This is a genomic window from Streptomyces sp. NPDC034670, assembly GCF_055574875.1.
On the sequence record NZ_JBVITR010000002.1, the window covers coordinates 120,349 to 167,608 of the forward strand.

Genomic DNA, 47,260 nt, shown 5'->3' on the forward strand with positions numbered 1-47,260 from the left:
CATCCCCGCGGTTCCGGCCCCAACACACCCCCCCCCCCCCCCCCGCAACCCCCCCCCCCCCCCCCCCCCCCCGTCCGGGTGGGAGGCCGCCGGGTCCGGGTACCCGGCCGGAGCGACGGACTTCCCCAGGAGGTGACGGCGCATGATCTCCGAGAGCGTGAGCGTTCCCTCGGGAGGGGCGGATCTGGCCGGTGACCTCGTGGTCCCGGCGGGGGCGCGCGGCGTGGTGGTGTTCGCGCACGGCAGCGGCAGCTCACGCCTCAGCCCCCGCAACCGCGCGGTCGCCGAAGCGCTGCGCCGGGCCGGGTTCGGCACGTTGCTGATGGACCTGCTGACCGGGGACGAGGAACGCCGGGACGCCGGGACCGCCGAGTACCGCTTCGACATCCCCCTGCTGGCCCGGCGGCTGGTGGACGCCGTCGACTGGCTCGGGCAACGGCCGGACACCGCGGACCTCCCGGCGGGCCTGTTCGGGGCGAGCACGGGCGCGGCCGCGGCGCTGGTGGCCGCGGCCGAGCGGCCGCGGCGGGTGTCCGCGGTCGTGTCGCGCGGCGGGCGGCCGGACCTGGCCGACGCGGTGCTCCCCCTGGTCACGGCCCCGGTCCTGCTCGTCGTCGGCGGCGACGACGGGACGGTGCTCGACCTCAACCACCGGGCGGCCGAAGCGCTCAGCGCGGAGCACGCCGTCCACGTGGTGCCGGGCGCCACCCACCTCTTCCCCGAGCCCGGCGCCCTGGAGCAGGTCGCCGAGGCCGCCGCCGACTGGTTCCGGGACCATCTGGGCGACGGCGCCAGGGGCCGGTCCTCGGCCTGAAGCCGCGTTCCGCGGGACCGGGTGCCTGCTCCGCCGTGACCGGCGCCCGCCGCACGAGCGCCGTGCCGCCGTCGCGGGGCCGCTCCGCTCCGGATCCCCCGCCCGGCTGCCGCGCCCGCTCGGCCCCGCGTTCCCGGTGGTCGCCGGGCACGTGGCCGGCCTCGCGGCGCCGGCCCCGGGCCGGGGCCGCCGGTGCCGACACGCACGCGCACCACGCCGTCGCCGTGCGGGCGGGCCCGGCCGCCGCGGCCGCGGGCCCCGGCATGCCGTGCGCCCGCCGACTGCCGAGCCGCCGGAACCGCCTCCGGGCGCCACCGGCCCGGCCCGCGCACGGGTGCGCGGCGTCAGCGGCCGCTGCGCCGCAGCCGGTCCCGGGCCTCGGTGGCGATCACGGCGGCCTGGATGCGGCGTTCCACGCCCAGCTTGGCCAGGATGCGGGAGATGTGGTTCTTCACCGTCTTCTCGGCCAGGTACAGCCGCCGGCCGATCTGCCGGTTGGTCAGCCCCTCCCCGATCAGCTCCAGGATCTCCCGCTCCCGGTCGGTCAGCCCCTCCAGCGCGTCCGGCTCCCCCTCTTCCTTCCGCTCGCCGCCGCGCAGCCGGGCCATCAGCCTGGCGGTGGCGCCCGGGTCGAGCAGCGACTGGCCCCGGGCCACCGTGCGCACGGCCGCGACCAGGTCGGAGCCCCGGATCTGCTTCAGCACGTAGCCGGACGCGCCCGCCATGACCGAGTCCAGCAGGGCCTCCTCGTCGTCGAACGACGTCAGCATCAGGCAGGCGAGGCCGGGCATGCCCGAGCGCAGCTCCCGGCACACGCTCACGCCGTCCCCGTCGGGCAGCCGGACGTCGAGGACGGCCACGTCGGGGCGCAGGGCGGGGACCCGGACGAGGGCCTGCTCGGCGGTGGCGGCCTCGCCGACCACGCTGATGTCCGGTTCGTCGTCCAGCAGGTCGTGCACCCCGCGCCGGACCACCTCGTGGTCGTCCAGCAGGAAGACCCGGACCGGATCGTCGGGGCCGGGCTGCTCGCCGTCCGCCATGGGATGCTCCTGTTCTCTGCGTGCCGGGTGCGCGCCGGTGGCCCATGATGGACCTCACCGGCCTCCCGTTCGAGATCCTTCCCGGTCCGGGGCCGGACGGCCAGGGCCGGTCGGCCCCTGTCCCCCCTCCCCCCCCATCACCGACGATCACCCGCTCGGGGCCGGCCGGGGCCCGCCGCCCACCGGGCGGCCTCCGCGCCGCCGCACAGAGCTGAGGAGTGCGACGTCATGGTCCGATACGTGTACGACTTCGCCGAGGGCGGCCGCGAGATGGCCGGCCTGCTCGGCGGCAAGGGCGCGAACCTGGCCGAGATGACCCGGCTGGGACTGCCCGTGCCGCCCGGCTTCACCGTCACCACCGAGGCCTGCCGCGCCTACCTGGCGACGGGCGTGGAGCCCGAGGGGCTGTCCCGGGAGGTCTCCCGCCACCTGACCGCCCTGGAGGAGACCGCCGGGCGGCGCCTGGGCCAGGCCGACGACCCGCTGCTGCTGTCCGTCCGCTCCGGGGCGCGGGTCTCCATGCCCGGGATGATGGAGACGGTCCTGGACATCGGCCTGAACGACGGCTCCGTGCCGGGACTGGCCGAGGTGTCGGGCAACGAGCGGTTCGCCTGGGACTCCTACCGCCGTCTGGTCCAGATGTTCGGCAGCACGGTCATGGGCGTCGACGCCGCCCTGTTCGAGGACGCCCTGACGCTGCTGAAGGAGGAGCGGGGCGCCCCGGACGACGTCCACCTGGACGCCGGCGACCTCGCCCGGCTCGTGGAGACGTACAAGGACCTGATCCGGCGCGAGACCGGCGAGTCCTTCCCCCAGTCCCCCGCCGAACAGCTGCAACGGGCGGTCCTGGCGGTGTTCGAGTCCTGGAACGGGGAGCGGGCGCGCCTGTACCGGCGGCGCGAGCACATCCCCGACGACCTCGGCACCGCGGTCACCGTGCAGCGCATGGTGTTCGGCAACCTCGGCCACGACTCCGGCAGCGGCGTGGCCTTCACCCGCGACCCGGCCACCGGGCGCCGGGGACTGTACGGCGACTACCTGCCCGACGCGCAGGGCGAGGACGTCGTCGCCGGGATCCGCAACACCGTGCCCCTGGCCGAGCTGGAGCGCCTGGACCCCGGGTCGTACCGGCGGCTGCTCGACCACATGGAGACCCTGGAGCGGCACTACCGCGACCTGTGCGACATCGAGTTCACCATCGAGCGCGGCACCCTGTGGATGCTGCAGACCCGGGTCGGCAAGCGCACCGCCGAGGCCGCGTTCACGCTCGCGACCGAGCTGGCGGACGAGGGGCTCATCACCTCGCGGGAGGGGCTGGGCCGGGTGAGCGGGGAGGAGCTCGCCCGGCTGATGTTCCCGCGGTTCGACACCTCCGCGACCGGCGACCCGCTCGCCCGCGGCATCCCGGCCTCGCCCGGTGCCGCGGTCGGCGCGGCGGTCTTCGACTCCGCCGAGGCGGTGCGGCGCGCCGGGGCCGGCGAGAAGGTCGTGCTCGTCCGGCAGGAGACCACCCCGGACGACCTGCCCGGCATGGTCGCCGCCCAGGCCGTGCTCACCAGCCGCGGCGGCAAGACCAGCCACGCGGCCGTCGTGGCCCGCGGCATGGGCAAGGTCTGCGTCTGCGGCGCCGAGGAGCTCGCCGTCGACACCGCGCGGCGGTGCTTCACCACCCGTGACGGCACCGTCGTCGAGGAGGGCACGGTCCTGTCCGTGGACGGCACCTCGGGCGCCGTGTACCCGGACTCCGTCCCGCTGGTGGACTCGGCGGTCATGCGGTACCTGGAGACGGGTGAGGCGGCCGAGGGCGTGGTCGCGTCGGTCGCCCGCGTCCTGCGCGCGGCCGACGGCGTCCGGCGGCTGGAGGTGCGGGCCAACGCCGACACCCCGGAGGACGCCGCGCGTGCCCGCCGGTTCGGCGCGCAGGGCATCGGCCTGTGCCGCACCGAGCACATGTTCCTCGGCGAGCGCCGCAAGCTGGTCGAGGAGATGATCCTCGCCCCCGACGACGCCACCCGTGACCGTGCCCTCGACGCCCTGCTCCCCCTGCAGCGCCGGGACTTCACCGGCATCCTGGAGGCGATGGACGGCCTGCCGGTCACCGTCCGGCTGCTCGACCCGCCGTTGCACGAGTTCCTGCCCGACCGCACCGGCCTGGCGGTGCGGATCGCCGCCGCCGAGGCCCGCGGCGAGCGGCCGGACCCGCACGAGGCCGCCCTGCTCGACGCCGTGAACCGGATGCACGAGGAGAACCCGATGCTCGGCCTGCGCGGGGTGCGCCTGGGCCTCGTGGTCCCGGGCCTGGTCGCAATGCAGGTGCGGGCCCTCGCCGAGGCGGTGGTGGAGCGGACCGGGGCCGGGGGCTCCCCGCGGGCCGAGATCATGGTGCCGCTGGTCGGCGCCGTCGAGGAGCTGCGCCTCGCCCGCGCTGAGGTCGAGCGCGTCCTGGCGGAGGTGTCCGAGGCGTCCGGCGTCCCGGTGACGTGCCCGGTCGGCACCATGATCGAGCTGCCCCGGGCGGCGCTGACGGCGGGCCGGATCGCCGGGGAGGCCGATTTCTTCTCCTTCGGCACCAACGACCTCACCCAGACCGCCTGGGGCTTCTCCCGCGACGACGTCGAGGCGGAGTTCTTCCCCGCCTACCTCGACAAGGGCGTCTTCCCCGCCTCCCCGTTCGAGACCCTCGACCGCGAGGGCGTCGGCCGGCTGGTCGGGATCGCCGTCGCCGAGGGCCGCGCCGCACGGCCGGACCTGAAGATCGGCGTCTGCGGCGAGCACGGCGGCGACCCGGACTCCGTCCACTTCTTCCACGGCGCGGGACTGGACTACGTCTCCTGCTCGCCGTTCCGCGTCCCGGTGGCCCGGCTGGAGGCCGGACGGGCCGCGCTGGCGGAGGCCGGGGACGGTGACGGCCGGTGACGGGGGCGCCCGGCCCCGGGAGGGGCGCTGGGTGAAGGCGGCGCCGTCCCGCGCCGGGCCGCCGTGGTACGGCCCGGCCGTCCCCGCCGCCCTCCGGCGGGAGGACTCCCGCACAGGCCGAGTCCTCCCGCGCTCCCCTTCCCCCGGGGTCCGCACAACGCCGGGGAAGGGGCGAGGCCGGCCGCCGGAGGGGACGGCGGTCCCCGGCGGCGTGGTGAGGGCCGTGTCAGGAGCCGCCGGGCCGCTCCCCCGCGTGAGCGCGCGCGGAGCCCGTGGCCGTCGTGAACGGCAGCACGAGCCGCGAGGGGTGCGCGGCGTCGCGGTAGATCTTGTGGGTGACGGGGCGGCCCACCGGCAGGTGGAAGGCGTCCGGCGGCAGCAGCGCGTTGTGCGCGTCGGCCAGCGGCTCGTCGTTCGACAGCTCCACCACCATGCGGTGACCGGGCAGGAACGTGGCGGCGAACGGGTAGAGCCGCAGCACGTACTCCTCGATCCTCCCGGGCTCCACCGGCACCGCGCGGGTGTGCGGGTGGTAGGGGTTGCCCTCGGTGGTGCGCTCCTCGTCGAGCTCGCGGTGGGAGGCCTTGAGGTAACCGGTGGTGATCAGCTGCCGCTTGCCGCCGGGGGCCTCGTCCCACAGGCGCAGGATGAAGTTGGTGTCGTCCTGGTCGATCTCGGCGAACAGGTGCGCCGCGCCGGTGCCGATCAGCTCGGTGGGCTCCTCGAACGGCTCGGTGCGCCAGTCCAGCACCTCCACCTTGTCGGTGACGGTGAGCGGCGCCTGGTAGAAGCCGTCGGGGGCGGCGTGCTCGGCGCCCATGAGCTCGGGCTCGAAGGAGAGCGTGCGCCGCGGGCGCAGGTAGAGCGACCTGTACGCGATCTCCTTCGGCGGCCACTGCCCGGCGGTGACCACCTCGCGCGAGCCCTCCACGAAGACGCTCACGGACGGCTCGTCCATGATGCCGTTGTCGATGCCCTTGAGCCAGTACTCGTACCAGCGGAACATCTTGTCGTGCTCCTCGATCCAGGGGCGCGACTGCATGGGCGGGTAGGAGCCGATGTCCAGCTTCTTGGGGCCCTTCAGGACGTCGAACAGCTCGATGTGGCCGTCCACGGTCCAGCCCCGGCCCTGGTCGATCTGCAGGTAGACCGGGATGTCGATGTTCCGGGCCAGGTTGATCGGGTTGCGCTCCTCGTACCAGTCGCCGTCGAGGGGGTTCATCACGATGTCGAACCAGAACTCGCGGTTCTTCGGGTACTTGAGCACGTGGACGAGGTTCGGCCAGGCCGCCACGTCCGGGTCCTTCAGCCGCTCGTCGACGAGTTTCCTCAGCTCCTCGGGCGAGTACACCTCCTGCATGCGGGACTTCACGTCGGTGTGCGCGATGCCGGAGTCGCCGCCGCGGCCCTCGCGGGCGGCGCGCGGCATGAACCACATGACGCCGCCGTGGTAGGTGGTCTCGTAGAAGTCGTAGTGGCCGCCGCTGACGAAGATCGCCTTGAGGTGCGGGGGACGCTCGGCGGCGGCGAGCACCTGCATGGAGCCGAAGTACGAGATGCCGATCATGCCGACATTGCCGTCGCACCACGGCTGGGCCGCGACCCACTCGACGAGGTCGTGGAGGTCCTGTCCCTGGGGGACGCCGCCGAAGTTGTAGTTGCCGATCATGACGCCGCCGGAGTCGCCGGTCCCGCGCATGTCACCGATGACGTGGACGTAGCCCTCCTGGACGACGCGGGCGATGTCGCCCGCCTCGATGCAGCCGTCCCACATCGGGCTGGGGCGGCGCTGCGGCGGCGTGGTGAGGGCGAGGGCCTGCAGTTCCTTGCCGTAGGCGCTCATCGCGACCAGGGCCGGCCGCGGTGTGTCGTCCTGGCCGTGGTAGGCGTCCACGGCGAGTTCGACGCCGTCGCGCATCGGCACCCGGAGGTCCTTGCGGACGGCGATCGTCTGCGCGCCCGCCCGGATCGTACGAAGGTCAGTCATGACTGCGAAGCTCCTGTGTTACACGTTCTGGTTGCGCGTGCGGTAGCCGTGCATCGAGGTGAAGAACGGCGACGGCTCGAGGGTGGGGTCGCCGGTGTAGCCGAGCTCCTCGGCCACGGGGGCGAACGGGGAGTACGGCGACTCCGTCTCCCGCGGACCGGCCTCCAGGCAGCGGCGGGCGGCCGCGGCGACGCGGCCCTCGACGGCGAGGCTCTGGTCGATGGCCTCCCGCGCCTGTGCCGCGTCGAGTTCGACGCCGTACGGCGTGCCGTCGGCGCGGCGGTACGGGTGCCCGAGGTACAGGTGACGCGGGCGGACCTCGTCGCGCAGGTACTCCAGGCTGGTGCGGTAGGCGGCCGGGTCGGTGTAGCCGGGGAAGCCGTTGGCGGCCCCGTGGACCTGCACGGCGTCGCCGACGAACACCGACCGCTGCCCGTCGACGACGTAGGCGACCGATCCGGGCGTGTGGCCCGGGACCGAGTGCACCGAGACGGTGACGCCGCCGCCGAGGGACAGGGTCTCACCGCCCCCGACCAGCAGGGCGGGCTCCATCTCGCCGGAGATGACGGCGTCCGCGGCCGCCGTCACCTTCGCCTCCCCTTCCGGATCACCCAGGTACCGGCCCCGTCCGGCGAGGTACTCCTCCACGTGCGCCCGGCGCGAGCGGAGCATCGGCGCGTCGGCCTCGTGGATCACCACCCGGGCGCGCCGGCCGGTGAGCTCCCACAGGGCGTGCGCCCCGCCGACGTGGTCGATGTGACCGTGGGTCAGCAGGATCCAGCGCACGTCCTCGATGCGGCGCCCGATCGCCTCGAGCGCGGGAGCCATCCCCTCGGCGGGCGAGGAGGCGATGCCGGTGTCCACGACGGCCGGCTCGGGTGCGTCGATGAAGAAGCTGTACAGACCGAACCGGCCCCATGGCGAGACCAGGGGATGGACGTCGACTGCGTGCGTCATGGCCCTCTTTCTGAGCTGGTGCCTGGGTGGCCGGGTCAGTGCCGGCCGAGGAAGTCGCGCGTCTCGGCGAAGACCTCCCGGTACTCCGGGATCCAGGAGAAGTTCTGGACGAACCCGTGGTTGGCGCCTTCGTACCGGCTCACCGTCGCCTCCACGCCGGCCTCCCGCAGCCGCCGGCCGTAGAGTTCGCCCTCGTCGCGCATCGGGTCGTACTCCGCGGTGACGACGAGGGCCGGCGGCAGCCCGCTGAGGTCCTCCCGCTTGATCGGCGACACGCGCGGGTCCGCGGGGTCGGCGCCGCTGTCGAGGTAGAAGGCGTTGAAGGGCTTCAGCCCCGCCGTCTCCAGGCCGTAGCCCTCGGCGTTCTCCCGCAGCGAGGCGTAGCGGCCTGTGTCGAAGTCCAGGTCGAGCGAGGGGTAGTAGAGGATCTGGTGGGTGATCCGGTCGAAGCCCTCGTCGTGCGCCCGGGCGGCGACCGCGGCGACGAAGTTGCCGCCGGAGCTGTCACCGGCGAGGGCGAGGGTCGTGCCGTCCCAGGCCAGGCTCTCGCCCTGCTCGGCGACCCACCGCACGACCGCGTGGCAGTCGTCGAGGCCGGCCGGGAAGGCGGCCTCGGGCGCCAGGCGGTAGCCGACGGAGACGACCTTGAGCCCGGTCTCCTTCGCCAGCGAGCGCGCGACGTGGTCGTGCGTCTCCAGGCTGCCGAGGAAGAACGCGCCGCCGTGGAAGTAGACGAGCACGCCGTGGCGGTCGGCCTCGTCCGGCGTGTAGATCCGCACCGGGACCTCGCCCGAAGCGGTCCGCGCCGTGACGTCCTCGACGGCGTGCAGCGGCAGGCGCTCCTCCAGGGGGGCGACGTGCGCCTCGTCCGCGGCGCGCAGGGCGACCGGGTCGAGCGGTCCCTCGGGCGGGGCGGGCAGGCTCGCGATGAACTCGGCGATCTCGGGGTGCAGGGGCATGGGGGTCACTCCTTCGACGCGTCGGCGGGCTTCTGGCCGGGGAAGACCTCGTCGATCTCGTCCTCGCTCCAGCCCTGGCGCGAGATGCGCTGCAGTTCGTCGGTCACCGGCTTGCGGGTGGCCTGGTACAGGGCCAGTGCCTCCTTCAGGGAGTCCGCGTCCCGCAGGGCGTCGGCGAGCGCGCCGGCGTCCTCGATGGCCGAGTTGGCGCCCTGGCCCTGGTGGTGCAGCATCGAGTGGGCCGCGTCGCCCACGAGAACGACGGAGTCCGAGTGCCAGGTGTCGACCGGGTCGATGTCGTAGACCGCGCGGACGTTCACGGTGTCCATGTCGAGGTCGCGCGTGATGTCCACGAGGCGCTCGTCGAAGCCCTCCACGGTCCTCAGCATGTCGTCCTTCGTGACCTGCGGGTTCCAGGTGCTGTCCGGGCACAGGGCGGTGATGTCGAACGACACCTGGCCCCGATGGCGCAGCGGCAGCAGGTAGACCTTCGTGCCCCTGCCGATGTACATCCGGAGGTTGTCGTCGACGACCATGCCGTGGGCGGCGTCGACGGGGATGACCGCGCGGTAGGCGTGCTCGCCCGAGAACACCGGGCCCTGCTCGCTGAAGAGCTGTCCCCGCACCACCGACTTGATGCCGTCGGCGCCGACGACCAGGTCGGCCTCGACGGTCCTGCCGCCCGCGAAGGTCAGGACGGAGCTGTCGCCCTTGTCCTGGACGGTCTCCAGCTTGTGGCCGAGGTGCACCATGCCCTCGGGGAGCACGCCCAGCAGCGCTTCGATGAAGTCGCCGCGGTGGATCAGGTGGGTGCGGGTCTGCTCGCCGTCGGCCGGCCACGCCTCTTTCATGATCGGGTCGCCGGTGGCGGTGAGGATCTCGAAATACTCGCTCGGTGAGCTCACCTTCGCGATCGCGTCGAAGATCCCCCACTGGCGGAACCGGTTCATGGTGGCGGGCCGCAGACCGATGCCGGCGCCGACCTCCCGGATCCGGTTCGCCTGCTCGTAGACGTCGACCTGGGCGCCGAGCAGGCTGAGGGCCTTGGCCGCCGCCGCGCCGCCGTACCCCGCTCCGACGATGGCGATCTTCAGGTTCTTCAGGTCCGAGGTCTGCATGGTGGTTCTCTCTACTTCTGGAGGGTGAGGAAGTCGGCCGGGTTGTCGACGAAGATCGTCTTGATCGCGGCCTCGTCGAGGCCGGCGGCGCGGAGGTCGGGGATGAGGTCCTCGAAGAGGTAGTTGACCGTGTGGCCCTTGACGCCCGGCCAGCCCAGCGGGCTGCAGTTGGCGTCGGCGGAGGCGAGGACCTGCTTGATCCGGCCGTCGCCGATGAACCGCAGGAAGTGGTCCAGCCGCTCCTGGCGGGGGCGGGCCCAGAACGGCGGGTCCGGCAGTTCGGTCTCGTAGCCGAAGGTGTCGAAGCCGATGCGGCCGCCCTGCTCGGCGATCCAGACGTCGCGCGTCTTGTCGGCGTTCACGCCGTCGTCGACGTGCCCGAACAGGACGCGGTCCAGGGGGAGGCCCTCTTCGTCGAAGATCGCGATCGCGTTCTCGGCGTCGATCGCGAGGTGGGTCAGGATCGGCACGCCCGTGGAGAGCGCGGCGCGGGCCGCGGCGCGGTAGATGCGCTTGTCCAGGTCCGTCATGCGGCCGCCGCGGCTCACGCCGACCTTGATGACGCCGGCGAGGCTGCCGGTGTCGCCGATGCCGACGGTGATCTCGTGGACGAACTGCCGGGTCAGGTAGTCGACGTCGGCCTTGGCGAAGTGGTACAGGGCGGTGTCGCCGCCGACGAAGCCGGTGCAGGCGACGATGTGCACGCCGGTCTTCGCGGACAGCGACTTGTAGTAGTCGACGTCACGGCCGTTGCAGATCCCGGTGGCGTCGACGAAGGTGCCGCCGCCGTACTCGTGGAACCCGCGCAGCTTCGGGACGGTCTCCTCGTACCGCTGCTCGGGGGTCTTCCACCACTTCGTGTCCAGCTCGGAGCCGGGCATGCCGTACCCGATGTGCTCGTGGACGGCCACGAGTCCCAGCTCCTCGGCCGGGATCGGCCCCAGGACCGTGTTCACTCTCGACACAACACTCACCTTTGAGTAAGGAAACTTGCTGATCGTTCGCGTCGGCGCGCTCAGCGCACCGACAGCAGGTCGCGCGGGTTGTCCACGAGGATCCGCCGCACGTCCTCCTCGCCGAGCCCCCGCTCCTTCAGGAGCGGGACGAAGGCGGTCAGGACGTGGCTGTAGGGGAGGTCGTTGCCGGTGTGGCCCTTCGCCACCCCGGTCGCGCTGCTCGAGAGCAGGATCCGGTGGCCGAAGCCGCCCCGTACGAGGTCGGCGACCAGGGCCGCGCGCTCGGCGTCGGTGAGGTGGGCCTCGTCCTGTGTGCCCACGTGGTCGAGCACGACGTAGGCGCCGCGGCGGGCGGTCCCCAGGGGCGCGCCGGCGGCGACGGCGTCCTTGCGGTCGAGCCCGCCGACGGCGACGCGGTCGGCGGGCAGCTTCTCGTCCAGGACGACGTCGAGGTCGTGGACGGCGTCGCCGCCGTAGCGGAGGGAGACCGCGACGCCGGTGCTCAGGGCGGCCCGGGCCGCGCCGCGGAACAGGCTCTCGTCGGTGGCGGTCATGCCTCCGGGGGTCGCGACGGTGGCCACCAGACCGGCGGCGCCGCGGCGCTCCACGCGGGGGACGACCATGCCCTCGGTGACTTCCGCGGCGAAGAGGCCGGCGAACTTCTCGGCCGGCCACGGGGTCGGCGGGTTGGTCTGCGGCGTGAGGAAGTAGCCGCCGAGCTTCTCCTCCGGGCCCTGGCCCGTGGAGGCGACGATGTGCACGCCGGTCGTGCGGGCGAGGGTCTCGTACAGCCGGACGTCGCGGCCGTGGAACATGCCCGTGCTGTCGACGATCGTGCCGCCGCCGTGGGCACGGAAGTCCTTCAGCTTCGCGGCGAGCGTCTCGAAGATCTCGGCGCGGTCGAGGGTGACGTCGTAGGCGTGCTCCGCGCCCGGGACCACCGACAGCAGCGCCTCGTGGACCGCCACGACGCCCAGTTCTCCCGCCGGCACCGGACCCAGAACGGTGTTCACCGTATTGCTCTTGACGCTCATGCCTGCCTCACGTGTCCAGGGTGGGGTGTGCGGCACCCCGTGGCTGCGGTCACGGTAGCCACTCGGTTTACATACCGTCAATGAAATGAACACCAAGAAAAAATAATTACCGAGAGTGAAGGAGTGTTCCGGCCCGGACGGCCGGTCACCCTTCGCCCCGTCCGGGCGACCGGGACTCGTCGCCGCCCTGAGCTGCTCGAAGCACGCACCCCGAAGGGCGCACACGCACCACGAGAAGCCCACCGGGACGATGGATCCGTCACCGAACGTAGCGAGCGCGGCCGCTCCCCCGAACACCCGGCGCTCCCCCTCCCCGGCCGCGACGGACCGGTTCGTGAGTGCTTGAGAGGATCATGGGGGAATGACGGGAAGACGCCGAGTGCGGGTGCGGGAGAACGTCGTCCGCTGCCCGTCGGCCGGCGCGCCGGACGCGTCGGACGCGTCGGACAGCGGGTCCGGAACATGAACGCCGTGCATGAGACATCATGTAAATCATTCACTTGATGGATGTGGGGTCGACTACTTCACTGGGGGCATGAGCACCCCACCCACCTCCGACATCGACCTCTTCGCCGACGAGGTCCTGCTCGACCCCTACCCCGTCCACGCCGAACTGCGGGAGCGGGGCAGCGTCGTCCACCTGCGGAAGAACGACGTCTACGCGCTGACGCGGTACGACACCGTCCGCGACGCGCTCGCGGACTGGGAGTCGTTCTCCTCGACCTCGATCGCGTTCAACCCGATGGCCAACGAGGCGCTCACCGGTACCTCGCTCGCGTCGGACCCGCCGGTGCACACCCGGCTGCGCGCCACGCTCACCGAGAACCTCTCACCGCGTGCGCTGCGCGGCCTGAAGGGGCGGATCGAGGCGAAGGCGGACGCGCTCGTCGCGGAACTCGCCGAGAAGGGCTCCTTCGAGGCGATCGACGCCCTCGCCCGGGCGTTCCCGCTGGAGGTCGTCGCGGACCTGATCGGCTTCACGGGCCACGTGCGCGACAACATGCTGCGCTGGGGGCAGGCGGCCATGCAGGTCCTCGGCCCGTTGAACCAGCGCACGGCCGAGAACTTCCCCATCGCCGGCGAACTCTACGCCTGGTGCTCCCAGGTCGGGGCCGAGGACCTGGCCGAGGGCTCCGTGGGCCGCGGCATCTTCGACGCCGAGGCGCGGGGGGCCGTCCCGCCGGGCACGGCGGGCCACATCATCCACCAGTACCTCGGCGCCGGCGTCGACACCACCATCGCGGCGATCGGCAACATCGTCGCCCTCTTCGCCGAGCACCCCGACCAGCTCGCCCTGGTCCGCGCGAACCCCTCGCTGGTGCCCGCGGCGTTCAACGAGGTGCTGCGCTTCTGGCCGCCCATCACCACCTGGGGCCGGCGCGCCACCAGGGACGTCGACATCGACGGGACCGTCGTCCCCGCAGGCGCGCAGATCGCGCTCCTGCTCGGCGCCGGCAACCGCGACCCGCGGCACTACGAGAACCCGGACGCCTTCCTCGTCGAGCGCAACCCGGTCGACCACCTGTCGTTCGGTTACGGCCCCCACGGCTGCGCGGGCCAGGGACTCGCCCGCCTGGAGGCCCACGCGGTGATCGACGCGCTGTCCCGGCGCGTCGAACGCCTCGTCGTCGGACCCGAGGTCCGCGTTCCCGGCAACACCACCCGGAGCATCGAGAAGCTCCCCGTCCTGGAGGTGATCCCCGCATGAGGATCGTTCTCGACCGCCCCCGCTGCGAGGGCCACGGCCTGTGCGAGGAGGCCGCCCCGCAGCTCATGCACCTCGACGACGACGGCGAGCTCGTCCTCGACCGCGAGGAGGTCGAGGGGGCCGACGCGGCCCTGGCGAACGCCGCCGCCCGCGTGTGCCCGGTCGCGGCGCTGAGGGTCGTATGAGCGGCGGCACGATGGACCGCGTGGTCGTCGTCGGCAACGGGATCGCCGGACTCACCGCGGCCGACACGCTCCGCGAGGCCGGCTTCGACGGCGAGCTGACCGTCGTCGGCGACGAACCGCACCCGGCGTACAGCCGCCCGGCCCTGTCGAAGGCGGTCCTGCTCGACGGCGACGACATGACGTCGCACGAGCTCCCGCCCACCGGTCACGGGGCGAAGGAGCTGCTGGGCGTCCGGGCGACCGGGCTCGACCTCGACCGCCGGCTCGTCACCCTCGACGACGGCACGGCTCTGCCGTACGACCGTCTCGTCCTCGCCACCGGCTCCCGGGCGCGGCGGTTGTCCGACCTCCCCGAGGAGATCACCCTGCGCGGACTCGACGACGCACTGTCCCTGCGCGAGCGGCTGGCGAGCCGGCCCTCGGTCGTCGTGGTGGGCGCAGGCCCGCTCGGCATGGAGATCGCCTCGGGGTGCCTGGCCGCCGGCTGCCGGGTCACCCTGGTCTCCCAGGGGCCGCCGCTGCTCCTCCAGCTCGGCCCCTACCTCGCCGGCGTCTTCGTCAAGGCCGCGCTGGACCGGGGGCTCACCCTCGTCGAGACCGAGGCGGCACGGTTCGAACGGCGTGCCGGGGACGCCCGGGTCGTCCTCGACGACGGGACGGTCCTCGAGGCGGAACTCCTCCTGAGCTCCGTCGGCGACGTGCCCAACACGGAGTGGCTCGCGGACACGGGACTCGTGGCGAAGGGCGCCGTCCCGGCCGACTCGCGAGGGCTCGTGCGCCCCGAGGTCGCCGCCGTCGGCGACCTCGCGGCCTTCCCCACCCCTCAGGGCCTGCGCCGCATCCCCCTGTGGAGCAGTGCCGTCGAGCAGGCGAAGGTCGCGGCGAGGGCCCTGGTCCACGGCGACGACGCGCCGCCGCTCCGGTTCCAGCCGTACTTCTGGACCGAGCAGTTCGGACTGAGCCTGAAGGCGGTGGGCCACCTGCCGCTGGACGGGGAGCCGGCGTACGCCGACGGGGAGCCCGGCGGCGGACCGGCGCTGATGCGCTGGTCGCACGCCGACGGCACCGGCACGGCCGTGGCGCTCAACTACCGGGTCCCCATCCCCCGTCTGCGCCGCATGACCCGGGCGGCCCCGTAGGGTTGGCCCCATGGAGCACGACGGAGAGGGCACCGCGGGGTCGAGGCTGGACCGGCTGGCGTCGGTCAACCTCAACCTGCTGGTGCCCCTCCTCGCGCTCCTCGAGGAGCGTTCGGTGACCAGGGCGGCGGAGCGGGTCGGCCTGTCGCAGCCGGCGATGAGCCACGCCCTCACGCGGATGCGGCGGCTGCTGGGCGACGACCTCGTCGTCCGCCAGGGAGCGGGCGTGACGCTGACCCCCCGCGCGATGGAGCTGATCGCGCCGCTGCGCAGCGCCCTGCAGCAGACGGCGCGCATCGTGGACTTCCCCTGCTTCGACCCCGCCACGGACCGGCGCGTCATCACGATCGCCATGACCAACAGCACGGCGTTCGTCATCGGCCCCCGTCTGACGCGGCTCGTCGCCGAGCGCGCCCCGCACGCCACCCTGCGCCTGCGGACGATCACGGTGCCGACCGAGGCCACCTTCACCGACCAGGGCGTCGACGTCGTGCTGATCTCCGAGGGGCACTTCTCGCCGCACCCGCGCGAGCGGCTGTACAACGACCGCTGCGTGGTGGTGGCCTCACCGGACACCCCGCCGGAGGCCGGCGCGCTCGACCTCCTCACCACGCAGCCGCACGTCGTCGTCGACACCGACCGGCGCGTCTTCCCGTACTCGGTGCTCGAGGAGAAGGGCGTCCCCTACCGCGTCGGCCAGCTGAGCTCCGACTTCCTGCTGGTGCCCTTCCTGGTCGCACGCGCGGGCGGCGTCGCCCTCCTGCGCTACCAGGTGGCCGCCACCATGCGGACCCTCGCGGACCTGCGGATCGAGGAGTTCCCCTTCCCGCTCCCCGGGCTCGGGATCGACATCGTCTGGAATCCCCGGCTGGCCGACCAGTACTTCGTCGAGTGGCTCCGCGCGCTGCTGTTCGACGCCGCGTCGCGGCTCTGACACCGGCACCGCCCGCCTGCCTGCCGGGCCGCCCGGCCGACCGGGTCAGGTCAGCAGCCCCACCCAGCTGGCGCCGAGCTCGTCGAGCATCTGGTCACGCGTGAGCCTCCAGTCCGCCCGGTCCCAGTGCTGGGCGACGAAGTCGAGCTGGGCCATCGCGAGGACGCCCCGGAAGCGGCGCTGGTGGGGCTCGAAGCGCCCCGCCGCCGTCAGTCCGTCCTCGATGTCGCTGATGGCCTCCTCCAGCCACCGCTCCACCAGGTCGGTGAGTTCCGGGTCGATCACCGCGGCGTCCCGGCCGATGCGGATGATCGGCCGGACGACCGGCCAGTTGTCGGCGGTCCGCCGCAGCCACGCCATGATCGCCTCCGGCGTCCCCTCGGTGACCGTGGCGACGAGGTCCTGTGCCGTGGAGCCGTGCTCGGCGGAGCGGACGCGCTGCAGCGCCTCGTTGAGCCGTTCGTCGATGAGCGCCTTCATCAGTTCGCTGCGGGAGGAGAAGTACGCGTAGAAGGTGACGCGCGTGGTGCCCGCCGCGGTCGCGATGTCGTCGACCGTGGTGGCGGCGTACCCCTTCGCCTTGAAGAGATCGAGTCCCGACTCCAGCAGCAGACGGCGCGTCATCTGCTTCTGCGCCTCACGAAGGTTCGCCATGGTCGGATCCTAAGGCGCCGCCGCGACCGGTCGTGCACCCCGGCTCCGGACATGACACATCGTGCCGGGACTTGACCCCCGGTGAAGGGGCGGGCGTCGTTCACACGGTTCCCGGCGGCCGGGTCCCGGCGCCGAGCGTGTTCGCCAGCCCGTACCGGACCCGCACGTCCCGGTACGTCACGCCGGCCCCGACCGGGCCGGGCAGGTTCGTCCTCGTGCTCGACGTGGTCGAGTGCGTGCCGGGACTTCCGCTGAAGCGGACGTCCACGTCCGGCCCTTCGCGGAAACGGAGCCGGTCGGCCGACACGGTGGAGGTGAACGCGATGTCCGCGCGCCGGGGCCCGGGCCTTCAGGGAGGGCGGTCCTCGTCCCGCGCCCCCTGCTCCCGCACGCGCCTCACCTTGCGGCGGGGCTCCTCGGCGGACCGTCGCGCGGGGCCCTCACCGGCTTCGGCGGACCGTCGCGCGGGCGCGGAAGCCCGGCGTCCGGGCTTCCGCGCCGCACGGCCGGCCGCGTCCCCGGTCCGTTCCGCGAGTCCTTCGACCGCCTCGTCCGTGTCGTCGCCCAGCCGCCCGACCGCCCCGCCGGCGCCTCGCCCGGTCTCCTCGACCGCCCCGCCGGCGCCTCGCCCCGCCTCCTCGACCGCGGTTCCGGCGCCGCGCCCCGCCTCCTCGACCGCGGCCCCGGCGCCGCGTCCCGCCTCCTCGACCGCCCCGCCGGCGCCGCGTCCGACCTCGTCGAGCGTACGGCCCGCTCCGGCCCCCACCTCGCGTGCGGCGGTCCCGATGCCCGAGGTCACGTCCTTGATGATGTCCGGATTGCGGTCGACGGTCGTCAGAACCCTCCCGATGACCTCCGCGACGTTGTCCAGACGCACCTTCAGCAGCGCCCGGGCCTCCACGCCCTTGATGTCGAGGTGGACGGCTCCCAGCTCCACGTCGGCCCCCACGTTCAGCCGGAGCAGGTCGAGGACCTCCGCCCGGAGCGACACCCTGGCCCGCAGGTCCTCCACGTCCAGGGCGATCTCGTCCACCTTCAGCAGCGGGACGTCCAGGAGGACGTCCGGCTCCGCGGACCGCGCGTCGACGGGTTCCCCTCCGACGTCGTCGGCCTCCTCGGCGTAGGCGTCGGCCTCGGTGTCGTGGGCGTCGACCTCGCCGTCCTGGGCTTCGGCCTCGTCGTCCATGTCGCTCCCCGGAACGCGCAGGTGAGGTGATTTTTCCGATCTTTTCACCATCTGCGCGGGGTCGCCACCGGTCGCGGTGAGGTGTGATGGACGCACGTACCCCCGATCGCACCACACCCAGGCATCACTCACCGGCCCGCCGGGCAGGCAAGACATCGTTCGGCGCGGAACACCCCCAGGGGGAGCCCTCGTGTCCATCACCGGAAGAGACGCCGGCGCCTCGCCGGAGCGAGAGGACGGCACTCCGCTGCGGCGCGTCCTCGGCACCAGGCTGCTGATCCTCTTCGTGATCGGCGACATCCTCGGCACCGGCATCTACGCCGCCACCGGTCAGGTCGCCGGCAAGATCGGCGGGGCCCTGTGGCTGCCGTTCGTCATCGGGTTCGTCGTGGCCCTCCTGACGGCCGCCTCGTACGTCGAGCTCGTGGGCAAGTACCCGCGGGCGGCCGGTGCCGCGCTCTACACCCAGAAGGCGTTCCAGGTCCCGTTCCTCACCTTCATCATCGCCTTCATGGTCATGTGCTCGGGTCTCTCCTCGGCCAGTGCGGCGGCCCGCGCCTTCAGCGGCGACTACTTCTCCGAGTTCACCGACCTCTTCCCGCCCACCCTCGTCGCGATCCTGTTCATCCTCGCCCTGGCGGCCCTGAACCTGCGGGGCGTGTCGGAATCCGTGAAGACCAACGTGGTCCTCACCCTGGTCGAGCTGACCGGCCTGCTCGTCATCCTCGCGATCGGCGCCTGGGCGGTGCTGAGCGGTGACGGTGAGCCCTCCCGGCTCGGCGAGTTCCAGGCGGAGGGCACCGGTTACGCGCTGATCACCAGCGTCCTGGGGGCGACGGCCCTCGGCTTCTTCGCCTTCGTGGGCTTCGAGGACTCGGTCAACATGGCCGAGGAGACCAAGGATCCGGTGCGGACGTTCCCGCGCGCCATCTTCACCGGCGTCGCCGTCACCGGAACCCTCTACATCCTGGTCGCCCTGGTCTCCTCACTGCTCGTCGACTACCGCGTGCTGGAGGGCTCCAGCGGCCCGCTGCTGGAGGTGGTGAAGGCCGGCGGCATCGACTTCCCGCCCAAGCTGTTCGCGCTGATCGCCCTGTTCGCGGTCACCAACTCGGCTCTGATCAACATCATGATGGCGTCCCGCCTCTGCTACGGCATGGCCAACGAACGCATCCTGCCCCGCGTCATGGGGCGCGTCCTGCCCGGGCGCCGCACCCCGGTCGCGGGCATCGTCTTCGTCACCCTCCTCGCCATCGGCCTGGTCTCCACCGGGGAGATCGCCGGCCTCGGCGACACCACGGCCTTCCTGCTGCTGTGCGTCTTCGCCGTCGTCAACATCGCCGTGCTCGTGCTGCGCCGCGACCGCGTCGCACACGAGCACTTCCGCACACCGACCGCCCTGCCGGTGCTCGGCGCGATCACCGCCCTGATCCTGGCCAGCCCGCTGTCCGAACGGTCCGTGGACGTCTACATCAGGGCGGGTGTGCTGCTGGTCATCGGCATCGCGCTGTGGCTGCTCAACAAGATCGTGCTGAAGGCGCGCGGCGAGGCGTGAGCCACTCCCTGTCCCGTCTGTCCGGTCTGCCCGGTCTGCTCGGTCTGCTCGGTCTGCTCGGTGGATCGCACACGAACGGCCCTCCCCGTGGCACTCGACTTCCTTCACCACGACAACCGTTGCTCGTCGGCGCGGGCTCTCCCCCCGGCGGTGGCGCGCACCCGCGGCGCGTCCCGCGCCGGTCCGGCGACCGAGGAAGAACCGTGGCGGACCGCGAAGGAACCGTGGCGGACCGCGAAGGAACCGTGGCGGACCGCGAAGGAACCGTGGCGGACCGCGAAGGAACCGTGGCGGACCGCGGAAGAGCCGTCATGAGCGGAAGAACCGTCACGAAGGGGACCACACTCGTGCTTTCGTCTCGTTTTCCCGCGAGCCGCAAGGGCACCTGACCGCAGGCGGCCGGGGAAACCGGACCGCGCCGCAGACGTCAGGAGGTTCTCACCCATGCAGGACGACGGCCGCTTCCCGGGCGGCGAACCGCAGGTGCTCTCCGAGCCCCGCCCGCCCTATCCCGAGCAGCGCCAGCGACACCCGGGGCACGAGAAGGACATGGAGCCGAGGCCCCGTTACCTGGCGAAGCGCTACCGCGCGGCCGGCAAGCTCCGCGGCAGGGTCGCGCTGATCACCGGCGGGGACTCGGGCATCGGCCGCGCGGTGGCGGTGCTGTACGCGCGCGAAGGCGCCGACGTCGCCCTCGCGTACCTGCCCGAGGAGCAGGAGGACGCGGAGGAGACCCGCCGCGCGGTGGAGGCCGAGGGGCGCAGGTGCCTGCTGCTCCCCGGCGAGCTGGACGAGGCGTCGTTCTGCCGCGAGGCGGTCGAGCGGACCGTGCGGGAACTGGGCGGCCTGAACATCCTGGTGAACAACGCGGCTCACCTGAACAGCCAGACGGACCTGTCGCAGCTCAGCTTCGAGGACTGGGACCGGTCCTTCCGGGTGAACGTGTACGCCTACTTCCACCTGGTGCAGGCCGCCCGCCCGCACCTGGAGGCGGGTGACGCGATCATCGCGACCGCCTCGGAGGAGGCGCTCAAGGGCAGCAACACCATGATCGACTACGCGGCCGCCAAGGCCGCCCTGGTCAACTTCACCAAGTCGATCGCCCCGCACCTGGCCAAGGACGGCATCCGCGCGAACGTGGTCGCCCCCGGGCCCACCTGGACCGTACTCAACGTCGCCGACCAGAACATGCCCCAGGACGGCCTGGCCCGACTCGGCAGCGAGGGCCCGCTCGGGCGCGTGGCCCAACCGGAGGAGATCGCACCGACCTACGTGTACCTGGCCTCCGACGCGGACTCCAGCTACACCGTGGGCGAGGTCATCGCCGTCACCGGCGGACTCACCGACACCCGCTGACCCCGGCCGGCGAAGCCGGACGGACCACCCCCGCGCGGGGCCGCCCGGCGGGGACCGGCGCACCGGTCCCCGCCGGCGCTTGCCGCGGGACGCGGCGGCCCCGGGCCTCGGGCGAACCACGGGGGCCCGTGCACCCGCCGACGACGCCGCCGGTCGCACGGGCCGCGGGGCGGGCCCCGGCGCGGGGCTCACCCCCGGTTGTTCAGTGGTGGGGCACGACGGCCACGGGGCAGTCCACCCGGTGGATCACGGCGTGGGTGACCGGGCCGGTGCGCGGCACCCTCGGGCGGTCGGTGAGCCGGTTCCCGACGACCAGCAGCTCCGCTCCGGACGCCGCCTCCACCAGGGCGTCCGCGGGCTTGCCCTCCCGCACGGTGTGCAGGACGCCTACCCCGGGGTACTCGTCGCGCCACGCCTGGAGCACGGCGGAGAGGAAACCCAGCCACTCCTCGGCCCGCTGCGGGTCGCTCGCCAGGCGGACCTCGCCGGGGCCCAGAGTGAGCGGGTCGGGCGCGCGCCAGGTGTGCAGGGCCCTCAGCCGCGCCCGGCGCAGGCGGGCCGCCTCGAAGGCGAACTCGATCACCTCGTCGCACGGTTCCGTGACGTCGATCCCGAGGACCACGTCCCGCCGACCGGTGCTCTCCCCGCCGCCCCCGGCCGTGTCGGTCCGCACGAGGACGACGGGGCGCGTGGCCTTCGCCACGACGCCGAGCGCCACCGAACCCACCAGCAGTCCGGCGATGCGGCCCAGTCCGCGCGAGCCCAGCACCAGCAGGCCGGCGTCGGCCGCCGCTCCCACCAGGGCGGCGGTCGCCGGGCCCTCGACCTGCTCGTCGTGGAGCGACACGTCGGGGCACGCGGCACGGACGTGTTCCCCCGCCTCCCGCAGGAGGCGTTGTGCCAGGAGCCGCTCGGCCGCGTGCGCGGTGCCCGCTTCGTCCTGGCCCGGGTGCCAGTTGCGCGCGTGCAGCAGTCGCAGGGCCCGTCCGCGGCGCACGGCCTCGTGGGCCGCCCACGCGGCGGCCGCCAGGCTCTCGGCGGAACCGTCGACACCGGCGACGACGGGTGACACCACGACACGCACCTCCCGAACGGGCCTTCCTCCCCCGTCACCGGCGCCGCCCCGGCGGCGGCGCGTGCGCGGGAACCACCAGATGCTCGTCACGAGGCCGTCGGGCCCGCGTCCGGGAACGACGGACGGGACGGCCGCTCCGGCACCACCGGGAAGCCAGTCTTCCCCGGACGCACGCCGACCGCACGGTCAGGCAGCCGAATGCCCGCCGGCGGACGGCCCGGCGGACGGAAGGGCGGACGGTCGGGCACGCCGAGTGCCGGTGCGCTCACCGGACGGCCCGGTCGGCCCATCGATCCACAAGGTCCGATGTGACCTGCGATATACCCTTTGCCGCCCGCCTGTGCGTAGCCTGGCCGACTGTTCTCGCTGTTCTCGCTGTTCTCGCACACAGTGCCGTGGCATCGGGTGCACGTTACATCGATCGTTCAGGAGACCCATGCGCCCCCGATCACCTTCCGCCCCCCGCATAGCCCCTCTCCGGCCCGTCGCCCTGGCGGGCGGTGCGCTGGCCGTCGGTGTCGGCGGCCTGTACCTCGCCGGGCTGCTGCTCACCGGCGGTGAGATCGAGGCGGGTACGACGGTGCGCGGCGTGGACATCGGGGGCCTGACCCGCGAGGAGGCCGCCCGGAAGCTGGAGCGGGACCTGCCGGCGACCGGACCGCGGAAGCTGGCCGTGAAGGTCGGCGACCGCACGGGCGCGGTCGACCCGCGGCAGGCGGGGCTCTCCTTCGACATCCGGGAGACCCTCGACCGGGCGGCGTCCACCGGCACCGATCCGGTCGGTGTGATCGGCGGGCTGTTCCGCTCGGGCGGTGACGTCGAGCCGGTCGTACGGGTCGACGGGGACAAGGCCCGTACCACCCTCGGGGAGCTGGCGAAGACGCTCGACCAGAAGGTCCGCGACGGTGCCGTCTCCTTCGAGGACGGCCGGGTCGAGCAGACCGCCCCGCGCACCGGGTACGCCCTGGACGTGGACGCCGCGATCGGCGCCCTGCGCGCCCCCTTCCTGCGCGGCGCGGCGGACTCGGTCACGGTGCTGCCCGCGCGCCGGACCGAGCCGAAGGTCACGGCGGAAGAGGTGCGGCGGGCGGTGCGCGCGTTCGCGCAGCCGGCGATGTCGGCCCCGGTCACGCTCACCGCGGGCGGCAAGCGGTTCACGCTCTCCCCGGCCGTGCTGGGTGAGCACTTGGCGATGCGGCCGGACGACGCCGGCCGGCTCGCACCGGAACTCGACAGCAAGGGCCTGCGCGCCGCGCCCGCGGTGGCCGGCGCCCTGAACGACCTGCCCGCCACCCCCCGGAACGCCCGGTTGGGGCTCGAGGGCGACAAGGCGGTGGTGACCGCCGACGCCAGGCCCGGCGTGGAGGTCACCGACAAAGCCCTGGGCAAGGCCGTCCTGCCCCTGCTCACCAGGTCGGGCGCCGCCCGCACCGGCGAGGTGGACGCGCGGCGGATCCAGCCGGAGGTGACCCGTGAGAACGCGGCGCGCCTGGGACTGACGGAGAAGATGTCCTCCTTCACCGTCACCTTCGAACCGGCCGCCTACCGCACCACGAACGTCGGCCGGGCCGTGGAGCTCATCAACGGCTCCGTCGTCATGCCGAACGAGACCTGGAGCTTCAACCGGACCGTCGGCGAGCGCACCGAGGCCAACGGCTTCGTCGACGGCGTCATGATCTTCGACGACCAGTACACCAAGGCGCCCGGCGGCGGTGTCTCCGCCGTGGCCACCACGGTCTTCAACGCGATGTTCTTCGCCGGGGTCAAGCCCGTCGAGTACGGCGCCCACTCCTTCTACATCGAGCGCTACCCCGAGGGCCGCGAGGCGACGGTCGCCTGGGGCAGCCTGGACCTGAGGTTCACCAACGACTCCGGCAAGGCGATCTACATCCAGGCCGAGTCCACCGACACGTCGGTGACCGTCAGCTTCCTCGGTACGAAGAAGTACGACGAGATCACGTCGGTCAAGGGACCGCGCACCGACGTGCGGCAGCCGGCGAAGAAGGTGAGCACCGACGAGCGGTGCGTGCCGCAGACCCCGCTCGAGGGCTTCGACGTCACCGTGGAACGGATCTTCCGCGACGGCGGCCGGGAAGTGAAGCGGGAGCCGTTCCGCACGCACTACACCCCGCGTGACGAGGTCACCTGCGAAGAAGCACCGGTCGAGCGCCGGCCCTGAGGACGCGCCTGCCGTCGGAGTGACGGCGACGAGCCGCCGTGCCGCGGCCCCGACGGCAGGTCCCCGCACCGGCCGGCGCGCGGGCGGCGCCCCGCCGGCTCGTCCGGCGTGACAGCGCCCCGGGCCTCCCCCGCCCGGACTCCTGCACCGGCAGGCCGCGGCGCGCCTTCCCGCTCCCGCTCCCGGTCTTCGGCACGCGCACCGTCGCGCGCCTTGAGGACTCCGCTCGTGGGATCCGCACCGCTGTGCGCGGTGGCGGAGCCGCGTGTGCGGTGGCCGCACCGCCCCGTGCGGCGGGCGTGCCCGCGGACCACCCGGTGCGTTCCTGCTCCTCGGTCCCACCGGCGGAGATCCGTCCGGCTCGTGCGGGGCCGCCGGGGGCCCGTCCCCGCCGTGCCGTACGGGAGGTGCCGCGAACGGCCCTCCCCGACCCGCTGCGCCAGTCGTCAGTCACACGGGCCAGCCGGCGGCCGGCCGGGGGTCCGGTCCGGCCGCGCCCGTGCCCTCGATGGCGCGTTCGGCGATTGCCACCAACTGCCGGCCGAGGTCCTGCATCGCCCTGCCCGCCGCCAGTTCGTCACCGATCTCCGGCACGTCCGTGTCCGCCGGATTGCGGTGCGCGACTCCGTGGCCGGTGAGTTCCGCGGTGCCGGTGTCCAGCACCGCGCGTGCCTTCGTGGTTCCGTCGTCGTCCTCGAAGAGTTGGAGCCGAACCCTCCACTCCGCCGTGTGCGGCATCGCCTTCCTCCTCACCTCGACACCGTCCTCACCCTTGTGGTCCGGACACGGCCCGCCGGAGGGCCGGGAATCCTGCGGAAGCCGCCGTCGTCCGTTCCTCGACGCGGTGCCGGGCGCGGTCGGTGAGGGCTCCCCGCCGCGTGGTGGCCGCTCGTCGGCGGGACCGGTCACGTCGGCACGGCCGGGGCGGCGGGACACCTGCTTCCGCCCGGCCGCCGCCGTCCTCGCCGGCGAGGGCTCCACGACCGGTCGCCCGTCGCACTCCACCATCTTGTGGGCGGAGCCCGGGTACGGCGCGTCGGCCGGGCCCCCGACGCGCGTGCGGTCCGCGCCTCCACCGTCGCCACCAGCGGCCGAAGAGCCGGAGACATTTGCCAAACATACGGGTGGGGGGTATACCTAAGGGGCGCCACAGGTACCCCCCGGGGGTACCCAAGTGTCCCTCTCCTCCAGGAGGCGTCCATGTCCTGCTGCTCCCCCGACGGCAACTGCTCCACCGGCCCCGCCACGGCCCGGATCACCGAAGGCACCACCACCGTCTACGACGTCTCCGGAATGACATGCGGGCACTGCGAGGCCACGCTCACCCGGGAGATCGGTGCCCTGGACGGCGTCCTGACGGTGGACGTCGACCTCGAGGCCGGCCGGGTCGCCGTGACCACCTCCGGCGAGCCCGACGACGCGCTGCTGGCGGAGGTCGTCGGCGACGCCGGCTACGGACTCACCGGCCGCGCGGCCTGAAGGCTCCGCCTGCCTGCCGGGCCGCTCCGCGAGCCCGGCCCCCTTCTCCCCTTACTTTCTCGCACACCCACTCCGAGGAGCAGTGATGGCCACCACGGTCCCTGACACAGCCGAGGTCGAACTCGCCATCGGCGGTATGACCTGTGCCTCGTGCGCGGCCCGGATCGAGAAGAAACTGAACCGGATGGAGGGGGTCACCGCCACGGTCAACTACGCCACCGAGAAGGCGCGGGTCACCCTCGACGCGGACGTCGCCGTCGCGGACCTGATCACCGCCGTGGAGGCCGCCGGCTACACCGCCCGCGCGCCCCGGCCGGAACCCGTGCCCGGCGCGACCGGCTCCGGGGACGGCGGGCCGGACCCGGAGACGGCCGGTGACGCGCTGCGGCCGCTCCGGCAGCGGCTGGTCACGGCCGTGGTGCTGGCCGTTCCCGTCATCGCGATGGCCATGGTCCCGGCCTGGCAGTTCGAGTACTGGCAGTGGCTGTCGCTGACCCTGGCGGCGCCCGTGGTGACGTACGCCGCCTGGCCCTTCCACAAGGCCGCGCTCACCAACGCGCGGCACGGCGCGGCCACCATGGACACCCTGGTCTCGGTCGGCACCTCGGCGGCGTTCCTGTGGTCGCTGTGGGCGCTGTTCCTCGGCACCGCCGGCACCCCCGGCATGACCCACCCCTTCGAGTTCACGATCGCCCGCAGTGACGGCGCCGGGAACATCTACCTCGAGGCGGCCGCCGGTGTGACCGCCTTCATCCTGGCCGGCCGTTACTTCGAGGCCCGCGCCAAGCGCAAGGCCGGCGCCGCCCTGCGCGCCCTGCTCCGGCTGGGCGCGAAGGACGTCACCGTGCTGCGCGGCGGGCGGGAAGAGCAGATCCCCGTCGGCGAGCTGAAGGCCGGCGACCGCTTCCTGGTCCGGCCGGGCGAGAAGATCGCCACCGACGGCACGGTCGTCGAGGGCACCTCGGCCGTCGACGCCTCGATGCTCACCGGCGAGTCCGTACCCGTCGAGGTCGGCGTCGGGGACGCGGTCACCGGGGCGACCGTGAACGCCGGCGGGCGTCTGGTGGTGGAGGCCACCCGGGTCGGCGCCGACACCCAACTCGCCCGCATGGCCAAGCTGGTCGAGGACGCGCAGAACGGCAAGGCCGCCGCCCAGCGGCTCGCCGACAAGATCTCCGGCGTCTTCGTCCCCGCCGTCATCGCCCTGGCCCTGGGCACGCTCGGGTTCTGGCTGGGCAACGGCGCGGGGCTGACGGCCGCGTTCACCGCGGCCGTCGCCGTGCTGATCATCGCCTGCCCGTGCGCCCTGGGGCTCGCCACGCCCACCGCGCTGATGGTCGGCACCGGGCGCGGCGCGCAGCTCGGCATCCTGATCAAGGGCCCGGAGGTGCTGGAGTCCACCCGCCGCGTCGACACCGTCGTCCTGGACAAGACCGGCACCGTCACCACCGGGCGGATGACCCTGCTCGCCGTGCACACCGCCGACGGCACCCCGGAGAGGGACGTCCTGCGCCTGGCGGGCGCGTTGGAGCACGCCTCCGAGCACCCCGTCGCCCGGGCGGTGGCCGCGGGCGCCGCCGACCGGGTCGGCGCCCTGCCGGCCCCGGAGGACTTCGCCAACGTCCCCGGCCTCGGTGTGCGGGGTGTGGTCGAGGGCCACGCGGTACTGGTGGGCCGGACCGAGCTGCTCGCCGAGTGGGCCGTGGAACTGCCGGCCGGCCTGACGCGTGCCAAGACGGACGCCGAGTCCGCGGGCCGCACCGCGATCGCGGTCGCCTGGGACGGCGAGGCCCGGGCGGTCCTGGAGGTCGCCGACGCGGTCAAGGACACCAGCGCCGAGGCCGTCGCCCGCCTCAAGGCCCTGGGGCTGACGCCGATCCTGCTGACCGGCGACAACAGGGCCGTCGCCGAGGCGGTGGCCGCGGAAGTCGGTATCGACGAGGTGATCGCCGAGGTCATGCCGCAGGACAAGGTCGACACCGTCAGGCGCCTGCAGGACGAGGGACGCAGCGTGGCCATGGTCGGCGACGGCGTCAACGACGCCGCCGCGCTGGCCCGGGCCGACCTGGGGCTGGCGATGGGCACCGGCACCGACGCCGCCATCGAGGCCGGCGATCTCACCCTCGTCCGCGGGGACCTGCGCGCCGCCGCCGACGCCATCCGCCTGGCCCGCAGGACGCTGGGCACCATCAGGTCCAACCTGTTCTGGGCCTTCGCCTACAACGTCGCCGCCCTTCCGCTCGCCGCGGCCGGACTGCTCAACCCGATGATCGCCGGAGCCGCCATGGCGTTCTCCTCCGTCTTCGTCGTCGGCAACTCCCTCCGGCTGCGCGGTTTCAGGGCCGCCGCCTGACGCCCGCCCGCGCCGGCCGGACGAGGGGCGGACCACCGGGGTGAGCAGGCGTTCGCGCGGCTCAGCGAGCCCTTCCTCGCGGTTTCAGGGGCGTCGCCGGCAGCTCGGGGGCCGGCAGCGGGTCCCCGTCGTACCCCTTCACCTCGCCGAACCGCGTGCCTTCCATCCAGTCCTCACGGGCCTGCTCGACCTCCTCCTGGGTGCGGCCGATCCAGTTCCAGAACATAGCGAACCCTGCGCGCATCAGAGCAGGTCAGCGGCGTTCTGGACCGCCGACGGTCAGCAAACTGTCAGCATCGGTACCGGAGGCGTCAGCAGCCGTGAGTGCCACGGCCCTGGTTCGTGGGACGGGGTCGTTCTTCAGGGAGTGTGAGCATCCGCGATCGCGGTGGTCGAAGTGCCCTCACCCGCAGGATCCGGTATCGGTCTGCGGCCGGGAAGCAGGTGAAGGAGTCCGGGTTTGCGACTCAGGACAGGTCGATTGCGCATCTGGCGGAGGTCTACAACGCGAAGAAGGCGGCGCCGCGGGGGCAGGCGAGGGCTGAGCGCATCGCGAAGTACGGGGCGACACGGTTCGAGGAGTACGCCGCCCAGTGGAAGGCCAGGCAGCGGGGCCTGGGGCCGGCGTCGGTGGTACATCTGGAGTCGCTGCTCGATATCCACCTGCTGCCGCTGCTAGAGGTCGTCCCGTAACCGCTGGTCAGAGGTGGGAGGTCTTGCCGTGGCTGGTGTGATCATGGCTCTGAAAAGTCGGCCGCCGACCGGACCGTCGACCACCTCGGACCGGCTCCTGCGCTCCAGCCCCGGCGGCGGTTCCGCAAGAACACCGTGCTCATCGTGGCCGGCACCCTGGTGCCCACCCGCGACCGGACCGTGGCCGCCTCCAGCAAGAACTACCGCTCCCCCACCAACCACCAGGTCGTCATCGACGCCGACCCCCGCCTCGTCGTCGCCCTCGGCAGGCCCCTGCCCGGCAACCGCAACGACTGCCGGGCCTGGGAAGACTCCGGCGCCAAGGCCGCCGTCGGCACCACCCCCACGGTGATCGCCGACGGCGGCTACCGGGGCACCGGCCCGACCGTCCCGCACTACCGCCGGCACCAGGACGAGGCACTGCCGACCTGGAGGGAGGAGCACAACGCCTTCCACCGCAAGGTCCGCGCCCGCGTCGAGCACGCCTTCGCCCGCATGAAGAACTGGAAGATCCTGCGCGACTGTTGCCTCAGAGGCGACGGCGCCCACCACGCCATGCTCGGCATCGCCCGCCTGCACAACCTCATCCTCACCGGATGACGAGCAAACGGGCAGGTCAACCGGTATGTCACAGGGTATTTACGGGACACCGTCCAACAATTCAGGCCATGAAGGTGCAACATCCGCCCGTGCGTCACAAGTCTGACCTTTGGCTACGAAGTCTTCGCGTCGTCAACTGGATGACGACGAGCACCGCCAACGGTAGACCAAACATCATCTGGCGCCAGTTCGGGTCATTTTCCCCGGTGACCATGATGATGGCCATCGGAATAGCAACCAATACCCAAACGATGTACAGAAGGTAGGCAGGGCCCAAAATTCGAACGCCGGAAGGACCTCTACCGGGTTCGTCAAGAACCTGTCCCACAGCCGGAAGGTGTAGAACACCCGCTCCTGCCAGGGCGACCGTTACCCGGGCAGGATAGTCCCAATTACAGGCCAGGAACATCATGCCGACGAAACCAGCAAGGAGCACCAGCAGCAAAAGGAGTGAAGCTAATCGGCCTACGGACATCTAGTCTCCCCCAGTTTGGGCCAAGTCTCGGTGACGGCCTCTTCAACAGTGGGTGACGAGGCTAACGGATCCAGCCCTTCGGAGGTCCTGCACAGGTGGCGGTAGGTGATCGGGCAGGTGGCCAGACCGAGAAACGCTTCGTGGGTGCTGGCGCGTCCTTCCCAGCGGCAGCGGAAGCCGCGCGGTTAGGAGAAGACCCGTTCGGCAAGCCGGAGGTAGGTGCCCGGGCCGGCGGCGTGTCATCACTTCGTCCTGCGTGATCATGACGGCCTGGCACAGGCTCCAGGAGGCTACTGACCCTTGTGCCTGACCGCGGATACCGGACCACGCCACAGGCAGTTCTGCCCGCGTACCTGTAAGGCACAGGAACCGAAATATCGGACTACTCAGACCGACCATGCACTAACGCACGCATCCTCCAGGCTTCAAGACCCCCGCTCCAGCCCTGCCTTACCGTTTTCAGCCATCTCTCCAGAAGTTCCGACTAGTCCGTGGGGAAGGGGGGCGGGCTGACCTGCGGGGTCTTACAGAGAGGAGCTACAAAAAGGTCGTCAAGGGGCACGTCCGGTAGCACTTTGTGAATCAGGTCACAGATGGTGATCGTTGCCCGAGGTAACGTCCACGGCGTCAAAGGGATCCCACAGGTGGACCAAAAAGCCGTCTCGTTCCGTGACGATCCCATCAGCACTGAAGCGGATATAAGGCAGCAGCTTGACCATCAGCGAGGTCCCTCCGTCGGCACTACTGAAGGAGTAAAGAATGTCTCCAGTTCTGGAGATGGTGAACTCTTCCGAGGAACTTCAGTCCCTCTCTATGCACATCAGCGAGGGGATCCAGGGAGATCGGGAGCCGGGTATGTGGATCGGCGATGCAGTCAACGTGGCAACAGGTCTGATCTCAGGAAATGTGGGAGCAGCTCTGGGCACAGCCGTAGCCGCCACGCAGGCGGCGGTCAGCTAAGCATTCTGACTACGGGCTGCGGATGCAGACCTCCCATCGGGCCGGCTCGTCACCGAGTCGGTACAACAAACTGCGACTCCATGGAGAAGTGAAATGAACGTTCTCACATCGATCGTGAACGAGGACCAGCGGCTCGACGAGATCGAGCTCGATGCCGGCCAGGCCGAGCTGCTCACCAACTGCACGACTCCGGTGCTCTCGACGCCCGCGGTCCTGACCGCCGCTGTGGCTACGTCCCAGGTCGTCAACGCGATCTGGTAAACGCTGCCTCTTCCGCGTGGCCAGTGACCTCCTAGTCAGGTCACGCAGGCAGCGAAGGGCCGTGTCGGCGCTCCAGTCGATGCGCGGGCACGGCCCGTTTGCGCACTTATCCTTTCAGCAAGGAGATAAAAAAGTTGAAGACGAGGATCCGTTCTCTCGTGCATAAAGCTCTTGCCGCACCCACCATTGGCCGAGATCGCGCCCTCACCACTATGGAACAGGTCAGTGCTGTAACTCACCTCATCGGCAGTCTAGAGAACTTAGCAGCGGGACGAGACCGAGAGGCTGGCGGGGTGAATCACTGGGAGGTGGTGCGCAAGAACTATGCCATGCGCCCCCCGATAGTCCGAGAGATACTCGATAAGATTGGCGACCCGCGTTGCGTCCGTCTTATGCATGCATGTCGCGCTGTCGCATCAGCCTCTTTGATTTTCCCAGCTACGCCAAGGCGCCTCCGGGCGACGGCGAATGGCGTTCTGACGCTGACCTCAATAATGAACTACATAACGCAGCCTTACGGTACGGACGGAACCGATCAACTCAGTTTCCAGGTTCAGGCTACCTGCGCTGTTGCGAGACTTACAGACAAGCCTCGCCTCATAGACGCCTGTCTGTGGTACGTGGCCATACAGGCCACGATGTCCTACGCAATAGCAGGGTATGCCAAACTACCCAGTCACCTGTGGCGCTCAGGTGACGCGTTGCCAGGCATCCTGAGAACCGAGTCTTACGGCGACCGGCGCATCTATGAGATAGCACAGCGGCATCCTACTGCGGCGAAAGTTACGGCTCACTCAGTACTGGCTCTGGAATGCGTTTTTCCGGTCATATTCTTCGCGCGAGGCAGGCTTGCACCGCTCGTGCTCTCCTCGATGGGCGCTTTTCATTTGGTCAACGCACGTGTAATGGGCCTCAACAGATTCGTATGGGCCTTCACCTCCACTTATCCCGCAGTACTGTATGCGGTCCAGCGTCGCACTAACTCGTCCAATCAAGCTTGAGGTGCTTCATGACCGGGCGACACAATGCAGTGCCCCGCACAGCGGCTAGGCTGATCGCCGGCGCAGCCTTAATCGGAGCCGTTTCCCAAGTGATGCGCCGACGTCGCGTGCTGCGCGGTCGCGGAGACGAGTCGCTGTTCGAAACTCGCCGTAGGAATATCCTCGCCTACCGTTTTACGGAACCTGTAGAGCCGACGCGAGCGAACGTCCCTGTACTGGTCTTCGAGTCTGCCATGGTGTCGACAGCCGAACACTGGTGCTGGGTTCAGCGGTCACTTGAACGGGAATATCCGACTCTTACCTACAGCCGTGCTGGCTATGGCCGCAGTCAGTTCCGCAGTAACGAGCCGTTCACTCTGCGGCAAGCAGTGCTCGACCTTGAAGACCTAGTGCACCACGTCTGCGGATACCGCCAAGTGGTCCTCGTCGGCCACTCGTTAGGGGGGTACCTGGCCCTGTGCGCAGCGAATTCCATGCGTAACGTCACGGCCGGGATGGTGCTTATTGATCCTAGCCACCCTGGTGAACTTTTGCGCTCTCCAGCTCAGGCAAAGGGCGCGGAACAGATCACATTCAATCTCGCTCTGATGCCCCAGTCAACGCACCTAGGACTTGGCGGCCTACTGCCTAAGCCACCCTGGGTGCGCCTGCTGCCCCCGGAGCTACAGAGATTGAGCCTGGATCAGTATCGTGATGGCCGAATGTGGTCGGCAGCTTCGCGGGAATGGCATGCGACTCGGAAAGAGTTCCTTGGTGATGGCAAACTTCCGGGAATTGACGTACCGGTGCGTCTCATAGCTGCAGATCGAACGCATCTGACGGACAAGACAGCAGCCGAGCTTCATCAGGAGATCGTCGCTTCCGCACCTCAAGGAGACATGAAGGTCATCGAGCGGGCAAAGCACGATGACATCCTGCTCAGTGAACCGATGGCCCTCCAGACGTCTGATCTGATCAGGGATTTTGTTCACCAACTGGACCAAGTCGGCGATGCGACGGAGGAAGTGACGCGATGAAGCGGCTCCCAGTCATACGGCGGTCGTCCCCGAGCATCTCGGACATACTCGTCGGCGCCGCCGAGACAGCTTTCGCCAGTTGGCTGGTCGTGACGTTTCTCAGTCAACATCCGAATCGCGTATTCGACCGCCTCCGGTCATTTGATCCTGTCGGGATCCTGCTCCCCAACTGGCGCTTCTTTGCTCCCTTCCCGGCGCGGCACGACTACCACGTCCTGTACCGCACACTGTCCGCGACCGGTGCGCAGTCGGATTGGAAGATGGCGTCATCCATAACCCCGCGAGCCTGGAAGCACGCCGTCTGGTTCCCTAAGCGCCGTGAAGAGAAGGCAATCTTCGACCTCTGCGTGAGTCTGGACGCCGCGGGAAGTCTGAAAGATCCGACGTCCTCGCCGGCTTACCAACTGCTCCGTGACTTCGTCGCACGCAGCATCAGGGAGCGAGATGAATCATGGCCGGAACTGAGTGGATATCAGTTTCTGCTCGTACAGTTCAGCGGCTACGAAACCTCGGAGTCTCCAGAGTACATTTTCGCCTCGCCGCTCATTCACATACCAGAGATGAAAGCGAGTGGAAGGTGAAATTTTCCGCTGGTTCGAGTTACGGCCAGCAGTTCGCCGACTTTTACGACGAACTGTTCCCTAAAAACGCTGACGCCGACCAAACGGCGGCCGTTTTAGCGGATCTCGTTGATCGCAGTGAAACGGCCCTGGAACTCGGCGTTGGAACTGGCCGCATCGCAATCCCACTCTCTCAGCGGATCGGCCACGTGGTAGGGGTCGATTCGTCACCAGAAATGCTCAAGCTGCTCCAGTGTGACACGCAGCGCACTGGTGCTCAGATCACCGCGGTGACAGGTGACTTGCGCACCTACACCGATAGTCGGCAGTACCCCTTGGTCTACGCAGTATGCGGCACCCTGTCCATGGTGATCGAGCCAGATGATCAAAGGAGAGCGGTACACCACGCAGCCGACTGTATCGCTCCGGGTGGCTGTCTCGTTATCGAAACACACAACCCGTCAGGGGTACTCGCCATGACCGGCGGACTGCCGCACTTCACTTCCCTTGTTCCATACCCCGCCCCGGGCACGGGCCTCCTGACCACTTGGACCATCGACAAGGCCACCTCCATTTGGCGAGCCTCTCACCTGTGGATCAACAATGATCGAATCAGGCTGGCCTCAGAAACCAGTCGCCTGACCACCCCGGAAGAGCTCAACAACTACGCGTCGGAGGCCGGACTGAAGCAGGAGCGTCTGACCTCCGACTGGCGCGGCCGCCCGTACTCGGCCGACGCCCCGATGTACGTGGCGATCTTCCGCAAGCCGGCGTTCGCCCAGTGACTGGGCTGGCGGCTGACAAAGACGCATCCATCTCAGATGCCTTCGAAGGGACGTCACGTGGCCAAGGTCAACGCCTCTCCGATCCGGGTCTTGCCGGCCGACGGGGACGAAGTCTCAGGACAGCTCGATCCCAGTCGCTCTCTCTGACATCCGACATACAGATCGTGGCTGAGGCAAGCTCCGCACCGGAAACCCTGAGCATGACACTGCTGCACCGTCCGGATGTCGCGGTCATCTCGTGCTCACGGGTGGGCAGCGAGCCGTTGACGCTTGCCGGTGAGCTGCGCTCCCAGATCCCCAGTTGCAAGCTCGTCCTCCTGAACGCGGCGAACGGCGTCCCCCTTGCTTCCGCACTCGCCATCGGGGCACGTTCGGTTCTGCCGAGGATTCCACTGGCCACACCCTCAGCAAGGCCATCCGCACAGTCCATGCAGGAGGCCGCTACGTCGACCAGGAGTCAGTAGCCGATGCACTTACACAGGACGAGGACTCACCGACGGCTTGACCGCGGATCAGCCAGCGCACGAACTGATGCAGCCATCATCGGTACCGGACCGAACGGGCTCGCCGCTGGCATCACGCTCGCCCGGGCTGGCCTCCGGGTCGAGCTTTACGAGGCATTTGACACCATCGGTGGAGGGCTTCGGACACAATCGCTGTTCGATACGGATGTACTCCATGACATTTGTTCTGCTGTCCATCCGATGGCTGCGGCTTCCCAGTTCTTCCGGAACTTCAACCTTCCGGCACGCGGAGTCGCGCTTCTCCGCCCTGAAATCAGTTACGCCCATCCCCTGACCCCGAACTGGTCGGGCGTGGCTTACCACGATCTGGAAAAGACATGCGCCCGCCTGGGCTCGGAAGGTCGGCGCTGGCGCGATCTCATGCAACCGCTGCTGGAGCACAGCGAGGGAATCGTCGACTTCGTCCTCTCAGGACAACGAAGCTGGCCCCGCGACCCGGCCGCGCTGCCCCCCCTAGTGCTCTGACCGCATAGGTTCACCGAGTTGAGTGCGCTCAGTCGGGCCGTGCCGCCTTCCACGTCCACGACGTCCGGCGGGGCAGACCATCCAGGTCCCCTCGTCCGGTGCACCACAGCAACACTGGGACGGGCTCGCCGGGCGGGGCGTCGGGGAACAGTCGGTCGAGCACGGCCGCGCATAGCGGTGTCGGCGGCAGCCAGTCCACGCCCAATCCGCGGGTGATGTCGTGGGTGTGCAGCAGGATCTCGGCGACGCCCATCGCCGCGAATCCCGTTGGGTCGCACGGGCCCCAGTGCCAGGCCCGCAGGGACGGGTCGGCGGTGGCCAGCGCGCTGCCGAGCAGTCCGCCGCAGGCGGCGGCCACCTGCAGCGCCTCGGCAGGCGAGGCGGTGGGGCGCACGCGCAAATCGAAGAGGAGGTAGGCGTCGGCCGGGCGCGCGGCGAGCTGGCCTGCGTAGGCCAGCAGGTCGTGGCCGATGTGTGAGGCCGTCTGCCAGCAGCTCCACTCCAGCGGGCCGGCCGGCACTGTCCAGTCCTCGTCCGTGCGAGGCCTCAGTACCTCCAGCATCTGCGCCACGGCGGCCTGAACGTCTTGGTGGTCCATGCGGTGCTCCTCGCAAGGCACGTTGTAATGGGCTGTGCTGTTCGTTCAGGCCGCGGCGGTGATGGGCCTGCCGCCCCAGCGGATGCCTTTCTCGCTTCGGATGCGGGCGCGTTCCTTGCGCTGGGCAGCGAGGACGTCGGGGTGGCGGGCGTTCTTGTTGCGCCAGCGCAGGTAGGCGTGCAGGGCGCGGGTCTGGACGGTGTGGTTGGGGTGGTGGGAGTTGGCGACGGTGAACTGCCGCAGTGGTCCGAAGTGGGCTTCGATCGGATTGGCCCAGGACGCGTAGGTCGGCGTGAAGCACAGCTCGACCCGGTTCTTCTTCGCCCAGCGCCGGATCGTCTGGCCTTTGTGGGCGGAGAGGTTGTCCAGGATGACGTAGATCGGGGCGCCGTCCGGACGGGCCGCGCGGATCGACCTCAGCGCGGCCAGGGTGTTCGCGGCGCCCTTCTTGCGCCGGTTGACGCCCCACAGGGTGTCGTCGCCGACCGAGTAGCAGCCGTGGAAGTAGCGCACTCCGTGGGTGCGGCGGTAGGTCGCGGGGTGACGCTCGGGGTGACCGGCAGGTGCCCACGACGAACCAGGGTTGGGGCGGATACCGAGCGGGCCGAACTCGTCGAACGCGAACACGCGGTCCGGGAAGCGGTCCAGGACCTCCTCTATGCGGTCGAGCTTGGTGTCGCGGTCCGGGTCGGGTGACTCTTTCCAGGTCTTGGAGCGCTGGAAGGTGATGCCGCGGCGCGCGAGCAGGCACCGTAACGCCTCGCGGCTGATCCGGATCATGTGGCCGGGCACGCGGCGCAAGTAGGCGGCGAGTTTACGGATGGACCAGCGGGTGAAGGGCTGGCCGAGCTTGGTCGGGCGGGTGGTGGCCGTCGCCACGACGAAGTCCTCGTCGTCATCACTGAGCAGGCGGGGACGGCCTCCCGCCCACCGAGGGTCCAGACAGGCCAGGCCGATCTCGTTGAACCGGTGGATCACGTCCCGGACAGTGTCCTCGTCGGCCTGCACCAGCTTCGCGATCACCGGCACCCGGTTCCCGCCGGCCGAGGCCAGCAGCATCATCGCGCGCCGGTACCGCACCGAACTGGTACTGCCCCGGCGCACGATCTGCTGCAGCTTCTGACCCTCCTGGTCGGTCAACCTGCGCACACGGACAGGCTCAGCCACCACACCCCCAGCGATCGGATCGGACGTCACTGCACATCCAACCGCCCGGAACACCGACCCGGCGAACCTATGCGGTCAGAGCACTAGCACTCCAGACTCTGCTGCACGGTATTCGACTCGCGCCCTTCCGCAACCGCAATGGTGAAGCAGCTTCACTCCTCGCTGGCGTAGCAGCCCACGCGATGGGCAAACTACCCAGTCTTGCCGCCGGTGCGGTCACCCTTCTCCTCGGCCACCTTGCGCATGGACCCGGCTGGCCTCTCCCGCGAGGCGGGAGCCGCCGCATAGCCGAAGCTATGGCTGACGACATCACAGCGCACGGCGGTACCTTCACGACCGGCCACAGAATCACTGACCTGCAGGAGGTCTGCCACGCACGTCTGGTATTCCTCGACACCAGCACCACCGGCCTCGTAAATATCGCAGGTTCGCAGCTACCTCGCTCTTATATCCGCCAACTCACTCGCTTCCGTCACGGCTCCGGTGCTGCAAAGGTTGACTTCCTCGTATCCGAGCCCATCCCGTGGAGTGACCCCGAATTAGGAAAGGCTGGAACAGTCCACCTCGGGGGTCCCCGTCGCGAAGTCCTCCGACGAGAAACCCTCATGGCCCGAGGGGTGCAGACGGAACTTCCCTTCGTGCTGCTGGTCGATCCAGCAGTCACTGACCCGAGCCGCGGCAAACAGGGTAAACGGCCTATCTGGGCGTACGCCCATGTGCCTCACGGAGATCGGAGAGACCCCATTCCTCTGGTGCGTGCTCACATCGAGCAGTACGCTCCCGGTTTCTCTGACACCATCCTGGAGGAACGCGGAATCCCAGCTTCGCAGATGGAAGAGCACAACCCCAATTACGTTGGGGGCGACATCGCAATGGGCGCCATGACCTTCACACAGGCGATATTCCGGCCGACACCGAGCATCGATCCCTACAAAACCCCGCTGCCTGGCGTATACCTGTGCTCCGCAGCTACCCCCCCAGGGCCCAGCGTTCACGGCATGTCCGGTCACCTTGCCGCGTTGTCCGCCCTGCGCCGCGAGCATGGCGTCCACACCTCACCTAACCTCGGGCCACGACAGCCCGGCTTCAAACCGAGGTAGACGTTGGCCCTGATCTCCACTGGTTTCCCCCTCGACCAGTCAACCTCGTTCCACAGCCGCTTCAACCGGGCCCTCGCGCCTTCGACGCGGGAGGCGATCCGTGCAGGTGCAGCTCCGCCACGGCTTGAAGACCGGCGTCGACCTCCGGCACGTCAACCGGAGAGACGAGCGCGTGCAGCTCCTCCACCCACGCCCAGCCCAGATCGCCGAGTACGGTCCGGGCTTCTTCCCGCTCCCAGCCACTTCGCGCCACTGGACCATGACGGCTTTGCATCTGAGATCGTGGTGTCGGCGGTGATGGAGCTCAATCGCTTGCCTACATGGCGTGGTGGACGCCGTCGCCTCTGAGGCAACAGTCGCGCAGGATCTTCCAGTTCTTCATGCGGGCGAAGGCGTGCTCGACGCGGGCGCGGACCTTGCGGTGGAAGGCGTTGTGCTCCTCCCTCCAGGTCGGCAGTGCCTCGTCCTGGTGCCGGCGGTAGTGCGGGATGGTCGGGCCGGTGCCCCGGTAGCCGCCGTCGGCGATCACCGTGGGGGTGGTGCCGACGGCGGCCTTGGCGCCGGAGTCTTCCCAGGCCCGGCAGTCGTTGCGGTTGCCGGGCAGGGGCCTGCCGAGGGCGACGACGAGGCGGGGGTCGGCGTCGATGACGACCTGGTGGTTGGTGGGGGAGCGGTAGTTCTTGCTGGAGGCGGCCACGGTCCGGTCGCGGGTGGGCACCAGGGTGCCGGCCACGATGAGCACGGTGTTCTTGCGGAACCGCCGCCGGGGCTGGAGCGCAGGAGCCGGTCCGAGGTGGTCGACGGTCCGGTCGGCGGCCGACTTTTCAGACGCCGAACAGCGGGCGAGCTGGCGCAGCGTGAGGTGGGTGCGCCAGTACGCGGCCACCAGCAGCACCCGGTCCTCCGACGGCAGCGACAAGGAGGCAACGAAAACTGCCTTTGCGACGAGCTCGTGCAACGCGAAACCGTCGTTTGTGCAGATCAGGGCGCCGACCCGGCTGAGCGTTGCCAATGTGTTGCCGTGCAACGTCGGCAACGCGGTGAGGCGCAAGAGACAACATCTTTCCTGAGCCCAACAGCATGAAGGCGACGCCCACCTGGGCCTGTTCCTGGAGGGCCCGCTCGCGGTGCTCGCGGCTCGTGGTGGAGCACAGGACGTGTAGGCGACATTTCGCGGGTTCGTCCTGGCTGTCAGCTCCCGTTGCCGCAGGTCAACCCGGCAGACGGGAGCGATGGAGCCGCATAGACCATGATGGGACTTCGGGATTCCTGAAGAACCATCATGATTCCTGCACGGACGCACAAGCCGAGGGCGACGAGGTGCCCAGTCAGGTCCCATGCCGAGGAACCGAGGGGCACGGCGAACTCGCGGGATGTCGCACGGGCAGGTGCCGATAGGCGAGTCCGGCGCCACGATCGACTTCCCGATCCAGGCGGGCCTCTGGTACGCGTGCGAGCGCTGTCACCGCTACATCAGGGACACCGGCTGGGCGGCGCTCGCTATGGTCATGGGCTGCCCGGGAGGCCACGCTGGGAGCCCTTCATGGCAGGCGTTCCGGGTGGCGCGGAAGAAGGGCTCCGGCTACGCCTGGCCGCTCGTCGGCTCCAAGACGCCGGGCGTGTACACGGCTGCCGCGAATGCCTGGCGGGAGACAGTAGCCGAGCATGACGGCCAGGCAAGGGCGGCCTGCACTCGGTACAACCGGTCACGTCATCCTGCCCGTGGCGTGAGTCATGACGATCATCAGGACGACAGGGCAAGTGCCGAGTTCACGCACGGGCACCGGCCCAGCCGCCCGCCGGGTCGACACTCGTCCGGCCGCCACCAAGTCCGCAAAGGCCACCGCGCGCGAGGAAGCTGCGAAAAAGGTGCCTCATTTACAGCTGACGACCCGTCAGCGACGTCAGCATCAGGTCAGCAAGAGTCCTGCCACAACTGCTCACAGACGGCCACACTGTGGAATCGTCCGCCATCCCGGCTCCGGTCCGCACTCCGCTCAGCTGTCCTCCCGCGAGAGGGCGGACAGCGGGAGGCAGCGTCCGACCGCCACCCGCTCACCAGCCACCAGGCATTACCGCAGTTCAGCGCACCCTTCCTCGCGGTTTCAGGGGTGTCACCGGCAGCTCGGGGGCCGGCAGCGGGTCCCCGTCGTACCCCTTCACCTCGCCGAACCGCGTGCCTTCCATCCAGTCCTCACGGGCCTGCTCGACCTCCTCCTGGGTGCGGCCGATCCAGTTCCAGAACATGATCAGTTCCTCCGCGAACGGCTCGCCGCCCAGGAGCATCAGGCCGGCGTCCGACTCGGCCCGCAACGGGAGTTCGGAGCGGCCGCAGCCGAGGTAGAGCATCGAACCGGGGAGGACCGGTACGCCGTCGACGTGGGCCTCGCCGGACATGGAGAGCACCGCGTACTCGAAGTCCGGTTCCAGCGGCAGGCGGACGTCCGCGCCGCGCGTCAGGGCGAGGTCGGCGCCGACGATCGGGGTGTACGCCGTCCCGGGCGAGGTGGCGCCGTCGAGGTCGCCGAGGATCAGCGTGGCCCGGACGCCCGGTGCGGTGACGACCGGCAGGTCGGCGTGGTGCTCGAAGCGCGGCTCGGTGTGGCGGTGGCCGTCGGGGAGCGCGACCCACAGCTGGGCGCCGTGCAGGAAGCGGGCGTGCGAGCGGGGGCTCTCCTCGGAGTGGCTGATCGCCCGGCCGGAGGTCATCAGGCCCAGCTCGCGCGGGCGGATCGTCTGGAGGCTGCCCGTGGAGTCGCGGTGCAGCACCTCCCCCTCGTGCAGCCAGCTCACCGTCTGCAGCCCCATGTGCGGGTGCGGCGGCACCTGCATGCCGGGCTCGTCGGCGATGTCGTCGGGACCGTAGTGGTCGACGAAGCACCAGGCGCCGACCATGCGGCGGCCCAGGTTGGGCAGCAGGCGCCGGACCTCGCTGGACTCGCCGAGCCTGACGTGCCGAGGGCTGAGGAGTTCCCGTACGGGCTCCGCCACGACGAAGCCCCGGCCGCCGCACGGGGAGGGAACCGCCTCGCGCTCAAGATTGCTCATGCCGGACAACCTAGCCCCGCGGGGCACCCCGCGTCAGTCCGTCGCCACGCCCGTGACGGCGGTGGCGGGCGCCGGCGGGGGAGGTCCGGGCGCGCCCGGGCGTTCGCGCACGGCCCGACGCCCCCGCCCGGCGCACGTCCCGGCCGTCCGGCGGACCGCGCGAGCGGTGCGGCCGAGGAGTGGAATAGGCGGCCGCCCGGGTCCGTTGTCGGCCACGAAGGAGGTACGAGTGGACACCACGTACTACGACCACGGGACACCGGCCGAGCGCTGGGAGCGGGCCGGGATGTTCTTCGACGCCAGGGACTACGCCGCCGCGGCACGTGTCCTGGACGGGCTGGTCGAGGAGGTGCCGGAGCAGACCGGGCCGCGGCTGCTGCTGGCGCGTGCCTACTACCACTCGGCTCAACTGCGTCGTGCGGAAGCGGAGTTGCGCACCATCGTGGAGCGCGACCCGGTGGAGCACTACGCCCGGCTGATGCTCGGCCGCACGCTCGAACGGCAGGGACGCCACGAGGAGGCCCGGTCGCACCTGCGCATCGCCTCCGCGCTGGCGGGAGAGTTCGACGAGGGCTGACGGGGACCGGCGGGGCCGGGGCCCCGTCGTCGGCGCGGCCGGTGCCCGGTCCCCTCGGGGACCGGGCACCGGCGTGACCGCGGCGCGCGCTACGCCGCCGTCGTCGTTCCGCCCTCGCGGGTCCGCCGCCCGCGCCGGTGCGCGATCTCCCCGAGCACGATGTCGACGGCGAGGAACGCCGCCAGGGGGATGCCGAGCAGCGGCACGAAGTAGCCCAGCACGGCGATCACCGCCAGCAGCGGGACGAGGACGTGCGGCGGCACCTGCTGCCACGCCCCCCGCGGCACCGGCCGGCCGAAGGCGGAGCCGCGGCCGCGCTGCCACCACATGCGGTAGCCCCACAGGATCAGCAGGATCAGGGCGAGGGCGAGGGCCATCAGCGCGAGCTGGTTCACCAGGCCGAACAGGCTGCCGGTGTGCAGGTCGATGCCCCAGCGGGTGAGTTTCGCGAGCACCGGGTAGTCCGCGAACCGCAGGACGTCGGTGACCTCGCCGGTGGCCGGATCGACGGCCACCGAGTCCTGCTTCTCGGGCCAGCTGCGCTGGATCTGCTGCACGACGTAGGCGGAGGTCCCGTCGGCGGGCGGGACGATCTCCACGGGGTCGCCCAGACCCTCGGCCCGCGCCGCCGCGAGGACCTCGTCCAGGCCGGCTCCGTGGGCCGCGTCGCCCGTCGCGGCGCCGGCCGTGCCGTGGCCCGCGTGTTCGCCGCCCGCCGCCCGCGACACCGACGGGGTCTCCTGGCCGAGCGCGGCGCGCAGGTCGCCGATGCTCGCGCCGGCGTGGGCGGACCAGGTCAGGCCGGTCGCCGAGAGGAAGACGAAGCCGGCCGCGGCCCAGACGCCGACGCCGCCGTGCAGGCCGAGGGTGCGGCGCCGTCCCGTGGTGCCGCGCACCGTGCGCAGGGCGCGGCGCCGGGAGAACCACAGCGCCGCTCCGCCGCCCGCGATCACCCACAGCCAGCTGGCCGCGAACTCGCTGTAGAGGCGGCCGGTCTCGCCCAGGTGCAGATCGCGGTGGAACTCGTCGATCCAGGTGCGCAGGGGAAGCGCGCCGCTGGAGCCGTACTGTTCCAGCGCTCCGCGCACCGTCGCGGTGTACGGGTCGACGAAGACGGCGAGCGTGTGGCCCGGGTCCACGCCCGGTACGCCGGACAGCAGCACCCTGGTGGTGGCGTCCGCCGCGGGCGAGGGGCGCACGGCGGCGACCGTGCCCTCGGGGTGGGCCTCGCGGGCGGCGGCCACCTGGGCGGAGACCGGCAGTTTGCGGTCGCCGACGGGAACGGTCAGCTCGTGGTCGTAGACGATCTTCTCCGCCTGGAAGGAGGCGGCGTACAGCAGGCCGGTGAGGGCGGCGACGAGCAGGAACGGGGCCACCAGCAGGCCCGCGTAGAAGTGCAGGCGCAGGACCAGGGGCCGCAGGGTGGCCCAGGTGCTCCTGGTGGGTGCGGGGGCGGGGGGTCGGGGGGCCTCGTCCGTGCTGGTCGAGGGAGCGGTGGTCATCGGTCGGCTTCTCCCGGGAGCGTCTCGGCGCGGTGGTGGTGCAGTAGTCGGGACGGCGACGCGCCGGGTTCCCGGGAAGGCGGTGTGACCTGCGTCACTCCCGGGGCTGGGGTGCGCGGTGGCGGCGTGGCATCCTGGCGCGATGGGAATCCCGGACGATCACGCCCCCCTGGCCGAGCGGGTCGAGGAACTCCTCGCCGCGGACGGGCCGTTGCCCATCGTCGCGGCCGGTGATCCGGTGCTGCGGCGCGGCGCCGAGCCCTTCGACGGCCAGCTGGAGCCCGCGCTGCTGGCCCGGTTCGTCGAGGCGCTGCGCGCCACGATGCACGCGGCGCCGGGGGTCGGGCTGGCCGCGCCGCAGGTCGGGGTGGGCCTGCGGATCGCGGTGATCGAGGATCCGGCGCCGGTTCCGCAGGAGGTGCGGCGGGCGCGCGGGAGGGTGCCGCAGCCGTTCCGGGTGCTGGTGAACCCGTCGTACGAGCCGGTCGGAGCGGGGCGGGCCGCCTTCTTCGAGGGGTGTCTGAGCGTGCCGGGGTACCAGGCGGTGGTGGCGCGGCCCGCCGAGGTGCGGCTGACCGGCCAGGACGAGCACGGGCGGGCCCTGGACGAGGTGTTCACCGGGTGGCCCGCGCGGATCGTCCAGCACGAGACCGATCACCTCGACGGCGTCCTGTACCTCGACCGTGCCGAGCCGCGCTCGCTGTCGTCCCGGCAGGCGGTGGTGGAGCGCTGGTCCCAGCCGACGGCCGAGCGGGCCGCGCGGGCACTGGGCTTCGAGCTGCCCTGAGGGCGGCCCGGGGGCGCCCCGCCCCCGGCGCGTCCCACCGGGCGGGTGGGCCCGGGCGTCCCGGCGCGCCTTTGGCAGCCGCAGCGGACCTCGTCGGCCGTCGGAGGCCGTCGGGGACGGCGGGACCGCGCGCCGGGGGCGGGGCGCACGCTCGCGCCGGTCGTGTTTCCGCAGGACGTCGGCCTGGTGGAGGGTGTGCGCGGTGCCCCCATGGGTAGGGGCGCGGAATACGTGACCGGCCGGCCGTGTTGTGCCGACGGCTCGACCCGACACCAGGAAGAGGGAACACGCCATGAGCAGCACCGTGGAGCTCACCAAGGAGAACTTCGACCAGACGGTCACGGACAACGAGTTCGTCCTGATCGACTTCTGGGCGGCCTGGTGCGGCCCGTGCCGTCAGTTCGCACCGGTGTACGAGAAGGCGGCCGAGGAGAACCCCGACCTGGTGTTCGGCAAGGTGGACACCGAGGCGCAGCCGGAGCTGGCCGCGGCCTTCGGCATCCAGTCGATCCCGACGCTGATGATCGTCCGCGACCAGGTCGCCGTGTTCGCCCAGCCGGGCGCCCTGCCCGAGGCCGCCCTGACGGACGTCATCGGGCAGGCCCGCAGGCTGGACATGGACGAGGTCCGCAAGCAGATCGCCGAGCAGCAGGCGCAGCAGGGTCAGGCCTCCGACCGGGGCGAGTGATCCCGCGCCGCCCCCGGACCCGGGGGCGGCGGCAGCCGGTCCCCGGAGCGGGGAGCGGGCCGTGCCGGACGGGCGCCGGTCCCCGGTGAGGGTGCGGTCCGGTGGAGGGGCCGGCCGCGGGTGCCGCCCGCCGCCCTCCCCCGTCAGCTGGACTCGCGGCGCACCACCGACGCCCCCAGCGCCTTGTGCGCCTCGGGCGCGGCGGCCGGGTCGCGCACCGCGCGGTCGACCAGTCCGGCGAGTTCACGGCCCGACGGCAGTTCGAGGTGGACGGTGCTCAGCCGGGGCCGCAGCAGCCGGCCCAGCATCAGGTTGTCGGCACCGATCACGGCGGTCTCCTCCGGAATGCGGACGCCCTCGTCCTGGAGGGCGCGCATCAGGAGCATCGCGTACTCGTCGTTGTAGGTGAACACGGCGTCGAGGCCGAGGTCGCGCCAGCGGGCGGCGAGCCGCGCGGCGGCGCCCTCGTCGTGGGCGAGGGGCAGCTCGGTGACCGTGGCGCCCGTGCCGCGCAGCGCCTCGCGCACCCCGGCCAGGCGGGGCGCGGAGAACGCCTCCAGGCCGGGCTCCCGCGGGACGACGACGCCGATCCGGCGCCGGCCCCGGTCGAAGAGGTGGGCGCCCGCGCTGTGACCGACGACGTCGTGGTCCATGAGCAGGGCGTGCGCGCCCTCGACGGGCTCGGGGCCTAGGGTGACGACGGCCCGCGCCCCCGAACGTCTGAGCACCTCGACGCCCCGCGGACCGAGCCCGGAACCGGGCACCAGGACCGCCACCGGCCGCAGCTCGGCCCAGGCCCGGGCGGCCTCGTCGTCCTGCGGGCCGGCGGTGCCGTACTGCACGACCGTGTAGTCGAGGCGGCCGAGCGCCTCCTGGAGGCCGGTGATGAACCGGCTGTAGAGCGGGCCCACGGGGAAGGCCGGCGCGGGCATCAGCACCATGCGGCTGTGTCCGGCGCGCAGGCTGCGGGCCGCCGCGTGCGGTACGTACCCGAGTTCCTTCGCGGCCTCGCGGACCCGGCGCCGGGTGGGCTCGCTGATCCGGACGGCGCCGACGTCGTTCAGGACGTAGGAGACGGTTGCGCGCGAGACGCCGGCCAGGCGGGCCACATCGGCGCTCGTGGGGACGGAGCGCATCGGTGCGGGGGACGCGGGCGAGGGCGTTTTCGATATCTGCACCATGACGTACCGCATCCTTGCAGAAGGGGCAACGGCACTGTCGGCCGGGTGAGTTGAGGGTCCCGGCGGCACCCCTCGCCCCGGCCCCCGGTGTCCGCCGGGCCGGCCTGGGGCGCCGGGGGTCAGCCGGCGGGCGCCGCGCCCGTCACCCGGTCGACCAGGTCCACCCACGCCGCCTCCAGCCGCTCCGGCGGCATGCCGCACTGCCGGGTCAGGTGGTGGATCAGAGGCGGGTCGAGCTGGGCCAGCAGGGTGTGGGCGAGGATCTCGCAGTCCGCGCCCGGCACCGCCTCGCGCAGCAGCAGGGTGACGTGGTGGCGCAGCACGTTGCGGGGCGGGGTGGTGAAGCGGCGGCCGGGCTCCGGTTCGGCCGCCAGTTGCAGCTCCAGCTCGTCGGTGCTCCGGCGGAGCAGGGCGAGGCCGAAGGCCCGCAGCCGCTCCACGGGGGGCGCCCCCGGCCCCAGGGGCGGGGGCCCGGCGAGGAAGGCGGCCTGGAACTTCTTCTCGGAGTGGTCGAGCAGCGCCGTGAGCAGGCCGGTGCGGTCGCCGAAGCGGCGGAAGACCGTCCCCTTGCCCACCCGGGCCGCGGACGCCACCGCCTCCATGGTGACGCCGTCCGCGCCCCGCTCGGCGACGAGCCGCGCGGCCGCCTCCAGCAGCCGGGCCCGGTTGCGCGCGGCGTCGGCACGCAGGCAGGGCTCGTCGACGTCGATGCCGAGCTGCGGCAACTCTCGCGGCTCGACGGGCTCCTGGGGCGTCGGGGTGGACGACGGCACTGCGGACATGAAGCCAGCGTAAAGCATCGGGAAGAAACTGGACCACGGTCCGGTTAGACTGCTACAACAGAAGCGGACCTCGGTCCGGATCGTTGACGTCGTCTCCCCCTCCTTGGAGTTTCCTCATGTCCGTTCGCATCCTCGCCCTCGTCGGCAGCCTCCGCGCCGGTTCGCACAACCGCCAGCTCGCCGAGGTCGCGGCCCGGCTCGCCCCGGAGGGCTCCGAGGTGGTGCTCCACGAGGGGCTCGCGGAGATCCCCTTCTACAACGAGGACATCGACGTCGAGGGCGGCGTCCCGGCCGCCGCCGCCCGGCTGCGCGAGGCCGCCGCCGGCGCCGACGCGCTGCTGCTCTTCACGCCCGAGTACAACGGCACGATGCCGGCCGTCCTGAAGAACGCCATCGACTGGCTGTCCCGCCCCTTCGGCGCCGGCGCCATCGGGGGCAAGCCGGTCGCCGTGATCGGCACCGCCTTCGGCCAGTACGGCGGCGTCTGGGCGCAGGACGAGGCCCGCAAGGCCGTGGGCATCGCCGGCGGCAAGGTGATCGAGGACCTCAAGCTCTCCATCCCGGGCTCCGTGACCCGTTTCGCCGAGCTCCACCCGGCCGACGACACCGAGGTCGTCGCGCAGCTGACCGAGGTCATCGCCCGTCTGCACGGCCACGCCGGGGCGCAGGCCGCGGCCTGACCACGGCCGTCCCGCCCGGGGCCCGAGGGGGCCGGAGCCACCGCGGCTCCGGCCCCCTCGTCGTGCGCGTGCCCCTTCCCGCCGCCGCGCGCGTGCCCCGCCGTGCGGGGGGAAGGGCCCGACCGGGCGGGTGCCGCCTCGGCGGCACCCCCCCCGTCCCCCCCCCCCGCGCGGTCGTCCCCGTGGATTGGTGCGCCCAAACAAGTCAGGGGCAAACCCCTTCCGT

41 protein-coding genes and 3 pseudogenes are annotated in these 47,260 nt (G+C 71.3%); 23 read left to right on the forward strand and 21 right to left on the reverse strand.

Annotated elements, in window-relative coordinates:
- Nucleotides 1–142 precede the first annotated feature (142 nt).
- Entirely contained in the window at nt 143–814 is a 672-nt protein-coding gene (locus tag ACZ56B_RS02040) for a dienelactone hydrolase family protein (RefSeq protein ID WP_468785234.1), read from the forward strand.
- Between the two features lie 344 nt (nt 815–1,158).
- Here ACZ56B_RS02040 and ACZ56B_RS02045 read toward each other — a convergent pair whose 3' ends face one another.
- Nucleotides 1,159–1,854: a response regulator gene (locus tag ACZ56B_RS02045; RefSeq protein ID WP_468785236.1), complete on the reverse strand. Its 696-nt coding sequence runs from the start codon at nt 1,852–1,854 to the stop codon at nt 1,159–1,161.
- A 228-nt stretch (nt 1,855–2,082) separates the two neighbouring features.
- On the opposite strand from ACZ56B_RS02045, the gene ppdK reads away from it, so the two are divergent.
- Complete coding sequence (ppdK, locus tag ACZ56B_RS02050) at nt 2,083–4,770, forward strand: pyruvate, phosphate dikinase (RefSeq protein WP_468785238.1); 2,688 nt, start codon at nt 2,083–2,085, stop codon at nt 4,768–4,770.
- Nucleotides 4,771–4,996: 226 nt separating this feature from the next.
- On the opposite strand, the gene ACZ56B_RS02055 is transcribed toward ppdK, so the two are convergent.
- The 6 genes from ACZ56B_RS02055 to ACZ56B_RS02080 are packed head-to-tail and all read right to left on the reverse strand — an operon-like array spanning nt 4,997 to nt 11,781.
- Complete coding sequence (locus ACZ56B_RS02055) at nt 4,997–6,757, reverse strand: CocE/NonD family hydrolase (protein ID WP_468785240.1); 1,761 nt, start codon at nt 6,755–6,757, stop codon at nt 4,997–4,999.
- A gap of 18 nt (nt 6,758–6,775) precedes the next feature.
- Nucleotides 6,776–7,714 carry an MBL fold metallo-hydrolase gene (locus ACZ56B_RS02060; RefSeq protein WP_468785242.1) on the reverse strand — a complete coding sequence of 313 codons (939 nt, stop codon included), beginning with the start codon at nt 7,712–7,714 and terminating at the stop codon, nt 6,776–6,778.
- Between the two features lie 35 nt (nt 7,715–7,749).
- Nucleotides 7,750–8,673 carry an alpha/beta hydrolase gene (locus tag ACZ56B_RS02065; RefSeq protein ID WP_468785244.1) on the reverse strand — a complete coding sequence of 308 codons (924 nt, stop codon included), beginning with the start codon at nt 8,671–8,673 and terminating at the stop codon, nt 7,750–7,752.
- A gap of 5 nt (nt 8,674–8,678) precedes the next feature.
- Nucleotides 8,679–9,791 carry an FAD-dependent oxidoreductase gene (locus ACZ56B_RS02070; protein ID WP_468785246.1) on the reverse strand — a complete coding sequence of 371 codons (1,113 nt, stop codon included), beginning with the start codon at nt 9,789–9,791 and terminating at the stop codon, nt 8,679–8,681.
- A gap of 11 nt (nt 9,792–9,802) precedes the next feature.
- On the reverse strand, nt 9,803–10,756 hold the full coding sequence (locus tag ACZ56B_RS02075) for a phosphotriesterase family protein (RefSeq protein WP_468785248.1): 954 nt from the start codon (nt 10,754–10,756) through the stop codon (nt 9,803–9,805).
- A gap of 50 nt (nt 10,757–10,806) precedes the next feature.
- Nucleotides 10,807–11,781 carry a phosphotriesterase family protein gene (locus tag ACZ56B_RS02080; RefSeq protein ID WP_468785250.1) on the reverse strand — a complete coding sequence of 325 codons (975 nt, stop codon included), beginning with the start codon at nt 11,779–11,781 and terminating at the stop codon, nt 10,807–10,809.
- A 535-nt stretch (nt 11,782–12,316) separates the two neighbouring features.
- Here ACZ56B_RS02080 and ACZ56B_RS02085 point away from each other — a divergent pair.
- From ACZ56B_RS02085 to ACZ56B_RS02100, 4 genes are read left to right on the forward strand one after another with little or no spacing between them, the layout of a single operon-like run.
- A complete protein-coding gene (locus tag ACZ56B_RS02085; RefSeq protein WP_468785252.1) occupies nt 12,317–13,489 on the forward strand; it encodes a cytochrome P450 in 1,173 nt (390 codons plus the stop codon).
- The gene (locus ACZ56B_RS02090) at nt 13,486–13,674 is read left to right on the forward strand and encodes a ferredoxin (RefSeq protein WP_468785254.1); all 189 of its coding nucleotides are present in this window, start codon (nt 13,486–13,488) and stop codon (nt 13,672–13,674) included. Before ACZ56B_RS02085 ends, ACZ56B_RS02090 begins: the two co-directional genes overlap by 4 nt.
- Nucleotides 13,671–14,813, forward strand: a complete 1,143-nt coding sequence (locus ACZ56B_RS02095; protein ID WP_468785256.1) for an NAD(P)/FAD-dependent oxidoreductase — start codon at nt 13,671–13,673, stop codon at nt 14,811–14,813. The genes ACZ56B_RS02090 and ACZ56B_RS02095 overlap by 4 nt, the downstream gene beginning before the upstream one ends.
- Before the next feature lie 10 nt (nt 14,814–14,823).
- A complete protein-coding gene (locus ACZ56B_RS02100; RefSeq protein ID WP_468785258.1) occupies nt 14,824–15,747 on the forward strand; it encodes a LysR family transcriptional regulator in 924 nt (307 codons plus the stop codon).
- Between the two features lie 45 nt (nt 15,748–15,792).
- Here the strand turns inward: ACZ56B_RS02100 and ACZ56B_RS02105 are convergent, their stop codons facing one another.
- Together ACZ56B_RS02105 and ACZ56B_RS02110 are read right to left on the reverse strand one after the other, a co-directional pair.
- The gene (locus tag ACZ56B_RS02105; protein WP_468785260.1) at nt 15,793–16,401 is read right to left on the reverse strand and encodes a TetR/AcrR family transcriptional regulator; all 609 of its coding nucleotides are present in this window, start codon (nt 16,399–16,401) and stop codon (nt 15,793–15,795) included.
- Nucleotides 16,402–16,750: 349 nt separating this feature from the next.
- A complete protein-coding gene (locus tag ACZ56B_RS02110; protein ID WP_468785262.1) occupies nt 16,751–17,587 on the reverse strand; it encodes a hypothetical protein in 837 nt (278 codons plus the stop codon).
- A gap of 190 nt (nt 17,588–17,777) precedes the next feature.
- Here ACZ56B_RS02110 and ACZ56B_RS02115 point away from each other — a divergent pair, with 190 nt between their 5' ends.
- Nucleotides 17,778–19,142 (forward strand): APC family permease, encoded by a 1,365-nt coding sequence (locus tag ACZ56B_RS02115; RefSeq protein ID WP_468785264.1) that lies wholly within the window; start codon nt 17,778–17,780, stop codon nt 19,140–19,142.
- A gap of 444 nt (nt 19,143–19,586) precedes the next feature.
- The gene (locus ACZ56B_RS02120; protein ID WP_468785266.1) at nt 19,587–20,498 is read left to right on the forward strand and encodes an SDR family oxidoreductase; all 912 of its coding nucleotides are present in this window, start codon (nt 19,587–19,589) and stop codon (nt 20,496–20,498) included.
- Nucleotides 20,499–20,700: 202 nt separating this feature from the next.
- On the opposite strand, the gene ACZ56B_RS02125 is transcribed toward ACZ56B_RS02120, so the two are convergent.
- Nucleotides 20,701–21,573 carry a universal stress protein gene (locus tag ACZ56B_RS02125; protein WP_468785268.1) on the reverse strand — a complete coding sequence of 291 codons (873 nt, stop codon included), beginning with the start codon at nt 21,571–21,573 and terminating at the stop codon, nt 20,701–20,703.
- A 436-nt stretch (nt 21,574–22,009) separates the two neighbouring features.
- Here ACZ56B_RS02125 and ACZ56B_RS02130 point away from each other — a divergent pair, with 436 nt between their 5' ends.
- The gene (locus ACZ56B_RS02130) at nt 22,010–23,752 is read left to right on the forward strand and encodes a VanW family protein (protein ID WP_468785270.1); all 1,743 of its coding nucleotides are present in this window, start codon (nt 22,010–22,012) and stop codon (nt 23,750–23,752) included.
- A gap of 450 nt (nt 23,753–24,202) precedes the next feature.
- On the opposite strand, the gene ACZ56B_RS02135 is transcribed toward ACZ56B_RS02130, so the two are convergent.
- Nucleotides 24,203–24,490, reverse strand: a complete 288-nt coding sequence (locus ACZ56B_RS02135; protein WP_468785272.1) for a DUF1876 domain-containing protein — start codon at nt 24,488–24,490, stop codon at nt 24,203–24,205.
- A gap of 462 nt (nt 24,491–24,952) precedes the next feature.
- Between ACZ56B_RS02135 and ACZ56B_RS02140 the strand changes: the two genes are divergently transcribed.
- Nucleotides 24,953–25,231 carry a heavy-metal-associated domain-containing protein gene (locus ACZ56B_RS02140; RefSeq protein WP_468785274.1) on the forward strand — a complete coding sequence of 93 codons (279 nt, stop codon included), beginning with the start codon at nt 24,953–24,955 and terminating at the stop codon, nt 25,229–25,231.
- A gap of 85 nt (nt 25,232–25,316) precedes the next feature.
- A complete protein-coding gene (locus tag ACZ56B_RS02145) occupies nt 25,317–27,584 on the forward strand; it encodes a heavy metal translocating P-type ATPase (protein WP_468785276.1) in 2,268 nt (755 codons plus the stop codon).
- Between the two features lie 61 nt (nt 27,585–27,645).
- Here ACZ56B_RS02145 and ACZ56B_RS02150 read toward each other — a convergent pair.
- Nucleotides 27,646–27,810: pseudogene (locus ACZ56B_RS02150) on the reverse strand (pirin family protein); the annotation flags it as partial.
- Between the two features lie 143 nt (nt 27,811–27,953).
- On the opposite strand from ACZ56B_RS02150, the gene ACZ56B_RS02155 reads away from it, so the two are divergent.
- Both ACZ56B_RS02155 and ACZ56B_RS02160 read left to right on the forward strand, forming a co-directional pair.
- The gene (locus ACZ56B_RS02155; protein WP_468785278.1) at nt 27,954–28,277 is read left to right on the forward strand and encodes a hypothetical protein; all 324 of its coding nucleotides are present in this window, start codon (nt 27,954–27,956) and stop codon (nt 28,275–28,277) included.
- Between the two features lie 45 nt (nt 28,278–28,322).
- A pseudogene (locus tag ACZ56B_RS02160) lies at nt 28,323–28,877 on the forward strand (transposase); the annotation flags it as partial.
- A gap of 94 nt (nt 28,878–28,971) precedes the next feature.
- Here ACZ56B_RS02160 and ACZ56B_RS02165 read toward each other — a convergent pair.
- Together ACZ56B_RS02165 and ACZ56B_RS02170 are read right to left on the reverse strand one after the other, a co-directional pair.
- Nucleotides 28,972–29,322 carry a hypothetical protein gene (locus ACZ56B_RS02165; RefSeq protein WP_468785280.1) on the reverse strand — a complete coding sequence of 117 codons (351 nt, stop codon included), beginning with the start codon at nt 29,320–29,322 and terminating at the stop codon, nt 28,972–28,974.
- A 617-nt stretch (nt 29,323–29,939) separates the two neighbouring features.
- The gene (locus tag ACZ56B_RS02170) at nt 29,940–30,071 is read right to left on the reverse strand and encodes a hypothetical protein (protein ID WP_468785282.1); all 132 of its coding nucleotides are present in this window, start codon (nt 30,069–30,071) and stop codon (nt 29,940–29,942) included.
- A gap of 40 nt (nt 30,072–30,111) precedes the next feature.
- On the opposite strand from ACZ56B_RS02170, the gene ACZ56B_RS02175 reads away from it, so the two are divergent.
- From ACZ56B_RS02175 to ACZ56B_RS02200, 6 genes are all read left to right on the forward strand, one after another.
- Nucleotides 30,112–30,312, forward strand: coding sequence for a hypothetical protein (locus ACZ56B_RS02175; protein ID WP_468785284.1), 201 nt, complete (start codon nt 30,112–30,114; stop codon nt 30,310–30,312).
- A 93-nt stretch (nt 30,313–30,405) separates the two neighbouring features.
- Nucleotides 30,406–30,573, forward strand: coding sequence for a hypothetical protein (locus ACZ56B_RS02180; RefSeq protein ID WP_468785286.1), 168 nt, complete (start codon nt 30,406–30,408; stop codon nt 30,571–30,573).
- Between the two features lie 1,009 nt (nt 30,574–31,582).
- Nucleotides 31,583–32,590: an alpha/beta fold hydrolase gene (locus ACZ56B_RS02185; protein WP_468785288.1), complete on the forward strand. Its 1,008-nt coding sequence runs from the start codon at nt 31,583–31,585 to the stop codon at nt 32,588–32,590.
- Nucleotides 32,587–33,171: a hypothetical protein gene (locus tag ACZ56B_RS02190; protein ID WP_468785290.1), complete on the forward strand. Its 585-nt coding sequence runs from the start codon at nt 32,587–32,589 to the stop codon at nt 33,169–33,171. Before ACZ56B_RS02185 ends, ACZ56B_RS02190 begins: the two co-directional genes overlap by 4 nt.
- On the forward strand, nt 33,168–33,935 hold the full coding sequence (locus ACZ56B_RS02195; RefSeq protein WP_468785292.1) for a class I SAM-dependent DNA methyltransferase: 768 nt from the start codon (nt 33,168–33,170) through the stop codon (nt 33,933–33,935). The genes ACZ56B_RS02190 and ACZ56B_RS02195 overlap by 4 nt, the downstream gene beginning before the upstream one ends.
- 467 nt (nt 33,936–34,402) lie before the next feature.
- On the forward strand, nt 34,403–34,924 hold the full coding sequence (locus tag ACZ56B_RS02200; RefSeq protein ID WP_468785294.1) for a phytoene desaturase family protein: 522 nt from the start codon (nt 34,403–34,405) through the stop codon (nt 34,922–34,924).
- Between the two features lie 28 nt (nt 34,925–34,952).
- On the opposite strand, the gene ACZ56B_RS02205 is transcribed toward ACZ56B_RS02200, so the two are convergent.
- The 4 genes and pseudogenes from ACZ56B_RS02205 to ACZ56B_RS02220 all read right to left on the reverse strand — a co-directional run bounded on the left by ACZ56B_RS02205 (nt 34,953) and on the right by ACZ56B_RS02220 (nt 40,837).
- A complete protein-coding gene (locus ACZ56B_RS02205) occupies nt 34,953–35,522 on the reverse strand; it encodes a DinB family protein (RefSeq protein WP_468785296.1) in 570 nt (189 codons plus the stop codon).
- A gap of 45 nt (nt 35,523–35,567) precedes the next feature.
- The gene (locus tag ACZ56B_RS02210; protein ID WP_468785298.1) at nt 35,568–36,689 is read right to left on the reverse strand and encodes an IS630 family transposase; all 1,122 of its coding nucleotides are present in this window, start codon (nt 36,687–36,689) and stop codon (nt 35,568–35,570) included.
- A gap of 1,416 nt (nt 36,690–38,105) precedes the next feature.
- A pseudogene (locus tag ACZ56B_RS02215) lies at nt 38,106–38,705 on the reverse strand (transposase); the annotation flags it as partial.
- 1,166 nt (nt 38,706–39,871) lie between these two features.
- Nucleotides 39,872–40,837 carry a pirin family protein gene (locus ACZ56B_RS02220; RefSeq protein WP_468785300.1) on the reverse strand — a complete coding sequence of 322 codons (966 nt, stop codon included), beginning with the start codon at nt 40,835–40,837 and terminating at the stop codon, nt 39,872–39,874.
- A gap of 229 nt (nt 40,838–41,066) precedes the next feature.
- Here ACZ56B_RS02220 and ACZ56B_RS02225 point away from each other — a divergent pair, with 229 nt between their 5' ends.
- Nucleotides 41,067–41,414: a tetratricopeptide repeat protein gene (locus ACZ56B_RS02225; RefSeq protein ID WP_468785302.1), complete on the forward strand. Its 348-nt coding sequence runs from the start codon at nt 41,067–41,069 to the stop codon at nt 41,412–41,414.
- An 89-nt stretch (nt 41,415–41,503) separates the two neighbouring features.
- Here ACZ56B_RS02225 and ACZ56B_RS02230 read toward each other — a convergent pair whose 3' ends face one another.
- Nucleotides 41,504–42,916 (reverse strand): PepSY-associated TM helix domain-containing protein, encoded by a 1,413-nt coding sequence (locus ACZ56B_RS02230; protein WP_468785304.1) that lies wholly within the window; start codon nt 42,914–42,916, stop codon nt 41,504–41,506.
- Nucleotides 42,917–43,058: 142 nt separating this feature from the next.
- On the opposite strand from ACZ56B_RS02230, the gene ACZ56B_RS02235 reads away from it, so the two are divergent.
- Complete coding sequence (locus ACZ56B_RS02235) at nt 43,059–43,703, forward strand: peptide deformylase (RefSeq protein WP_468785306.1); 645 nt, start codon at nt 43,059–43,061, stop codon at nt 43,701–43,703.
- 292 nt (nt 43,704–43,995) lie between these two features.
- Nucleotides 43,996–44,391 carry a thioredoxin gene (gene trxA, locus ACZ56B_RS02240; RefSeq protein WP_468785308.1) on the forward strand — a complete coding sequence of 132 codons (396 nt, stop codon included), beginning with the start codon at nt 43,996–43,998 and terminating at the stop codon, nt 44,389–44,391.
- 143 nt (nt 44,392–44,534) lie between these two features.
- Here the strand turns inward: trxA and ACZ56B_RS02245 are convergent, their stop codons facing one another.
- A complete protein-coding gene (locus tag ACZ56B_RS02245; protein WP_468785310.1) occupies nt 44,535–45,572 on the reverse strand; it encodes a LacI family DNA-binding transcriptional regulator in 1,038 nt (345 codons plus the stop codon).
- A 119-nt stretch (nt 45,573–45,691) separates the two neighbouring features.
- Nucleotides 45,692–46,354 carry a TetR/AcrR family transcriptional regulator gene (locus ACZ56B_RS02250; protein ID WP_468785312.1) on the reverse strand — a complete coding sequence of 221 codons (663 nt, stop codon included), beginning with the start codon at nt 46,352–46,354 and terminating at the stop codon, nt 45,692–45,694.
- Between the two features lie 116 nt (nt 46,355–46,470).
- Between ACZ56B_RS02250 and ACZ56B_RS02255 the strand changes: the two genes are divergently transcribed.
- The gene (locus tag ACZ56B_RS02255; RefSeq protein ID WP_468785314.1) at nt 46,471–47,034 is read left to right on the forward strand and encodes an NAD(P)H-dependent oxidoreductase; all 564 of its coding nucleotides are present in this window, start codon (nt 46,471–46,473) and stop codon (nt 47,032–47,034) included.
- Nucleotides 47,035–47,260 lie beyond the last annotated feature (226 nt).

Coding starts and splice junctions, on each gene's coding strand:
- ACZ56B_RS02220 (WP_468785300.1), bottom strand. CDS start 40,837: ATGAGCAATCTTGAGCGCGAGGCGGTTCCCTCCCCGTGCGGCGGCCGG.
- ACZ56B_RS02065 (WP_468785244.1), bottom strand. CDS start 8,673: ATGCCCCTGCACCCCGAGATCGCCGAGTTCATCGCGAGCCTGCCCGCC.
- ACZ56B_RS02105 (WP_468785260.1), bottom strand. CDS start 16,401: ATGGCGAACCTTCGTGAGGCGCAGAAGCAGATGACGCGCCGTCTGCTG.
- ACZ56B_RS02230 (WP_468785304.1), bottom strand. CDS start 42,916: ATGACCACCGCTCCCTCGACCAGCACGGACGAGGCCCCCCGACCCCCC.
- ACZ56B_RS02235 (WP_468785306.1), top strand. CDS start 43,059: ATGGGAATCCCGGACGATCACGCCCCCCTGGCCGAGCGGGTCGAGGAA.
- ACZ56B_RS02180 (WP_468785286.1), top strand. CDS start 30,406: ATGAACGTTCTCACATCGATCGTGAACGAGGACCAGCGGCTCGACGAG.
- ACZ56B_RS02045 (WP_468785236.1), bottom strand. CDS start 1,854: ATGGCGGACGGCGAGCAGCCCGGCCCCGACGATCCGGTCCGGGTCTTC.
- trxA (WP_468785308.1), top strand. CDS start 43,996: ATGAGCAGCACCGTGGAGCTCACCAAGGAGAACTTCGACCAGACGGTC.
- ACZ56B_RS02100 (WP_468785258.1), top strand. CDS start 14,824: ATGGAGCACGACGGAGAGGGCACCGCGGGGTCGAGGCTGGACCGGCTG.
- ACZ56B_RS02185 (WP_468785288.1), top strand. CDS start 31,583: ATGACCGGGCGACACAATGCAGTGCCCCGCACAGCGGCTAGGCTGATC.
- ACZ56B_RS02060 (WP_468785242.1), bottom strand. CDS start 7,714: ATGACGCACGCAGTCGACGTCCATCCCCTGGTCTCGCCATGGGGCCGG.
- ACZ56B_RS02040 (WP_468785234.1), top strand. CDS start 143: ATGATCTCCGAGAGCGTGAGCGTTCCCTCGGGAGGGGCGGATCTGGCC.
- ACZ56B_RS02120 (WP_468785266.1), top strand. CDS start 19,587: ATGCAGGACGACGGCCGCTTCCCGGGCGGCGAACCGCAGGTGCTCTCC.
- ACZ56B_RS02250 (WP_468785312.1), bottom strand. CDS start 46,354: ATGTCCGCAGTGCCGTCGTCCACCCCGACGCCCCAGGAGCCCGTCGAG.
- ACZ56B_RS02145 (WP_468785276.1), top strand. CDS start 25,317: ATGGCCACCACGGTCCCTGACACAGCCGAGGTCGAACTCGCCATCGGC.
- ACZ56B_RS02140 (WP_468785274.1), top strand. CDS start 24,953: ATGTCCTGCTGCTCCCCCGACGGCAACTGCTCCACCGGCCCCGCCACG.
- ACZ56B_RS02130 (WP_468785270.1), top strand. CDS start 22,010: ATGCGCCCCCGATCACCTTCCGCCCCCCGCATAGCCCCTCTCCGGCCC.
- ACZ56B_RS02190 (WP_468785290.1), top strand. CDS start 32,587: ATGAAGCGGCTCCCAGTCATACGGCGGTCGTCCCCGAGCATCTCGGAC.
- ACZ56B_RS02070 (WP_468785246.1), bottom strand. CDS start 9,791: ATGCAGACCTCGGACCTGAAGAACCTGAAGATCGCCATCGTCGGAGCG.
- ACZ56B_RS02080 (WP_468785250.1), bottom strand. CDS start 11,781: ATGAGCGTCAAGAGCAATACGGTGAACACCGTTCTGGGTCCGGTGCCG.
- ACZ56B_RS02200 (WP_468785294.1), top strand. CDS start 34,403: ATGCACTTACACAGGACGAGGACTCACCGACGGCTTGACCGCGGATCA.
- ACZ56B_RS02255 (WP_468785314.1), top strand. CDS start 46,471: ATGTCCGTTCGCATCCTCGCCCTCGTCGGCAGCCTCCGCGCCGGTTCG.
- ACZ56B_RS02175 (WP_468785284.1), top strand. CDS start 30,112: ATGTCTCCAGTTCTGGAGATGGTGAACTCTTCCGAGGAACTTCAGTCC.
- ACZ56B_RS02245 (WP_468785310.1), bottom strand. CDS start 45,572: ATGGTGCAGATATCGAAAACGCCCTCGCCCGCGTCCCCCGCACCGATG.
- ACZ56B_RS02095 (WP_468785256.1), top strand. CDS start 13,671: ATGAGCGGCGGCACGATGGACCGCGTGGTCGTCGTCGGCAACGGGATC.
- ACZ56B_RS02205 (WP_468785296.1), bottom strand. CDS start 35,522: ATGGACCACCAAGACGTTCAGGCCGCCGTGGCGCAGATGCTGGAGGTA.
- ACZ56B_RS02135 (WP_468785272.1), bottom strand. CDS start 24,490: ATGCCGCACACGGCGGAGTGGAGGGTTCGGCTCCAACTCTTCGAGGAC.
- ACZ56B_RS02090 (WP_468785254.1), top strand. CDS start 13,486: ATGAGGATCGTTCTCGACCGCCCCCGCTGCGAGGGCCACGGCCTGTGC.
- ACZ56B_RS02085 (WP_468785252.1), top strand. CDS start 12,317: ATGAGCACCCCACCCACCTCCGACATCGACCTCTTCGCCGACGAGGTC.
- ACZ56B_RS02055 (WP_468785240.1), bottom strand. CDS start 6,757: ATGACTGACCTTCGTACGATCCGGGCGGGCGCGCAGACGATCGCCGTC.
- ACZ56B_RS02170 (WP_468785282.1), bottom strand. CDS start 30,071: ATGGTCAAGCTGCTGCCTTATATCCGCTTCAGTGCTGATGGGATCGTC.
- ACZ56B_RS02110 (WP_468785262.1), bottom strand. CDS start 17,587: ATGGACGACGAGGCCGAAGCCCAGGACGGCGAGGTCGACGCCCACGAC.
- ppdK (WP_468785238.1), top strand. CDS start 2,083: ATGGTCCGATACGTGTACGACTTCGCCGAGGGCGGCCGCGAGATGGCC.